Annotated in this window: 44 protein-coding genes (1 of these 44 cut by a window edge); 14 read left to right on the top strand and 30 right to left on the bottom strand. The window is 66.2% G+C overall.

What is annotated here, in order from left to right:
• Positions 1 to 154 precede the first annotated feature (154 nt).
• The 7 genes from QF819_03680 to QF819_03650 all read right to left on the bottom strand — a co-directional run bounded on the left by QF819_03680 (position 155) and on the right by QF819_03650 (position 7,625).
• On the bottom strand, positions 155 to 1,900 hold the full coding sequence (locus QF819_03680) for a right-handed parallel beta-helix repeat-containing protein (GenBank protein ID MDP6802262.1): 1,746 nt from the start codon (positions 1,898 to 1,900) through the stop codon (positions 155 to 157).
• 66 nt (positions 1,901 to 1,966) lie between these two features.
• On the bottom strand, positions 1,967 to 2,629 hold the full coding sequence (locus tag QF819_03675) for a metal-dependent hydrolase (protein MDP6802261.1): 663 nt from the start codon (positions 2,627 to 2,629) through the stop codon (positions 1,967 to 1,969).
• A gap of 43 nt (positions 2,630 to 2,672) precedes the next feature.
• Entirely contained in the window at positions 2,673 to 3,425 is a 753-nt protein-coding gene (locus tag QF819_03670; GenBank protein MDP6802260.1) for a hypothetical protein, read from the bottom strand.
• Positions 3,426 to 3,510: 85 nt separating this feature from the next.
• The gene (locus QF819_03665; GenBank protein MDP6802259.1) at positions 3,511 to 5,376 is read right to left on the bottom strand and encodes an OmpA family protein; all 1,866 of its coding nucleotides are present in this window, start codon (positions 5,374 to 5,376) and stop codon (positions 3,511 to 3,513) included.
• 38 nt (positions 5,377 to 5,414) lie between these two features.
• A complete protein-coding gene (gene thiD, locus QF819_03660) occupies positions 5,415 to 6,188 on the bottom strand; it encodes a bifunctional hydroxymethylpyrimidine kinase/phosphomethylpyrimidine kinase (protein ID MDP6802258.1) in 774 nt (257 codons plus the stop codon).
• 15 nt (positions 6,189 to 6,203) lie between these two features.
• The gene (locus tag QF819_03655) at positions 6,204 to 7,298 is read right to left on the bottom strand and encodes a DUF362 domain-containing protein (GenBank protein MDP6802257.1); all 1,095 of its coding nucleotides are present in this window, start codon (positions 7,296 to 7,298) and stop codon (positions 6,204 to 6,206) included.
• Positions 7,299 to 7,379: 81 nt separating this feature from the next.
• Positions 7,380 to 7,625: a sulfurtransferase TusA family protein gene (locus QF819_03650; GenBank protein MDP6802256.1), complete on the bottom strand. Its 246-nt coding sequence runs from the start codon at positions 7,623 to 7,625 to the stop codon at positions 7,380 to 7,382.
• 182 nt (positions 7,626 to 7,807) lie between these two features.
• Here QF819_03650 and QF819_03645 point away from each other — a divergent pair, with 182 nt between their 5' ends.
• Complete coding sequence (locus tag QF819_03645; GenBank protein ID MDP6802255.1) at positions 7,808 to 9,754, top strand: ATP-binding protein; 1,947 nt, start codon at positions 7,808 to 7,810, stop codon at positions 9,752 to 9,754.
• 8 nt (positions 9,755 to 9,762) lie between these two features.
• Here the strand turns inward: QF819_03645 and QF819_03640 are convergent, their stop codons facing one another.
• Positions 9,763 to 10,551 (bottom strand): hypothetical protein, encoded by a 789-nt coding sequence (locus tag QF819_03640; GenBank protein MDP6802254.1) that lies wholly within the window; start codon positions 10,549 to 10,551, stop codon positions 9,763 to 9,765.
• A 134-nt stretch (positions 10,552 to 10,685) separates the two neighbouring features.
• On the opposite strand from QF819_03640, the gene rlmN reads away from it, so the two are divergent.
• Positions 10,686 to 11,804 carry a 23S rRNA (adenine(2503)-C(2))-methyltransferase RlmN gene (gene rlmN / locus QF819_03635; protein ID MDP6802253.1) on the top strand — a complete coding sequence of 373 codons (1,119 nt, stop codon included), beginning with the start codon at positions 10,686 to 10,688 and terminating at the stop codon, positions 11,802 to 11,804.
• Here the strand turns inward: rlmN and QF819_03630 are convergent.
• The 7 genes from QF819_03630 to QF819_03600 all read right to left on the bottom strand — a co-directional run bounded on the left by QF819_03630 (position 11,801) and on the right by QF819_03600 (position 23,131).
• A complete protein-coding gene (locus tag QF819_03630; protein MDP6802252.1) occupies positions 11,801 to 11,977 on the bottom strand; it encodes a hypothetical protein in 177 nt (58 codons plus the stop codon). The two genes, rlmN and QF819_03630, sit on opposite strands and share 4 nt — an antisense overlap.
• A 123-nt stretch (positions 11,978 to 12,100) precedes the next feature.
• Positions 12,101 to 12,958, bottom strand: a complete 858-nt coding sequence (locus QF819_03625) for a hypothetical protein (protein ID MDP6802251.1) — start codon at positions 12,956 to 12,958, stop codon at positions 12,101 to 12,103.
• Entirely contained in the window at positions 12,955 to 15,522 is a 2,568-nt protein-coding gene (locus tag QF819_03620; GenBank protein MDP6802250.1) for an FG-GAP-like repeat-containing protein, read from the bottom strand. Before QF819_03620 ends, QF819_03625 begins: the two co-directional genes overlap by 4 nt.
• A gap of 27 nt (positions 15,523 to 15,549) precedes the next feature.
• Positions 15,550 to 18,525, bottom strand: coding sequence for a CehA/McbA family metallohydrolase (locus QF819_03615; GenBank protein MDP6802249.1), 2,976 nt, complete (start codon positions 18,523 to 18,525; stop codon positions 15,550 to 15,552).
• 39 nt (positions 18,526 to 18,564) lie between these two features.
• Complete coding sequence (locus QF819_03610) at positions 18,565 to 20,583, bottom strand: sulfatase-like hydrolase/transferase (GenBank protein MDP6802248.1); 2,019 nt, start codon at positions 20,581 to 20,583, stop codon at positions 18,565 to 18,567.
• A complete protein-coding gene (locus QF819_03605) occupies positions 20,580 to 21,665 on the bottom strand; it encodes a 7-cyano-7-deazaguanine synthase (GenBank protein ID MDP6802247.1) in 1,086 nt (361 codons plus the stop codon). Before QF819_03605 ends, QF819_03610 begins: the two co-directional genes overlap by 4 nt.
• Positions 21,662 to 23,131, bottom strand: a complete 1,470-nt coding sequence (locus QF819_03600) for a sodium/proline symporter (GenBank protein ID MDP6802246.1) — start codon at positions 23,129 to 23,131, stop codon at positions 21,662 to 21,664. Before QF819_03600 ends, QF819_03605 begins: the two co-directional genes overlap by 4 nt.
• A gap of 237 nt (positions 23,132 to 23,368) precedes the next feature.
• Here QF819_03600 and fumC point away from each other — a divergent pair, with 237 nt between their 5' ends.
• Together fumC and QF819_03590 are read left to right on the top strand one after the other, a co-directional pair.
• Complete coding sequence (gene fumC, locus QF819_03595; GenBank protein MDP6802245.1) at positions 23,369 to 24,754, top strand: class II fumarate hydratase; 1,386 nt, start codon at positions 23,369 to 23,371, stop codon at positions 24,752 to 24,754.
• Between the two features lie 194 nt (positions 24,755 to 24,948).
• Positions 24,949 to 25,911 carry a hypothetical protein gene (locus tag QF819_03590; protein ID MDP6802244.1) on the top strand — a complete coding sequence of 321 codons (963 nt, stop codon included), beginning with the start codon at positions 24,949 to 24,951 and terminating at the stop codon, positions 25,909 to 25,911.
• A 7-nt stretch (positions 25,912 to 25,918) separates the two neighbouring features.
• Here the strand turns inward: QF819_03590 and QF819_03585 are convergent, their stop codons facing one another.
• Positions 25,919 to 27,457, bottom strand: a complete 1,539-nt coding sequence (locus tag QF819_03585) for an aldehyde dehydrogenase family protein (GenBank protein MDP6802243.1) — start codon at positions 27,455 to 27,457, stop codon at positions 25,919 to 25,921.
• 34 nt (positions 27,458 to 27,491) lie between these two features.
• Entirely contained in the window at positions 27,492 to 27,995 is a 504-nt protein-coding gene (locus QF819_03580) for a hypothetical protein (protein ID MDP6802242.1), read from the bottom strand.
• 250 nt (positions 27,996 to 28,245) lie between these two features.
• Here QF819_03580 and QF819_03575 point away from each other — a divergent pair, with 250 nt between their 5' ends.
• Positions 28,246 to 30,552, top strand: a complete 2,307-nt coding sequence (locus tag QF819_03575; GenBank protein MDP6802241.1) for a YCF48-related protein — start codon at positions 28,246 to 28,248, stop codon at positions 30,550 to 30,552.
• A 76-nt stretch (positions 30,553 to 30,628) separates the two neighbouring features.
• Here the strand turns inward: QF819_03575 and pruA are convergent, their stop codons facing one another.
• The gene (gene pruA / locus QF819_03570; protein MDP6802240.1) at positions 30,629 to 32,263 is read right to left on the bottom strand and encodes an L-glutamate gamma-semialdehyde dehydrogenase; all 1,635 of its coding nucleotides are present in this window, start codon (positions 32,261 to 32,263) and stop codon (positions 30,629 to 30,631) included.
• An 87-nt stretch (positions 32,264 to 32,350) separates the two neighbouring features.
• The gene (gene glnA, locus QF819_03565) at positions 32,351 to 33,697 is read right to left on the bottom strand and encodes a type I glutamate--ammonia ligase (GenBank protein MDP6802239.1); all 1,347 of its coding nucleotides are present in this window, start codon (positions 33,695 to 33,697) and stop codon (positions 32,351 to 32,353) included.
• A 278-nt stretch (positions 33,698 to 33,975) separates the two neighbouring features.
• Between glnA and QF819_03560 the strand changes: the two genes are divergently transcribed.
• Together QF819_03560 and QF819_03555 are read left to right on the top strand one after the other, a co-directional pair.
• Complete coding sequence (locus QF819_03560) at positions 33,976 to 35,442, top strand: GntR family transcriptional regulator (protein MDP6802238.1); 1,467 nt, start codon at positions 33,976 to 33,978, stop codon at positions 35,440 to 35,442.
• Between the two features lie 56 nt (positions 35,443 to 35,498).
• Positions 35,499 to 36,074: a multiheme c-type cytochrome gene (locus tag QF819_03555; protein MDP6802237.1), complete on the top strand. Its 576-nt coding sequence runs from the start codon at positions 35,499 to 35,501 to the stop codon at positions 36,072 to 36,074.
• A gap of 63 nt (positions 36,075 to 36,137) precedes the next feature.
• Here QF819_03555 and QF819_03550 read toward each other — a convergent pair whose 3' ends face one another.
• Entirely contained in the window at positions 36,138 to 38,129 is a 1,992-nt protein-coding gene (locus tag QF819_03550; GenBank protein MDP6802236.1) for a sulfatase, read from the bottom strand.
• Positions 38,126 to 39,034 carry a deoxyribonuclease IV gene (locus QF819_03545; GenBank protein ID MDP6802235.1) on the bottom strand — a complete coding sequence of 303 codons (909 nt, stop codon included), beginning with the start codon at positions 39,032 to 39,034 and terminating at the stop codon, positions 38,126 to 38,128. Before QF819_03545 ends, QF819_03550 begins: the two co-directional genes overlap by 4 nt.
• A 373-nt stretch (positions 39,035 to 39,407) precedes the next feature.
• Here QF819_03545 and QF819_03540 point away from each other — a divergent pair, with 373 nt between their 5' ends.
• Complete coding sequence (locus QF819_03540; GenBank protein ID MDP6802234.1) at positions 39,408 to 40,079, top strand: hypothetical protein; 672 nt, start codon at positions 39,408 to 39,410, stop codon at positions 40,077 to 40,079.
• A gap of 32 nt (positions 40,080 to 40,111) precedes the next feature.
• Here the strand turns inward: QF819_03540 and QF819_03535 are convergent, their stop codons facing one another.
• The 7 genes from QF819_03535 to QF819_03505 form a co-directional block, all read right to left on the bottom strand.
• A complete protein-coding gene (locus QF819_03535; protein ID MDP6802233.1) occupies positions 40,112 to 40,741 on the bottom strand; it encodes a LysM peptidoglycan-binding domain-containing protein in 630 nt (209 codons plus the stop codon).
• Positions 40,741 to 41,310: an OmpA family protein gene (locus tag QF819_03530; protein ID MDP6802232.1), complete on the bottom strand. Its 570-nt coding sequence runs from the start codon at positions 41,308 to 41,310 to the stop codon at positions 40,741 to 40,743. The genes QF819_03535 and QF819_03530 overlap by 1 nt, the downstream gene beginning before the upstream one ends.
• Positions 41,307 to 42,593, bottom strand: coding sequence for a DPP IV N-terminal domain-containing protein (locus tag QF819_03525; GenBank protein ID MDP6802231.1), 1,287 nt, complete (start codon positions 42,591 to 42,593; stop codon positions 41,307 to 41,309). The genes QF819_03530 and QF819_03525 overlap by 4 nt, the downstream gene beginning before the upstream one ends.
• 8 nt (positions 42,594 to 42,601) lie before the next feature.
• Positions 42,602 to 43,369 (bottom strand): TonB family protein, encoded by a 768-nt coding sequence (locus QF819_03520; protein MDP6802230.1) that lies wholly within the window; start codon positions 43,367 to 43,369, stop codon positions 42,602 to 42,604.
• Entirely contained in the window at positions 43,366 to 43,776 is a 411-nt protein-coding gene (locus QF819_03515; GenBank protein MDP6802229.1) for a biopolymer transporter ExbD, read from the bottom strand. Before QF819_03515 ends, QF819_03520 begins: the two co-directional genes overlap by 4 nt.
• Complete coding sequence (locus QF819_03510) at positions 43,773 to 44,480, bottom strand: MotA/TolQ/ExbB proton channel family protein (protein MDP6802228.1); 708 nt, start codon at positions 44,478 to 44,480, stop codon at positions 43,773 to 43,775. Before QF819_03510 ends, QF819_03515 begins: the two co-directional genes overlap by 4 nt.
• A gap of 139 nt (positions 44,481 to 44,619) precedes the next feature.
• Complete coding sequence (locus QF819_03505) at positions 44,620 to 45,192, bottom strand: cob(I)yrinic acid a,c-diamide adenosyltransferase (protein ID MDP6802227.1); 573 nt, start codon at positions 45,190 to 45,192, stop codon at positions 44,620 to 44,622.
• A 95-nt stretch (positions 45,193 to 45,287) separates the two neighbouring features.
• On the opposite strand from QF819_03505, the gene ptsP reads away from it, so the two are divergent.
• From ptsP to QF819_03480, 5 genes are all read left to right on the top strand, one after another.
• Complete coding sequence (gene ptsP / locus QF819_03500; protein ID MDP6802226.1) at positions 45,288 to 47,036, top strand: phosphoenolpyruvate--protein phosphotransferase; 1,749 nt, start codon at positions 45,288 to 45,290, stop codon at positions 47,034 to 47,036.
• A 70-nt stretch (positions 47,037 to 47,106) separates the two neighbouring features.
• On the top strand, positions 47,107 to 48,345 hold the full coding sequence (locus tag QF819_03495) for a DHH family phosphoesterase (protein MDP6802225.1): 1,239 nt from the start codon (positions 47,107 to 47,109) through the stop codon (positions 48,343 to 48,345).
• A 59-nt stretch (positions 48,346 to 48,404) separates the two neighbouring features.
• On the top strand, positions 48,405 to 50,267 hold the full coding sequence (locus QF819_03490) for a 2-oxoacid:acceptor oxidoreductase subunit alpha (protein ID MDP6802224.1): 1,863 nt from the start codon (positions 48,405 to 48,407) through the stop codon (positions 50,265 to 50,267).
• On the top strand, positions 50,264 to 51,289 hold the full coding sequence (locus QF819_03485; protein MDP6802223.1) for a 2-oxoacid:ferredoxin oxidoreductase subunit beta: 1,026 nt from the start codon (positions 50,264 to 50,266) through the stop codon (positions 51,287 to 51,289). The genes QF819_03490 and QF819_03485 overlap by 4 nt, the downstream gene beginning before the upstream one ends.
• 170 nt (positions 51,290 to 51,459) lie before the next feature.
• Positions 51,460 to 51,825, top strand: coding sequence for a DUF2203 family protein (locus QF819_03480; GenBank protein ID MDP6802222.1), 366 nt, complete (start codon positions 51,460 to 51,462; stop codon positions 51,823 to 51,825).
• A 16-nt stretch (positions 51,826 to 51,841) separates the two neighbouring features.
• Here QF819_03480 and QF819_03475 read toward each other — a convergent pair whose 3' ends face one another.
• Positions 51,842 to 54,244, bottom strand: coding sequence for a choice-of-anchor B family protein (locus QF819_03475; protein MDP6802221.1), 2,403 nt, complete (start codon positions 54,242 to 54,244; stop codon positions 51,842 to 51,844).
• A gap of 96 nt (positions 54,245 to 54,340) precedes the next feature.
• Between QF819_03475 and QF819_03470 the strand changes: the two genes are divergently transcribed.
• On the top strand, positions 54,341 to 55,240 hold the full coding sequence (locus QF819_03470; GenBank protein ID MDP6802220.1) for a DMT family transporter: 900 nt from the start codon (positions 54,341 to 54,343) through the stop codon (positions 55,238 to 55,240).
• On the opposite strand, the gene rocD is transcribed toward QF819_03470, so the two are convergent.
• Positions 55,173 to 55,377, bottom strand: partial view of an ornithine--oxo-acid transaminase gene (rocD, locus tag QF819_03465; protein MDP6802219.1) — the final stretch only. The gene runs 1,013 nt beyond the window's last position; 205 of the gene's 1,218 nt are visible here — the last part of the coding sequence; its start codon lies off the right edge, out of view; the stop codon is at positions 55,173 to 55,175. The two genes, QF819_03470 and rocD, sit on opposite strands and share 68 nt — an antisense overlap.

The raw sequence follows: 55,377 nt of genomic DNA, 5'->3' as shown, positions 1-55,377 counted from the left end.
GAGGGTTTGTCAGGCGGCGTCGGGCAAGGAGTCGGGGCGGGGTCGACCGGAGGCGGGGCCATGGCCCCGTCGAGGATCGATCCCGTTCCAGCGACGCAGCCAGACGCCGCCTGGCGAAGCCGCAGCAGAACCCACCTCCGGGCACCGGCTCCATTTATCGGTAGTACGCCTTCACGCGACCCCAGCTTGTGCTCTCCAGCGAGGACGAACGCGGGGCCGGGCACCCGATCTCCTCGGATCCCATGCGCCCGCCACCCGACGCCGCGCCAACGCAGGGCGAGCCGGCGGAGAGACGATAATCGCCGGATGCGGAATCGCAGAAGAGCGGATCGGCTGCGATGTTCCCGGAGGTGCCGGTCGGGTTCTGACAGGTTCCTCCCACGACCGGACGGTTGTTCTCTGCAGGATCGTGGAACAGGTTCGAATAGGACGCGTCGAGACTGCCGGACGAACAGGTGATTCCTTCGCCGCGGAGCGAACAGCAGACAATGCTGTCCGTGAGAACGAGGTCCGCCCCCGTGCCGATGTACACTCCGGCCCCTGAGATCCTGCCCGCGCTTCCCGCAATCGTACACTGGCTGAGCGCCGCATCCGCCGTAAAGGCCAGCGACAGAGCCCCGCCGAACGCTGCCGTATTCCCCGTGAAAAGACACCGGTGAGCGGTCACTGTTCCGCTCACTTCCAGGTAGATCCCTCCGCCATGGAGACGCGCCGTGTTCCCCGTGAAGTCACACTCCTCGAAGGCAACCTCTCCACCGGTCTGGTACCACGCCCCCCCGCGATCGGTGCACTCTTCGTCCTCAAACGAGCACGACTCCACGACCCCGTCGCAACCGACGGACCAGACCGCCCCCCCGCGGCTGGGGATGCTGGGGACGATCCCGCTCATGTGGTTCGCACGGAACAGGCAGTCTTCAAAGTCGATGGGGGTCTCCTGAACACGAATCGCCCCGCCGGTAGATCTTGCGCGGTTCTCCTCGAAGGAACAGCCTCGCAGCGTCAGAGAAGATGCGGACTCCACGCTCATCGCTCCGCCATGCCACGACTCGCTGGAATCGAACCGGCAGTCCGTAAACTCAACCGCTCCACCCGTAACCCGAATGCAGCTCCCCAGGAAACTCCGACCGCCGACAAACTCGCAATCGGAGGCGGTCAGCGATGTCCCTTCCAGGAGAAGCAGTCCCGCTTCCGTGTCCGCCGAGTCCCGGGCCACCGTGGTTCCGCTGAGCGTCAGGCTTGCTACCGATGTCGCCAGAATCCCCGCGCCCGCCAGCGCGCTGTGATTGCCGACAATGGAACAGTCCGACAGCGTGGCCGACGCCAACCCGGTCAGCGACATGCCCGCGCCGCCACCGACCGCATATGCGTCCCGGACCGTCGTGCGCTCCATCATGAGCGTCCCACCGGACACACGAAGCCCGCCGCCGGGGGTCGTGAAGTCCGTATTTCGCTGGTCTTCGGTCACGCAGTCCCGAACGGTCAGGTCCGCGTCCGTCGACTCGATGCCGGTCTCGCCTCCGAGGATCCGGAAGCCGTCCAGCACGACCGAGCAGGGTCCCGTCACGCGCACCAGCGGCCGGGTGCTGCCGATGGTTTCATCCCGCACGACAGAGATGTACAGAGAGGGATCCCGCACCGCGAAGTCCGCGCGCCACCCGCCCTGAATGGTGAGGTCGAAGTCGATTTCCAGCGTGGAGCCGCCCGTGAAATAGGTGGACCCCCCGTTCCCGGCCAGCAGGATGGAATCCCCGGGGGCCGCCGCGTTGACGGCATTGTTGATCACCGCGAAGTCGTCCGGAACTCGCCATGTCGTGGCGTCAGCCACCGATGCCGCCGCCAGAGCCACCAGAGCCATCACCGGAATGACCCGGCTTCGCAATCCCGTCCGTCTGAGATCCACGCCCCTCGCCCCTTCCTCTTCGTCACCGGCCCGGCGGGATGCGTTCGCACCCTCCCCGAATCGGACTCAGTCCAGGCTCATCGACTGCCCGGGTTCCAGCGCATGAACCTGCGCCAGGTCTTCCACCCGCCTCACGAAATCCGACGCATCCGGAAGAATGATCGGGAATGTCGCGTAGTGCGTCGGGACGACATGCGTCGGGCGCAGGAACTTCACGGCCATGGCCGCATGGGCTGGCCCCATCGTGAAGCGATCCCCTACCGGCAACGCGGCGAAGTCCAGATCCCACAGGTCGCCAAACAGCTTCATATCGCCGAAAAGCGCAGTGTCCCCGGCAAAGTACAGTGCCTTCCCATCCACCTCCAGAACGAATCCGGCGGCATGCCCCTGCCCCGCGCCGTGCTGGGCGTTCACCATGTTGATGACGAGGCCGTCGAGCGTGATCGCGCCACCGATGGACATGGGTTCCGCGACAATGCCCTCTTCCTGCGCACGCGCAGCCGTCTCGTAGATGGCCACCAGCGTGGCCCCCGTCTGCTTGCAGATGTCGAAGGAGTCGCCGAGATGATCCTCGTGGTCGTGCGTCACCAGCACGAGGTCCACTCCGGGGAAATCCTCCGGACCCGCCACGGCGACGGGGTTCCCTGTCAGGAATGGATCAATCAGAATGGACCGCCCCGACGAAGTCTCCACAAGAAACGCCGAGTGACCGAGGAAACGGAGTTTCATCCTCTTCTGTCCTCCCCTGCTTCCAGGCACTCACGGTAGCAGATCAGAATGGAATCCTCAAACCCGCTGACACCATGGGTCCCGAGTAGTCGTAGGTGTTCGACAGCCCCAACGATTCCGGCGACCGGCTCCAGAGGCCGAAGAGGACCTCCTCCACGGTGAGGCTGCCGAAGAGATACCGCGCCTCCACATAGGGACAGAGTCTGCGCCCCATGCGGAAGTCCATTCCGGCACAGGCCGCCCACCCGAGATCAAATCGGGTCCACTTCCCGAGCTGGAATCTCGCGATGGCATTCTCCTCCGGAACCTCCGGAAGCTCGACCACAAAATCCCGGCTGAGCGAGAGGAATACCGGCCCCACCCCGGCATAGGGCCGAACCGGTCCCCGGCTCCGGGGGGCCGCCTCGAGCATGAACCGAACAAGAAGTCCGTCGAGGCGCGGGAGCGCGCTCACCGGCAGCGCCGGGTGCCCCTGTCCACCAGCGCGAAAGTAGGCACCCTCCGCTTCCACGCACACCCACTCCCATACGCGCAGCCGAGTGCGTATGCCCACCGGGAAGGCCAGGGACGCGTGCGCGTCGAACTGGGGATCGCGGGGGTCATACCCGCCGATCGAGAATCCGTAGTCATTCCCGCCAAACGGATTCAGCTCGGGAAGTCGGGATCCGTAGGCACTTGCGGAGTCGGGGAGAATGAGCGCGGCCCCGAGAAGCAGAGCCACCATGCGAAGCCGGACACCACCTGCCGAGGCTTCAAGAGCGCGCGAGTAAGGACACCGGCTGGAGAGGTCGATCATGAACCACCGATCCGGTTGAGAAGGTCCCGTGAGGCCGCGAACTCACACTATGAGACCATCTTCCGGGAAGGGCAACGACGGGTTGTTATCTCTCCGCGGACCTCCCTCCCCGGACACGAAACTCAATCCGACGGTTCCGTGCACGGTTCTCCGGCGACGAGTTGTCTTCCACGGGTTCAATCTCCCCCACGCCCAGCGCCGAGAGGCGATCCGGATCGACGCCGAAGTTCACCACCAGAGCCTTCATCACCGCGTCAGCGCGACGCTGCGACAGCGCGAGATTCCGATTGGCCGGTCCGATGTCGTCGGTGTGCCCCTCGATGTGGACATGGACTCCGTCGTTCTCCAACAGCATGCGGGCGACCGACTCCAGCGACGCCACGGTGCCGGGGAGAATCGTCGCAGTGCCGGACTCAAAGCGAATCCCCTCCGGCGCGACTCTCCAGACCGGCGCTCCGGCTGGCAGGCCTTCGGTGAGCGACACCTCCCGCTCCGTGTGCTGCGCGGGTTGCGTGCGCTGCATGAAGAGATCCTCCGCCGATGACTCTCCCGCCACCACGCGAGTACTCCCGTGGGCGTCGTCATAACCTTCGGCGCGCGCCATGAGGTTCACATCGCCTTCGCGAACCCGCTCGATGGCGTAGGTCCCGCTCTCAGGATCCGCTTCGGCCCAGCTCCCGGCACCGGCCACCTCGACACGCGCCGGAAGCGGTTCGCCTGTCTCCGAGTCCAGCACGCGGCCGGTGACGCGACCAAAGACCATCCTCGGGACGATCGTACAGGAGACTTCCGTCTCCCCGCCCGCGGGAGCCTCGACCACCCGCGTCCGGGGAACGAACCCGTCGCGCTCCATCTCCAGAACCGTGTACCCCTCGCGGATGTCCAGCCGGAACCTCCCGTCCTCGTCCGACCAGGTCGGCGGCGTGTCCCGGTTGCGCGCGACAATCCGCACCCCCGGCACCGGATCCCCCGTCTCCCCGTGGCGCACAGAGCCCAGGAGCACTCCGGACAGCGGGGCCAGGTGGCTCCCGAAGGCGAAGCTCGTGACCGCCTGCCAGTCCGGGCCGGAACCTTCCTCCGAGAGACGGACATCCACTCCCGCCGTCCAGGCGAAGAGCCCGACCGCCTGTGTCCATCGAACCGCCGGGGTGATCCTCATGGAATGGACGGGGAGTGCTTCGGATTCGTTCACATCGTATTCGCCCGTGCATTCGGCGAGGAAGTCGAAGCCCCCCGGGCCGGGGATCTCCATGCCCACCCCGTATAGAAAGCGATCGCCGTGGGGCACCAGTCGGGAGGGCGTGTCACCCGGATTGATGGCCGGCTGCGCGGTTTCATCGAACCCGCCGGTACCGCTTCGATAGCCGGCGTTCATGTGGACGCGCGCCCCGGCTCCGCGGCTTCCCCGGGGCGGCGCGAGGGTCAGCGCCAGCCGCCCTGTCAGGTCCACGCCGGACCGATCCCACTCGCCAAGGAGCGCGCGCCCATTGCCGGAAGCGGTCCCCACCGACACCCCCGCGCCCAGGCTCCAGGCACCGGATCGCGAAGAGAGAAGGCGATGCTTCAAGTGAGCCTCATACGCTCCCACGCCGAGCGCGCTGGCTTCGTCGTCCGAGTCCCGGGCAACCACCTGCTGGCTTTCCACGGAAGCACGGAATCCCAGCTCCAGCGACGGCGACACCGCGTACCCCAGCCCGAGGAGACCCGCCCCGAGCCGCGCCCGTTCGGATCGCCCCCGGGGGGAGGCGACCGATGAGTACCACTCCTGCGTGTACAGCCCGGTGAAGGTGGCGGTTGCTGTGCCGGGAATGGCGGAATCCGCGGCGTGAATGCGGAACATCCCGCGCACTCCGTCCATCGAGGGAACCGGCGAGGCGGCAGACGCAACCGCTACCCACAGGCTCAGGAACGCAACGACCGGCACGGAGAAGTGCGTGCGGGTGCCTCTCATGCTTCATCCTCCTGGAAGGCGCGGGAAATCGCGGACTCTCAGTGGATGAATCGGCTCTTGTGGGGCTCTTCGTGAGGGTTTCCGGAGGATTTCAACGCCTGGCGGGCGCGCTCGACCGCCGCCGGAAGCTCCAGCCCGTGGGCGATCCCCGCCGCAATCCCGGACGCAAGAAAGCACCCGGACCCCCGGCGGGTCGGGCCCGGGCGCCGGGGGGAGGAGAAGCGCACCGTCTCCGCTTCGGGCCGGATCAGGAGATCGACGCACGGCCCGGACGGAAGGTGCCCTCCTTTGACAAGAACCGCCCGGCAGCCGAGATCGAGCATGGCCCGGCCGGCGCGTTCCATCCCCGCCTCGTCGCCGATGGGAAGCCCCGTCAGCGCCGTGGCCTCCGGCACATTGGGGGTCACGATCGTCGCGACGGGAAGGAGCCGCGTTCGCAACTCAGCCAGCCCCCCGGTGTCCAGGAGCGCGTGCCCGGATGTCGATTCCAGCACGGGGTCCACCACCAGGGGCACAGACTCCCCCCTCACGAAGGCGTCCGCCACTTCGGCCACAATCCCGCGATCCAGAAGCATTCCGGTCTTGGCGGCACGAACGGGAAGCGACTTCAGGCACGCGTCGATCTGCGCACGCACCACTTCGGGCGGAACCGGATGCACGGCAACCACGCCTTCGGCTCCCTGGGCGGTGACGGCGGTGACAGCGATGGCTCCCCGGACGCGCCCGCACCGGAACGCATGAAGATCCTCCACGAGACCCGCCGCGCCGCTGGAGTCGGAACCCCCGATAGCCAGCGCACAAAGATCTGCCATGGCGGAACCCCCCGGTCAGTAGGTCCGGAAGAGCTTGCCCCACTTCGTCCCGAGTCCCCACTCCACGCGTTTCTTTCCGACGAAGGGGTACCAGTACAGATCGTGGTAGATGCGGGACGCCGCATAGGACCATGGGACAATGGGCGAACGAAGCAGGACATTCTCCAGCGGCTTCAGCGGTCCGTGGTAGATCAGCTTCTGCCCCTTCGACGCGAAAGTCTCTTCCTGAACGAATCCCCAGTCTTCCAGCGAAATGTCGTGGCCGACGATCTCAATGTCCTTCGGGTCTCCCACCCCGAGACCACGCTCGTGCGCCAGACGAATGAACCGGAGGGACATGGGGTCGAAGCCCTGCATGCGTGCGGATACCGCATCGATCGCCACCTGATCGGCCGATGCCAGAATCACATCCTTCTCGACCGGCACCATCGCGCGCGGACCGGCGCCATTGCCCGCGAAGGTCCCGTCCATCACCGCGAAGATGCCCGCGTGGATTTCCTGCTGGATGGCCAGCAGATCCACGACCGTCTCGTGAATCACCGAGTGCGTCCAATGCCGCTTCTCACTGAGCAGCCCGCCGAACGCGTTTTTCATCGCGCCGGTAATGGTGGTGAACACATGCGTCTTCACCGTGGGGAAATGCACGATGTTCTTGCCGTGGAACAGCTTCGGAATACGAATCCCTTCCGGGAAGATGTCGTTCAAGACGAGCATCTCCGCGCGCGGTTCGTACACTTCCCATTCGCAGTACGGCTCGTAGAGGTGGACATTCTTCACGCCGTGCCGGTCCACGACCGCCTTGTGCCCGTTGTTGCGTTCTCCGACATATGCGTCCACCACCACGGTCTTGTTGTGGGCGGCGGTGAGTTGGTCGTATCCGGCCTCTCGCAGCGCGAGAATGGCGCCCTCCAGCTGCCAGGGCGCCGTCGAGCAGGCGGGGAACCAGGTGGCCCAGGAGATGTTGATCTTGAGCAGCGTCTCCACGCTCGGCACCAGGGCATCGCGGAACCCGGCCATCTCCATGAGGCGCGCATAGTCCTCGAGAACGGTGTCCGGATGCGTCTTCAGGACCGCGACTTTCCCCCGCCCGGGGAAGGAATGGCTCGTCATGGGGTTCTCCGCAAGAAGGGTGCGTCGTTGGCCGCGCCTGCTGTCCGATCGACTGGGCGCCCGGCGGAGGAGACTACCACCTCACCCGGACTTTCGCACCCGGATCCGAACGGTTCGCCCTTCGCGACTCACGCTCTCCACGGTGTACCCGCGCCCCCGGCACCAGAGCCGGACATCGTCCTCCGCGGCCGGGTCGTCGGCGAGCAGGTCCATCCCCTCCCCCGCGGGCAGATCGTCGAACCGTTCCGCCAGCCGAATCACGGGAAGCGGGCACAGAAGCCCCCGAGCATCGACCACCTCCCCGGACGACGCCGAATCCCCGCTCACAGCCCCTCCAGCACGCGAAAGAGATCCCGATCAAGAGCGACCCGGATTTCGCCGAAACCCAACGGTAAGGACGGAACTATAGGGGTCTCCTGTCTTCCCCTCCAAGGGATTCCCGACCGGCGCCGGGCGCGTGTGCCCTTCGTCCGGGTCTGGCCGTTCACAGTCCCCAAGGGGGTTCGCTCTTGAGTTCACAGAAGTTCACCGCAACGGACTTCCCGCGACTCAGCTCCAAGGCCGCGCTCACGGCGGCCGCCGGGGTGCTGATCGCGGCGTTCCTGCTTTCCGGAGCGTTCTTCCACCATCTCGAAGGCATCAACCTCGACGACCTGATGCGGCGAACCGACTCGTCGAGCGACCTCCTGGCGCGGCTTTCCGTGCGCGGCGTACAGGAGGGCGACCCCTCTTCGCTCTCCGGGCCGTTCTCGGCCATCTTCCGCGAACCGACTGTACTTCACGCATCCGTGGTCGGCGTGGAGGGGGAGATCGCCCGGCGGACAGCTCCGCTCACGGACGGCATGGAAGCGCTTCTCGCCACTCACCCGGCCGGTGCGGAGGTGGTTCGCTCGCCCGCGTCCCGAACACTCCGTTCGATCGGGAGGATCCGGGTGCTGGACGCGGTGACGCCGGTCGTTTCATCTCCGGGAAACCCGGAGACGATCGGCGCCGTGCGGATCATCACTTCGCTGGCGCGCTTCGACGCCCGACGGGACGAACTCCGAAGGCGCGTCATCCCCGTCGCGCTGGGACTGGCGCTGGCGGCAGCCGCGGCCACGGCCCTGCTCGTGGGGAGAATCGTCGCGCCGATTCGCGGCCTTGCGCGCGCTGCCGAGAGAATCGCGCACGGCGACTACTCCGCAACTCCCGTCTCCGCATCCCGCGACGAGATCGGCACGCTCACCGCTTCCTTCTCGAGAATGGCCGCGGGGTTGCGTCAGGCCCGCGAGAATCAGGCGCGCTGGAATCGTGACCTGGAGCAGCGCGTCGCCGAGAAGACGCGGGAGATCGTGGAGACGAAGAACCACCTGTCCACCATCCTGGAGAGCGTCGACGAGAGCATCCTCGTGGCGGATCTGGATGGGACGATCATCTCGGCGAACACACACACGCGGGAGATCTTCGGCGAGAATCCGGACTTGATCTCCGGGCGGGACATCGGGGACTTCACCCGGGACCCGGACCGCAACGCGGCGTCGATCGCACGGATGCTCCGCGACGGGCCGGAATCGTACGAGACGGAGGAGCGAACTCCGGCGGGCGAACGGCGGGACCTCCTCGTGACTCACGCGTTCCTGCACGACGCGGGGGGAGAGGCGGCAGGACTCATCCAGGTGACGCGGGATATCACGAAGCTCAAGGCCATGGAGCAACGGTTGGTGCGGTCCCAGCGCTTGTCCGCCATGGGGGAAATGGCGGGTGAGATCGGGCACGAACTGAACAACTACCTTTCCGCCATCGGGGGGCGGGCGGAGCTGATCCCGATGGCGCTTTCCCGCGGCCGACAGGAAGCCGTCGTCGAGAACGCACGCACCATTGCCCGGCAGATTTCCAGGATGCGGGTCCTGACCGACGGGCTGCTCGACTCCGCGCGGCGGGGAAGCCATCCGGTCAATACCGATCTGAACGGAATCGTGGAACGGACCATCTCGTTCCTCGGTCCGTGCGGCCGCCAGGACGGAATCCGATTCGAACCAGCGCTCCACCCGTCCCCCCTCACGATTCACGCCGACGACCAGCAGATCCAGCAGGTGTTCCTCAATCTCCTGGGCAACGGCGCGGACGCCACAAGAGCGGCGGGCCGGACCGACGAAGCGGTCGTCGTGGAGACTTTCGAGCGCGACGGCTTCGCCTGGGCGACGGTGATCGACCGCGGCATCGGGATGACGGACTCGGTGCGCGAGAGGATCTTCGATCCGCACTTTACGACGAAGGCCGACGGGCACGGGTTCGGCCTCGCGGTCTGCCATCGGGTGGTGGAAGGGCACGGCGGTCAGATCGATGTGGAGAGCGAACCGGGAAACGGCGCGCGCTTCACCGTGCGTTTGCCGCTGGCCGGGTGTGAGGCGACGCCCGTGCGGGAGAACCCCGACCTCGTGGAAGGCACCCCCCGCCGGGCGACGCATCCCGGTTGAGCGTGGGGTTACTCCGCCTTCTCAATCCTCGGCTTTCCCCGGAAGGGCGCCAGGTCGCGCACCTCCCGTTCCGTCCCGAGGCCACGCATGGCGATCCATCCGATCCGGTCCGGCAGGAGGCACTCAGCCCAACCCTGGTGAAACCGGATCACCTCCACCGCCCCGCCGAAGCGAAGCACCTGGAGGACCGCGGCCCCCGGCTCCGGGCTGGCCACGATGGCCGCCTGGTCATGAACCACGAAGAAGGTCTCGGTATGCAGCGTCAGCTTGAGATCCCGCCGCTGGTTCCGTGAGGAGGTGAAGGTCTCCTGATGGCGCCACCCCGCGTCGGACTCCGCGAGAAAAGTGACCGGCCCCCGCGGAACGAGGCGATAGTCCATCCGGGGCGTGGAAGCCTCGTAGTCCCTGTCGGCATCGATGCAGGGGACGCTGACCTGGTACATCCCGGTGGAATCCACCGTATCGATCGCGGAGTAGACGAAGCAGGTGTCGAAGTCCATCGCCCAGAACCGGGCCCCGGGACGGCGCGTCTCCACGCAGATCTCGCTGCGGACCTCGATCCGGATTCTCTCGGGGAGGAGGAGACCGGTGCTGGTCGCCACCTTGCCGGAGACCCGCAGGGAGGCCAGCTGGGCCTGAAGGCGAGCGTAGGGGTCCGAAGAGTCCACCGGGGCCGGGCGAAGGGTGGCCCCGGTGGACGGCGGCGCGGACGAGGGGCCGCAAGCCCCCTGCAGGAGGGCCAGGCACGCCGAAATCACCCCGGACGCCACCCAAGTACCCGTCTTCCAGCGCCCCATGGTTCCACCTCCGGGAAGCATCCGCCCACCCGGGGAATCGGCTTGAGCCCCCCCCCGGGATCCGATACGCTCCGCGCCCGTTCCCGGTTCCAGAATAAGTGTCTCCGCACCTCTTGCGCAACGGATTCAATCCTGTGATTTCCGAGCCCGCTCTCAGCCCCCGACCCGACCTCCGTTCGCTGTCCCTGGCGGAGTTGCAGGCGGCCGTCTCCGGTCTCGGACTCCCGGAGTACCGATTTCGCCAGATCGCCCGGTGGCTCTTCGACCGGACCGCCACCTCCTTCGACGAGATGACCGATCTTTCGCTGGACCTGAGAGCGAAACTCGACCGCCGGTTTCGTCTGGATGAGCTGACGACGGCCGCCCACCGGGTGTCGAAGGTCGATGGCTCCGAGAAGTTCCTCTTCCGGCTGGAGGACGGTGCTTCGGTGGAATCCGTGCTCATGACGGCAGCGCGCCGAATCACGCTCTGCGTGTCCACGCAGGTCGGCTGCACACTCGACTGCGTGTTCTGCCAGACGGCGGGGATGGGTTTTGAGCGGAACCTGAATCAGCACGAGATCCTGGGTCAGATACTGCCGCTGTGGCGAAGAGTCCGGGACCGGAAGATCCGGACGAACATTGTCTTCATGGGCATGGGAGAGCCGCTCCACAATGTCGACGCGCTGCTGCGGGCACTGCGCATTCTTCAGTCACCGCTCGGGCTCAACTTCGGCCCGAGGCGGCTGACGATCTCCACCGCGGGGGTTCTGCCCGGGATCAGGAAACTGGCTGCGTCCGGGGTCGGGGTCGGGCTGGCCATCTCGCTGAACGCGACCACCGAGGAGGTCCGCGCCCGGATCATGCCCCGTGCGGCGCGGACACCCATTCCGGATCTCATGAAAGCGGCAGCCGCCTACGCCCGGGACACGAAACGCCGGGTGACGGTGGAGTATGTTCTCATTCGCGGCATCAACGACTCGGATGCGGATGCGAAGCGGCTCATGGCGCTGGTCCGGAACGGCCCCTTCAAGGTGAACCTCATCCCCTACAATCCGGGAGCCTCTCCGGAACTGAAGCGTCCGGATCGGGCTCGGGTGGATGAGTTCGCAACCATCCTTCTTCCGGGATCCCCGGCAGTCACGGTTCGCTGGAGCATGGGGCCGGATATCTCGGCCGCCTGTGGACAGCTGTGCGGGGAGAATGCACAAAAGACGGGGGGCGCGGACTTGCCACACCCCCCGAAAGACACTCCCAGGCCTCGGTCAGACTAGATATCGGACCCCTTGACGGTCTTCCGACCGTTCGCCTTCGTCCGCTCCACGGCCTTCATGACGACTCGGGTCACTTCCGAGGAGAGCTTGTCGACGGCGTCCTGGCTCGTGGAACAGCCCTGCTCCTTGATGAGCTCACGAATCTTCGACTGGACAACAAGAGTGTCTGCCATGTGGATTTCTCCTGATTGCCCCTGTGATTCGGGGCTCTTCCGGGATCAAAGATGGCCTGAATGGCCCTTTCGGGGCCGATCATGGGGACAGGAGGCGAGGGGAGTCAACACGGAAATCCGCCTTCAACGGCCTTTTCCGGGCGACAGCCAGCGCGGCAGAGAGGCCTTCCAACCGCCGCGGGAGGCCGAATCCGTGGCCAGAGACGCCCAGGAGGCCCGAATCACGCGCAGGTCGCCGGTGAGTTCGTCCGCCCTTGCGATGCGCTGGTTCGGGACGGGCAGGAGCGCCCGAGCGAGGAAACGGCGGAGCCCCTCAGGGAGGTGAGTCGGCATCACGGCCGGGTCCGGGCCCTCTGAACAGGCGCGGAGAGCCGCCTCTCCGGTGCCGCAGGGATCTTCGGGAAGAAGGAGCCGGGCGAGCAGTCTGGCCAGCGCAAAGACATCCGCGGAAGGCCTCGGCTCTCCTCCGCCGAGGTCCTCGGGCGCGAGAGGCGGGCGGCTCCCGAGAAACGGCCACCATCCGACACGAAGGAGCATCGTCTTCCCGCCCTCGTCAAGAAGCACCGCGTCTTCGTCCAGATGCCCGTGGCAGAACCCCGCCCGATGGGCCTTCGCCAGAGCAGCCCCGAGCGACTCCACGATCGACAGGGCGCGCAGAGGGTCCACCGGGGGGGCTTCGGCCAGCACCTCCGACAGCGTGCGCCCACGACAGGGCTGCAGAACGAGTACCGCCCGCTCTTCGATGGTCTCCGTTCGCAGGACCTTCGGCAGGGACGAGTGATACACGCGCGACAACCCCGCGCGAACCTCATCCGGGTGCGGCCGCCCCTGGCGCGGTTCGGCGCTCCCGGGGATTCCGGCCCAGAGGCGCACTTCGCGGCCTGATTCCCGCTCCTTTGCCGCGGCGTCGAAGGCGTCCCCGGGGAGATCGTGCCGTTCGAGAATCCGAAACGGCCCGAAGGACAGGTCGGGGCGGGTCATCGGACCCGGACGACGCGACGCGTGGTGGTCTTGCCCCCGGCCTCCAGCCGGAGGAGGTACACCCCGGGCGCCACGGTCCCGCCACCGGAAGTCCGACCGTCCCAGACGATCTTGTGCGGCCCGCTCCCCCGAAGTCCGTCGACCAGAACCGCCACTCTCCTTCCCGCCGCATCCAGCACCGTGAGGCGGACCCGCTGTCTGTCCGCGGTCTCAAACCGGATCACGGTGGACGCGGCAAAGGGCGAGGGCCGTGGGCTCTCCAGCTGGAAGCCCACGGAGATGCTGTCGGGCAGGACCGGAACGGAATCGATGACGAGACGCCTCCACTGGGGGACGGGAGCGTTCCGCTCTCCGGAGCGGGCGCATACGGTCCACCAGATCTCCTCGGCTCCAGCAGGCCCGTCGCGGGACGGAACCAGCGTGACCCGGCTGTCGGTCAGTCCCTCCACAAGAGCCCACTCCGAGATGGGCGCATCCGGAGAAGCGGCCAGGCGCAGATCGTAGACGGCTTCAGTGAGGTCGTCGGGGTCGATCGAGGATTCCCAGGCGAAGTGAACCGGCTCCCGCACGCCAGCGGAGGTTCCGTTCGAAGGGGTGTCCAGCGCGAAGGCCGCAGGCGGAGCATCTTCCGGCATCGAGTTGCGGAAGAGGTTCCAGCCGCCCCCCGACTCCCCCACGACCAGATCGAGATCTCCGTCCGCATCCAGATCCGCAAGGGTCGGGACCGAACGCGCCCCGACATCCAGCCCGGAGAGTTCCATTCCGGCCGGAGCGAACGCCGGGTGCGCGGAGGTCCCCTCGTTTGCGAAGAAGAGGATTCCACCATCGCGGGAACCGACCAGAATGTCCGGGTCGCCGTCCGCATCCAGATCGGCGACGGCCGGAGCGGCACTCTGCCCGAGAGGACCGAGCTGGTGAAAGTCCGTACTCCACAGTTCGAACGAAGGTGCCGTGGATGACCCGACATTCCGGAAGGACGCCAGATGGGCGGTCTCCTCGGAAAAGGACCAGCTTCCGACCAGCACATCCAGATCCCCGTCCGCGTCAAGGTCCACAAAACGCGGAACCGCCGCAGCATCCAGCGCGTCCGCGAAAAGACAGCCCATGGCGTCTCCGAAGTCCGGGTGATCCGTCACCTCGGCAAGAAGCGGCTCTCCCGGCCCGTTGCGGGTGTTCCTCCAGTACCGGATTCCCCCCTCGGAGGTGCCGACGAACACATCCATGTCTCCGTCCCCATCGAGATCCGCAACCTCCGGGGCCGCCCAGTCGCTTCCGGGAAGCGAAATCCAGCTCGGGTTGATGACGGCGTACAGGGGGGAGTCCGCAGAGCCTTCGTTGCTGTAATACTCCACGCGCTGGCCGGTCCCCACCCCGAGCAGAAGGTCCGGGTCTCCGTCCAGATCCAGATCCGCCGCCGCCGGGCAGGTGTTCTGTCCGCGATCGAACTCACCAAGCCAGTCGTCGGACTCCAGACGATGGAACGGGAAAGACGGCGTGCCGAAGTTGGCGTAGTACACCAGTCCGTCGTGCCCGGTGCCCGCACCCAGCACGGCGTCGAGATCCCCGTCCGCATCAAGATCCGCAAAGGAGGAGAGAATGTACTGCGCATAGACGGCGGGTTGCCCGAACTCGTCGGTGAAGTAGGCTTCCGTACGACAGGTGAATCCCGGATCCGGCGGCCCCCCCGTGCCCTCCCAGAAGTACACATTCGGATTGAACTGGTCCCCGACGAACAGGTCCGGGTTTCCGTCCGCCGTCAGGTCCTCGAAGGAGAACAACATGAACCCGTGTCGGCCGCCCGGAGGCGTCTGCGCGGGAGATGCGCCGCGCTCCGGATTGCACGACCCGAACACGATCGAAATGTCCTGGTAGCTGTCCGTTTCCCGATGCATGACCGCGGAGCCCGGCCCGCCCTCGTTGCGGTAGAGGATGACGGACCCCTGATTCGATCCATCCCCCATGAGAAGGTCCATGTCCCCGTCCCGGTCGATGTCCGCAAAACCGGGGGTGGCCAGAAAGAACGGGATGGGCACCCCGGCATCATCCGTCCAATGCCCGTCCGGATGGTCCGAGAGGTTTTCGAAGGATGGGGACTCGGCGGGGCCGGTATTGTGGAGAAGGAAGCCGAGCGAGGAACTCCCGTCCGGCGGACGATCCTCCACCAGGAGGTCCGCATCGCCATCGGCATCCATGTCCACGAATCGCGACCAGAAGTACCGGTGGACGCCGGAGTATTCGTCTGTCACCAGTGAATAGGCCGCCGCGGCGGGGGTCCCCGTATTGCGATAGAAGCGGAGCTTCCCGTCCTCCTCGTTCACGAAAAGATCCGCGTCTCCGTCCGCATCGATGTCCACGAACTGCGGCCGAGCCTTCTCCCATCCGCCATACCAGGCGCGCTCCACCGGTCCCCATCCATCGATCACGAGGATGGTGTCCAGCTCGCGCTCAAACTGCGGAGTGGGGACGCCACAGCACGGGAGAGGCAACCCGAAGAACGCCACAACGGCCGTGCCGCCCGCGGTCAGCCACCTCCGGAGACTCCCCCGCCCACCCCTCGACTTCACTTGATCTGGCCCCGCCAATCTATTGTGTTAGCGTATCTTGACAATCTTCTGATCCAGCCTTACCCCACCTGCCCGAAGCCGGAGAAAGTACACGCCCGCAGCCACCGTCTGCCCCTGACGGTCCCGCCCGTCCCATTGAATCCGGCCCGTCGGCTGATCCCGGGGGATGGCGCCCAGGTCCCGCACGCGACGCCCCTGTACATCCACGACGGACAGATCCGCCGGCGCGGTCAGGTCCTTCCCGAGCACGAAGGGAATCTCGACGATGCCGCGAAAGGGGTTGGGACGCGCCTGTCCGAAGGCGGTCCGCGCGGGAAGTTCGGAGACGGAGGTGCCGCCGGAAAGAAGGTCCGTGCCGTTGCGCAGCGTGAGTCGGTAGCCCGATGTGTACGGCGGGGAGAAGTCGTGCTGAGTCACCAGAGCGGCAAAGGTGAGATCTGTCATGCCCATCGCCTCCGGAGGCACCACCACACCCGCTGGAATGTAGAGCGGCGCGTTTCCGGTGCCGTCATTCACCTGTACCAGGCCTTCCGCCCCCCCGACCGGCCAGCTGCCCGAGGTCACATCCGCTCCGGTGATCCTCACGACTCGGCCCTCCAGCGCTTCACCCGGCGAAGCCGCCGAACCGGTGGCCAGATCGATGGGCGGCGGACAGACCCCTCCGACGCTCACCACCTGAATGTCCGCGTCCAGAAGGAAGGTCTCCCCCACCGCGTGCCCCACGATCCCGGTCGCCCGGATGATGTCTCCCCGCTCGATGAGCGTCGGGGTGCCCGGCACTTCGCGCACCTGGATGCCACCCGTGCCGTCGTCCAGGTAGAACCGACCCGGAACGGACGGAATGAACCCGGACAAGGTGGTGGCGCATCCTTCGATGGAAACCCACTGCCCTGCCCGCACCGGAACCCCGTCCGCGTCCACCGGATCCAACGCACCGATGTCCGTGTCCGGCGCTTCATTCCCAGGGGGCGTGAACTGGCCGTCACGGTCCGCATCCACGCGGATGGGATTCGTGAATGCCAGCGGCCGGAACCACTCGCTCGGCTCGACCGGATCCAGCCCCGCTTCCCCTTCGACCAGGACCAGATACCAGCTGTCCGCCTCGGGCCGATCGTGCCAAGTGTAGGTGATATCCTGAACGCCCGGGGCATCCGCAGCCAGCGGGAAGGTGCGGACGGGAACCGCGTTGCGGTAGATCGTGCCCTGCCCCACGCGGAGCCAGGAGGCGCAGCGCACCCGGCAGGTGATCTCCACCTGGCCGCTGGAATCGGGAACCACCGTCTCGCCAAGCCCTTCACCGTCAATCCGGAAGTCCAACACGGGGCCGTAACTCACGAAGACTCTCCCGGCCAGCACGGCCGCGACCAGTTCCTCTTCGGAGGAGTCCCCCGGGCCAAACGACGAACTGGCCACGAAGTTCCTCGGGTACCCAGGATTGGAGTAGGCGATGTGATGGGAGTCCGAGTTGCCGGTCGCGGTAATCCGACGGCCTGAGTTCAGCCAGCGCATCCAGATTCGGAAGTTGCTCATGCCCTGTTCGATGAACCCGCCGTTCATGACTTCGATGGCATCGAAGTCCCACGACCACCCGGGGTTCTCCGGCTCCCCGGTATGGGAGTTGACGCCGTATATGTCGAAGTACTGGTTGCCCCAGTCGGGAATGCTGGGGTGATTCACCTGCACGATTTCGTCTCTCAACGGAGTGCGCGCGCCCGCGAAGAGTTCCTCGGGTGTCACGCCCTCGTACGGAGGAGAGACGCGCCCCGCGTCCAGCGGCCAGGCATTGAAATGGCCGAAAGACGGGGATCGGGTGGTGATCTCGTCCCCGATGGAAGAGGTCATCCATTGCGTGAGACCCAGCCCCTCGATCACCGGCGTGTAATCCGTCACGACATTGTGGTCTGTCGCGATGGCCCACTCGACGCCTTCGGCCGCGAGGCTCAACACGCGTCCGGGCACGGGAAGCGGGGTGTCGCTGCTGGGAGCGCAGTGCAGGTGGAAGTCTCCCGACACCCATCCGGGAACATCCACCTCGTGTTTCAGCGTCGCCAGAACCGTCGTCGATCCGCCCGGGGAGACGGCCACCCGCTCCTCATATACCGAGTACTCCGGGCCACGGGACACCATGACATCGTAGATTCCGGAAGGGAGCCGGATGTCTCCGCCACCGGGCGGAATGTAGGCGGTATTCCCCGAACCCTCCGCGCGGTCCTCCGGGCCGAGATCCAGCTCCGGCAAGGCACTGTCCGGTGTGAGAACGACGCGGGCGGGGAGCGAATCCCCACTCTCGTCCCGGGCTTCCACGGTGAGCACCGCATCGAAATCCCGGACCGACACCCACCCGGTGAGGTCCGCGTCGCTGCGGGGCTCCAGACAGAAGTTGGACCACCCGAACGCCATGACCCCGGTGATCGAGTCGAAGGTGTCCCCGATGTCCGCAATGTAGGAAGTGAAGAACTCGTCGTCGATGATCGCCCCGTCGCCCGAGGTGTCGGAGACGGTGTACTCGCCGTAGCGGCTGGTTTCGTCCGTGACGGTCGCGCCGCCCAGCCGCACGAGGACGCCTTCCCAGGTCTCCCCGTCCAGGAGCAGATCCGCCACGGTGACCGGGGCCGGATCGGGGAGTTCGGCGACTCCCAGTGATCGAACGGCTTCCTGCAGGAGGCGGGTTTCTCCCCACCATTCCGTCACGGTGCCGTCCACCACCACCTGCTCTCCGGGAACGCGGTCGAGAGAGTAGGCCTCAATCTTCAGACCGCTCCACGCCCCGCCATCCGGATCGGAAACATAGTAGAACCGGCCGTGCGGAGAGACCGCCGTGACCACGCCGCGCAGGCGAACCGTCTCTCCGGCACGCGGGGAGTCACCCACCGGAGAGGAGGTCTCCTGGACTTCGCGAACCGTGAAGATGCGGCCATCCTCCGGAGGAGCGAATGAGAGCAGAAGGAGGGCGGCGCCCGGCAGCAGGAAACCGGCACGAATTCGGCGTGTGGAGATGGTCATGATCGGACTCTCTGAGGTTCGGGTGGAGAATCTTCAATTCTACTCCGATTGCCCCCCGTTTCCAAGGGGTTGCGCAGGATGCTCAAGTTCCCGCATGAGGTCCGCCAGTTCCTTTCGGCTCACCCCCGAGAGGCGGCGCTTCGCGGAGAGCGCCCGCACCTCGGCCATGGCTTCCGCCGTGCGGCCGGTGTTTCCCAGAACGCGAGCGAGGTTCTCGCGCGCCCGGTCGTCGCCCGGCGCAAGCGCCACGGCGCGCTCCGCAAGTGTGGCGGCGCGTGCCTCCTCCCCCGGCACCCTGGACAACTCGACCGACAGATTCGCCAGCACATGCACCGCGTCGGGATTGAGCCGGTGGGCGGCTTCAAACGCCTCCCGCGCCTCCGCCGCACGCCCCATCTCCCGCAGCGTCAGCCCCAGATGGTACGGGTGGTCCTCGACCAGCGGCTCCGCCTCCGCCAGCTCCCGCAGCAGCTCCGCGGCCTGGGCGAAACGCCCCGCGTCGGAGAGGGCACGCGAGCGGAAGGCTCCGATCCGCCCCGGTCCCGGGTTTTCCGCGTGAAGCGCGGCCAGCTCCTCCAGCCCCTCCTCCGCACGCCCCGCCCCGACCAGCGCCTGCCCCCGCATGAGCCGCAGCTCTTCATTCCCCGGATCCATCGCCAGTAGACGCGTCGCCTCCCGGACGATGTCGCTCTCCTGGAGTCCCCCCCGCGCGCGCTCCCGGATTTCGACGATCCCGTTCCAGACCTCGAGCATGTCCTTGGGGTCGGCGCCGGTGGCCTCGGGGGCGTCGCTGGAAAGGACATACCCCAGCGCGTGGAGCTTCTCCAGTTCGTCGGCGGAGGGGCGCCTTCGCGTCTCCCGGGCGGGTTCCCCGGCAAGCACGGCCTCCACCAGTTCGTCGAGCCTGGCTTCGACATCCGGAAGCGTCCCCGCCAGATTGGTCGTCTCGCCGGGGTCCGCGTCCAGGTCGTACAGCTCCGGGCGCGGTGCGCGCACCCACGCCCACCGGTCGTCGCGGAAGCCGGAGAGCATGGACCAGCCGTACTGGTCCAGCGGAAGACGCGTCTCGGAGTAGACAGGGCGGCCACCGGAAGTGGATCCGCCGATCTCCGCCAGAAGGGAGCGCCCGTCCAGTCCGGAAGGGACGGGAGCGCCCACCAGATCCAGGACCGTCGGGGTGAGGTCGGCGGAGGTGACCGTTCCCTCGACGCGTCGCCCCTCCGGAAGCGCGCCGGGCGCGGCCAGGACGAACGGAATGTCGAGCGTCGCCCCGCGAAGAAGGAGGCCGTGCGTGGCTTCGCCGCCGTCACCGAAAGCCTCGCCATGGTCGGCGACCACCACGACCAGCGTCCGCGCGAGTTCCCCGGAGTCACGAAGTCCATCGAGCAGCATGCCGATGGAATGGTCCGTGAACGCGATCTCCGCGTCGTAGAGCCGCCCCCGGAAGCGCGCCCGGAAGGACTCCGGCGGCTGGTGCGGCAGGTGGGGGTCGTAGTAGTGCGCCCACAGGAAGAAGGGCCGATTCGGATTCGGCCGGTTGCGCAGCCAGTCGAGCGCAATCCCCGACACCTCCGAAGCCGGTCGCTCCCGATGGGACTGCCCGCGATCGCGAGGCCGCCGGAAGTGGTCGTCGTACAGGTCGAACCCGTCCGCAAGGCCGTACTGCCGATGCAGCACGAACGCGCCGATGACCGCGGCCGTGTCGTAATCCCGCGCGCGCAGAAGATGCGCGAGGGTCGGCACCCCCTCGGCCAGGGTGTATACGGCGTTGTCCAGCGCGCCGTGCGCGGGCGGGTACCTCCCCGTGAGGATGGTGGCGTGGGACGGCAGCGTCACCGGAGCGGGAGCGACCGCTCGCTCGAAAACCACCCCGCGCTCCGCAAGGCCGTCGAGGACGGGGGTCTCGGCCCCCTCATACCCCGCAAACCCCAGGTGATCCGGGCGGAGGGTGTCGATCGTCAGAAGCAGGACATTCCACCCGGCAAGATCTCCGGGCGCGGTCGACTGCCCGCACCCCGCAAGAACGCCTGCTGCCAGCACCGCCGCGGCGCGTCTCATATGCGCAACTCCTCAATGCTCTCCAACCGGGCGGGCCCGACCGTGACTTCCTCCACCGGCCGCTCGTCCACCATCGGGAGCGTCTCCGTTCCCGACGCGGGCGGCACCCGGTATCCGACGCGGACGGCGGCGGCATCCCGCGCCTGCCCGTACCGTGCGGTAATGGCCGCCACGCGTTCGATCTCCTCCCACCGAAGATCACGCGGAGCCTCCGCCAGCACCGTAGCGCCCGGCGCATCCAGCGCGAAGAACTCCCAGCGCCCGCGGCGATGGTTCGCCAGAAACGCGTTCTCCGATTCGTCCCGGCCGATCACCACCTTCACCTCGTCGGGAAGACGCAGATGCCGCCCCACCTTCAGCAGCACGAACGCCTCCGCGTCCGCTCCCGGGCTCTCCTGATGGTCCAGCCAGTCCCGGAGCTTGCGCGAATAGGCCTCATCCGTCAGGAAGCAACACCCTCCGGCAGGTTGTGGAATGTCCTCCGGATTCAGCCCGAGGCGCTGCACTTCAGCCATCTGCACCTTCCGGCTTCGGCCCGATATGCCCAGGAGTTTTTCGCGATCCAGCCAGCCTTCCGCTTCCGGAAGCGTCGGCGGAAGGAGCTTTGCGGACAGCGGGCGCACCAGTCGATCGCCGAGCCCCGACTCCTTTGCCGCGATCATGAGCGCCTGCCGGTACTGGGACTTCGGCCGCTGGCCCAGCACTTCTCCCGTGAAGACGAAGTCCGCCCCGGTCTTCTTCATGTAGTCGGCCGCCTTGGCGAGCATGTAGGACCGGCAGTCGAGACACGGATTCATGTTCGCGCCGTATCCGTGCTTCGGATGGAGGAGCACCTCGTCGAAGTACTCCCTGGAGATGTCGATCAGGGTCACCGGAATCCCGAGATCCGCACCGGCGCGGAGAGCCTCGTTGCGAAGCGAGTGATCCGGGCTGTCCATGGCGCGGTGGTGATCCGTGAAGCAGAACCCGGTGGAGAAGTTCAGCGCCTCGATCTCCACGCCCTGCTCCTTGACGAGTGCCATCGCCAGCGTGCTGTCGAGACCCCCGGAGACGAGCGCCAGCGCTCGGGGAGAACGGCTCATTCCACCACCTCGGCGACCGGATCCACGATGCCGCCACCGCGCTTCCCTCTCCCGGTGGCGAAACTCACGAGAACCACCAGCGCCATGGAGATCAGGAAGGTCGCGATCTTCAGGTCCAGCGTTGCCTGCAGCAGCTCGACATTCCGCCACGCGACCGTCGAGACCATGCCCCCGATCATTCCCGCCAGCACGCCTTGTCGGGTCGTGCCACGCCAGCGAAGCGCCAGAATGAGCGGCGGGCCGAAGGAGGAACCCAGCCCGGTCCATGCGTAGGCCACCCAGTCGAAGATGAGATCCTGATTGCGGAATGCCAGAAGAAGCGCCACCAGCGCGATCACGACCGTGGCTCCGCGCGACAGCAGCAGGAGCACGCGCTGCGACGCTCCCGGGCGGAGGATGCGCGCGTAGATGTCTTCCACGAGAGCGGAAGTGGCGACGAGAAGCTGGGAGTCCGCCGTCGACATCATGGCGGCGATCCCCCCCGCAATGGCAAGCCCGGCAAACCACGCCGGGAGAAGTCGCATGGCGAGAAGCGGCATGACCTGCTCCGTGTCGGCCACATCCGGGAGAATCCCGATCGCGACGAGCCCGACGAACACCGCCCCCCAGTAGGAGAGCAGCACCCAGCTCATGGCGACCGTGTGTCCCTGCCGCACCTCGTCTTCGTGGCGGATGGCCATGTAGCGCGTCAGGAGATGCGGCTGCCCGAGGTAGCCGAACCCCCACGACAGGCTGCCGATCATGACGCCGAACAGCAGCGCCCGCCCCGTCTGCCCGCCGGACATGGTGAGGAACTCCGGCCCCTTCGCGCCGACGGCGTCCACAAAGCCCGTGAGCCCGCCGAGTTCGAAGATCCCCATGACCGGCAGAATCACCACGACCAGCATCATGAGCAGCCCCTGGAACACATCGGTCCACACGACCGCCAGAAACCCGCCCATGAAGGTGTAGAGCACGACGACCAGCGCACCCAGGATCATCCCGGTGGATGCGTCGATCCCGAAGGTCGCGTTGAGGATCTTCCCCGCGCCCACGAACTGAGCCCCCACATAGGCGGTATAGAAGAAGAGGATGATGACCATCGACACGACTCGCAGCACGCGCGTCGTGTCTCCGAAGCGCGCCTCCAGATAATCCGGGAGCGTCAGCGCACCGAAGCGGCGGGATTGGGCGTTCAGGAGCCGCGCCAGAAGCGTCCATGAGAAGAAGACCCCGAATGCGCTTCCGATGACGGTCCAGAACTCGCTGAACCCGGCGGCATAGGCGGCACCGGGCAGCCCGAGAAGGAACCATGCGCTCTCGCCGGAGGCCCGTTCGGAGAGGGCAGCGGTGAACGGGGAGAGCTTCCGGCCGCCCAGCACGAAGTCGTCGAAGGAGCGCATCTTCCGCCAGGTCACGATCCCGACGGTGAGAATGGCCGCGAGATAGAACCCGACCCCGGCCAGGAGCCAGCCCGATCCGGTCATGGGCGGCGCTCGCGACGGGTGCGCAGGCGGATTCCAACGGTAAGCCCCAGAAGAACCAGCCAGGCTCCGAAGACAATCACGATGGTGGACAAAGGCATGGGTTCCCTCTCCCGGATACGGACACGGCAGGTTATCAGCAGGAACTGGAGTCGCCAAGTCCGTCATTCACCGATACATTGGCTCGGAGTGGACGGACCGTCGGCATGCCCTCGGAAGGAGGATCCCGTGACCCCGAAGATGAGAACTGAAACCGACACCATGGGCAGCGTGGAAGTGCCCGAAGACTGCTACTACGGGGCACAGACCGCCCGGTCGCTGATGAACTTCCCCATCGGGAATGATCGGTTTCCCCGGGAGATGATTCGGGCGCTGGGAATCGTGAAGCAGGCGGCGGCGCAGGCCAACCGGGAGATCGGCACTCTCCCGCCGGAGAAGGCGGACCTCGTGGAAGCGGCGGCCGCCGAGGTCGCCGAGGGGAAACTGGACGACCATTTCCCGCTGGTGGTCTGGCAGACGGGCAGCGGCACGCAGTCGAACATGAACGCCAATGAGGTGATCGCCAACCGCGCCATTGAGATGGCGGGCGGAGAGCGCGGAAGCAAGGATCCCATCCACCCCAACGACGATGTGAACCGTGCGCAGTCCTCCAACGATGTCTTCCCCACCGCCATGCATGTGGCCGCCGGAACGACCGTTCGGGAGACGCTGATTCCGGCCGTGGAGGAACTTCGCGAGACGCTGGACGCGAAGGCGAAGGAGTTCGCGGGCATCACGAAGATCGGCCGAACGCATCTGATGGACGCCACGCCGCTGACGCTCGGGCAGGAGTTCTCCGGCTACGCGCACCAGCTCGATCGCGGAGTCTCGCGACTTTCGGCGGTGCTGCCCGGGTTGTACGAACTGGCGCTGGGCGGGACGGCGGTCGGTACGGGACTGAACACGCACCCGGACTTTGCACGGACGGTGGCGGCGAAGGTGGCGGGTCTGACGGGGCTTCCATTCGTGACCGCACCCAACAAGTTCGAGGCGCTGGCCGCCCACGACGCGCTGGTTCAGGCCTCCGGTGCCATGAAGACGGTCGCGTGTTCGCTCATGAAAATCGCGAACGATGTCCGATGGCTCGCCTCCGGACCACGGTGCGGCATCGGGGAAATCGGGCTGCCCGCAAACGAACCCGGCAGCTCCATCATGCCCGGCAAGGTCAACCCCACTCAGTGCGAGGCCATGACGATGGTGTGCGCGCAGGTCATCGGGAATGACACGGCGGTCGCGGTCGGGGGAGCTTCGGGGAACTTCGAGCTGAATGTCTTCAAACCGCTCATCATCCACAATGTACTGGGGTCGGCGCGGCTTCTGGCCGACGCGTGCCACTCGTTCCGCAAGCGGTGCGCGGCGGGGATTGTCCCGAACGAACCCCGAATCGCCGAACACCTGACCCACTCGCTCATGCTGGTCACCGCGCTCAATCCCCATGTGGGGTACGACAATGCGGCACGAATCGCCAAGACGGCTCATGCCGAGGGGATCACGCTGCGGGAAGCGGCGGTTCAGCTCTCGATCCTGACTGCCGAGCAGTTCGACGAACTCGTGCGACCGGAGGAAATGACCGCCCCGAGACGGTGACCTTCGTGAAAAGTACCTCTCAGGTTACGATTGTTCCCGGCTAGCTGACCTCCCTGTCTTGATTTCCGCGTGCCCTCGGGGCCTCCAGGTGCTAGATTCCCCTTGGCGTCCCTGTCGAACCGGGGCAGGAACGCCAAGGCGAAACATCGGGGTTGTTCCTCCCCTGCGGAACACGACTCACCGTTGGAGCCCCCATGACCGTTGTTGTGGCCGCGAAGATCACCGATCTGAGAGCGGTGTCCGAAGTCCGTAAGTCCCTCTCCCTGCCACAGGTGGGATTCGCGGATCTGCGGGCCGCCGCCACTCAGCTCCTCCCCGTCATGAACGCGCATGATGTCGGCGTGTCCGTCCACGACCCGGCGGCGGACGGCGCCCCGGATGCCGACATCTGGTTCCGACGGAGCGACGCCGAAGCCGTCCGGTCGATCCTCCGCGAGTGCCCGGAAGGGCACCTCCCCTTGAAGATGCTACGCCGGGCCGGGCGAAAAACCTCGCGGATCAGTTCGCTGTGCAGCGACAACCCCGCGGGGTTCTTGTCGTCGGAGTACCAGCAGCGCTTCCGCTCCGCCACAGGCATGCAGCATTCCGTGATCACGCATCTGGGAACGGAGCCGGGAGAATCCCTGGGCAGGATCACCTATCTGCGCGCCGCGGGCACTTCGGACTTCCGGGAGGAGAGCGTGCGAATCCTGCGCGCAATCCGCCCCGCATTCTCAGACGCGGCCCGGCGAATCCTCTCCAATCGGTGGAAGCGGCCTCATCAGGAGATGGCGCTCATCTGCCACTCGGGGAAGCTGCTCTGGCAGTCGAACGGGTTCCGCTTTCTCTGGGGCACGATGGACGACGAGCGCCTCGGGGGGAGACCACTGGACGCGCGGGATCTGCGCACAGGGTCGGTGGTGTGCCGCGCTCTGGCCCGCCACCTCGACCATCTGAACGCACCCGAGCAGCCCCCCCCGCTGCGTCCCTATCGGGCGCGGCGTCCCTACCGGAACGGGCGCGGAGCACTGGACGCGAGCATCGCGCAGGCGTCCGGGCTCATGCTGGGATGCAACCGGGACATTCTGCGCCTGACGCTCACCCGCGACAGGCCCGCGGGAAGGGCCACCGTTCCCGGTACCCTCCCCGCGGCATGGGTGGAATCGCGGGTTTTCTGACGGCGCGTCAGATGTCGAACTTCACGCCCTGAGCGAGAGCCATCTCCCGGGACCAGTTCAGCGTACAGGTCTGCCTGCGCATGTAGATCTTCCAGGAGTCCGAACCCGCTTCGCGGCCGCCGCCCGTGTCCTTCTCCCCGCCGAAGGCCCCGCCGATCTCCGCCCCGCTCGTTCCGATGTTCACATTCGCGATCCCGCAGTCGGATCCCCGGTGGGAGAGGAACTCCTCCGCCTCCAGCAGGTCCGTCGTGAAGATCGCGCTCGAGAGACCCTGGTCCACGCCGTTTTGCGCGGCGATGGCCTGGTCCAGGTCGTCGTAGTCGAAGAGATAGAGGATCGGGGCAAAGGTCTCTTCCCGGGTGATGGGCATTCCGGGCTTCGCCTTCACGAGCGTCGGTTCCACGAAGAAGCCGGGACCATCGACCCGGTTTCCGCCATGGAGGATCTCTCCGCCTTCGGCGCGAATGGTCTTGATGGCCTCTTCGAAAGTCCGGACCGCGTCCTCGTCCACCAGCGGCCCCATGAGCGTGTCTTCCGCCAGAGCGTGACCGACGCGGACCGATGCGTACGCCGCGGTGAGGCGCGCGGTGAACTCCTCCGCGATGGAGCGGTGCAGGAACACGCGGCGCGTGGAAGTGCAGCGCTGGCCCGCGGTCCCCACGGCGCCGAAGAGAATCCCGCGGAGCGCCATCTCCAGATCGGCGCGCTCCGACACGATGATGGCGTTGTTGCCGCCGAGTTCCAGGAGCGAGCGAGCGAGCCGTTTCGCGACGGCCTCGCCGATCCGCCGTCCCATCCGGCAACTCCCGGTAGCCGACACCAGCGGAATGCGGCGGTCGTTGATGAGCCGCTCTCCCACGCTGGACCCGCGTCCGACCACGAGGCTGAACACGCCGTCGAGACCCATGCCGTCCGTCACCCGGTTGCAGATCTTCTGGATGGCGATGGCGGTCAGCGGAGTCTTCGACGACGGCTTCCAGAGAGTGACATCCCCGCATACCGCCGCGATCATCGCGTTCCACGCCCAGACCGCACCGGGGAAGTTGAACGCCGTGACCACCCCCACGACTCCCAGAGGATGCCACTGCTCGTACATCCGGTGCCCGGGGCGCTCGGAGTGCATGGTGAGGCCGTAGAGTTGCCGCGAGAGACCAACCGCGAAGTCCGCGATGTCGATCATCTCCTGGACTTCGCCCTCTCCCTCGGAGCGGACCTTGCCCATCTCAAGGCTGATGAGCGCGCCCAGGGGCTCCTTGTACTTCCGGAACTCACCCGCCAGAAGGCGAACCACCTCGCCGCGCTCCGGCGCGGGCCTCATCCGCCATGAGAGGAACGCCTTTCCGGCTTCCTCCATGACCTTCTCGTAGTCGCCCTCGCCCGCCTGCAGAACGCGCCCGATCTCGGACCCGTCGTTGGGGGACGCACTGACAAGTTCCGGACCGGACGGTGTCTCGATCCACGGTCCGTAGGAAGCGCCCTTCTGAACTCCCGTGAGGTCCAGCGCCTCCAGGATGTCCGACTCGGGAATGGCGTGGGTCCTGGTCATCGGTCTCTCCTTCTCTTCGATGCTCCCCCTGGTCTCAGGAGGACGAAACGGTCTCTTCTTCAGCGAACGCCAGCGCGTTGAGCGCGGGCCAGTCGATGGCAGCCTGCGCGGCGAACGCGCGCAGGAGCAGTGAACGCATGAGCGGACTCTCCCCGCCCAGGAACTTCCCGACGACCTCTTCCAGGAGCGCGGCTTCCGGTTCCGCCGGAGCCTGATCCTGAAGAACGCCGTCCTCGTGTTCCAGTCCCAGCATGTCGAGCAGTTCGGCAACCTCCGCTTCGTAGCGCTCGAGGAAGAACGCCGCGAGGATCTCGGAAGCCGTCTGGCGATTCACGCGAAGCGACAACGCCTTGCGAAACATCTGCGCGCGCTTTGCGAACGGCTGCTTTCGAAGGAAGACGGGGCGAACTCGAAGCGTCTCGGAGGCTGCCTGCTCCGCCTGTGCGTACAGCGGACGAAGTTCCTCGCGCATCTCAAGGAAGAAGGCCTCGGCCTCCTCCGGAGTGAAGCTCCGGTACACATCGGACGAACAGGTCACGGCTCTCTCCCCGGCTTGCGGTTGAACTCATCAGAATCAGGCGGCCGGGAGTCTACCGGATGCGCCCCCCGGCGCGCCACGACAATCCTCACTTCACGCGGGCGGAACCCGCCCGTGCATCCGGGGAGGCGTGCGCCTCGGCCTTTCGGCTTGATTCGCACAGGCCTGATGCGGTTCAATGAAGGCCTCGGACGATTGCCCCTCGTCCCCGGTTCGTCCGTCCCCCAGAAAACCCGGATGGAGACCTCTCATGAACATACTGACCGCTCCGCGCTCCCGACACGCACTCCTCGGCGCGGCGCTTGCCGCAACGGTCCTCTTCCTCGTCGCTCCCTCTCCTGCATGGTCCGCCTGGGAGTGGATCGGGGGCGGGAAGATCCAGGCCGTCAAGGCCATGTCCCCCGGCACCGTCGTGGTGGCGGAAGACGGCGGACGGGTACGCCTTGTGGAAGACTACGGGGTGCTGTCCACCCCCCTGCAGACCGGCGACGGACGGAACCTCCACGGAATGTGCGTGCTGGGAGCGCAGAATGCGTGGGTGGTCGGAGGCATGGGCGGCGGTTGCGAAACGCAGGTTCCGGACGATCTCGTGGACGGGATCATCCTGCACACCGCCGATGGCGGCGCGGGCTGGACGGAACTCCCGAACCCCAACCTTCCACTGGAGCGGATGCAGTTTGAGGATGTGTACTTCACCGACACGATGCACGGCGTCGTGGCCGGGTGGCAGCACGGTCGGGTCGGAGGGGGAGCTCCCCGGTGCGATGTCTTCTCCATCAACCGGATCTCTTCGATCTTCGTCACCTTTGACGGGGGAGCCACCTGGCAGGTGGCCGGTCGGCATGAAGCGCCGGATTCCTGGTACACGGCCGTGGATTTCCGAAACGCGACCGAGGGGTGGGCCTCCCGAACCTGGACCGGCCTCGGGAATCAGGACGCGCTGTACGGGACGCTCGATGGTGGAGTCACCTGGACCGGCGTCCCCACTCCCGTGGCGGAAGGCCTCTACGATGTGAAGGCGACAGGACCACTCTCGTGCGTGGCGGTGGGGGAATCCGGCACCATCCTCCTCACCTCCGATGGCGGCGCGTCGTGGGCCACGCCGACGACGGGCGTGTCCTCGCTCCTGCGGGGAGTGGACTTCTCCGGGACGCTGGGATTCGCGGTCGGAAGCGGCGGCACCATCCTCCGCTCCACGGACTACGGAGTCAGCTGGGGTACGGTTGCGTCCGGTATCGCGACCGGACTCCGGGATGTCTCCGTGCTTTCGTCGACGGAAGTGTGGGCGGGTGGCGAACACGGCGCGCTCCTGTATTCCACCGACGGAGGAGACAGCTGGACGGTGGTCTCGCAGCCGACCACTTCTTCGACATTCCTCGATGTCGCGGCCACCGGGAGCGGAGCGTTCGCGGTGGGGTACTATGAGACCGCACTCCGCTCCGACGACCTGGGGGACACCTGGCAGAGCGTATCCGGGTTCACCGGGCACCTTCGGACGGTGGAGTTTCCGACGGCGACTCTGGGATGGGCGGGCGGGGGAATCAGCGGCGTGGCGCACCTCTTCCGTACGACCGACGGCGGCTTGAACTGGGACGAACCGGCGGTCGGCGACCCGCGCAATCTGCGCGACATCGGCTTTCGCAGCCCCACGCAGGGCTGGACTGTCGGCCATGTGCAGAGTGACTACTTCACGCGCGTACGCCGAACGACCGATGGCGGCACCGCGTGGAAGGACGCGACGGATATCTCGATGGCGTGGGGACAGGCGGGGCTTTTCGTCAACGATCTGACGGGCTTCGTCGCGGGAGAACGCCCGCCCGAGTACGGGGCACGCGGCAGGATCTGGCGCACGACCGACGGCGGCACCAGCTGGACTCTGGTGCACAATGAGACCGCCCATCAGAACATGCGATATGTGGACATGGCCGCGACCGACTCCGGGACGATCTTCGCGGCGGGGCTGGCATGGATCGTGCCGCCGCTTCGCGCGGTGGTTCTCCGGTCGACCGACGGCGGAGCGAACTGGCACACCGTGTACGACGCGGAGGGTTTCAGCGCGAACTGCCTCGCCACCCGCGGGGATGAACTCTGGCTGGGGTGCAGCCACGGACGAATCGTCTACAGTGCGGACGCCGGAGACACCTGGTCTGTGGAGAACAGTCCGACCACGGAGTCGATCGAGGGGATCGCGCTCTCCCCCGACGAGAGCATGGCGTACGCAGTCGGCGAGGAAGGGATCCGCCTCGTGCAGTCGTTCGGCGCGGTCGACGCTCCCGATGCGCCGCTCCCGGGGACGGGAGCGCTGGCCGTGACCGCCTGGCCCAATCCATCGTCGCGCGCGTCCTGGATTCGAGTCCGGGGTGCCGCGGGCGAAGGGTGCGTCGTGGATATCCATGATGTCCGGGGGCGCCGGGTCCACTCGCGATCCATTCCGGGAGAGCGCGAGACCTTCGACCTTCGCTGGGACGGCGCGGAGGGCGCCGGAGTCTACTTCGTGCGCGTGACGGACCGCTCCGGGCAGGTCGCCACGACGAAGATCACCGTGCTCGACCGCTGACGCGAACATCTCCCCCTGCGACAACGGGCCCCCGGGGAAACCCGGAGGCCCGTTTCACATCACCCCGGCACAGCACTCAGTCTTCCGGATCCATGAAGGGATACGGGAAGTCCTGCGGCCCGACAAACTGCTCCTTGATGGTTCGCGGCGTGACCCATCGGGAGAGGTTCAGCGAGCTGCCCGCCTTGTCGTTGGTACCGGAAGCGCGGCTGCCCCCGAAGGGTTGCTGCCCCACGACCGCACCCGTCGGCTTGTCGTTGATGTAGAAGTTGCCCGCCGCATGACGCAACCGGTCGGAGATGTCCGCAATCACCTTCCGGTCCCGCGCGAAGACGGCGCCGGTCAGTGCGTACGGAGAGGTTTCGTCGCAGAGTCGGAGCGCCCGGTCGAGACCGCCGTCCGGGTAGACATAAATCGTCAGCACGGGTCCGAAGATCTCTTCGCGAAGGAGCCGGAAGCCCGGATCCGTCGTCTGCACCACCGTCGGTTCGATGAACCACCCGTCGCGCCCGGAGCAGCCGCCTCCCGCCAGCACACGGGCGGATGCGGAACGCTTCGCCGTGCGGATGAAACCGGAGATGGTGCGGTAGGCGTTCTCGTCGATGACCGCCCCCATGAAGTTGCCGAAATCTTCCGGGTTCCCCATGCGGATCCGCCCAACCTGATCCAGCAGATTGTCCCGCATCTTCCGCCACATGCTGCGCGGGATGTACGCCCGGGAGGCGGCGCTGCACTTCTGCCCCTGATACTCGAAGGCGCCTCTCACGAGCGAGGTGGCAAGAACGGCGGGATCCGCAGACTCATGCGCGAAGACGAAGTCCTTCCCGCCCGTCTCCCCCACGATTCTCGGGTATCCGTGGTACCGCTCGATGTTCGTGCCGATCGTGCGCCAGATCCCGTGGAACACTTCGGTCGAGCCGGTGAAGTGAACTCCGGCCAGCGCGGGGTCCGCCAGCGCGGGATCTCCCACCTCGCCGCCGGAGCCGGGGACGAGATTGATCACGCCCGGGGGCAGCCCCGCTTCCTCGAAGAGACGCATGAGGAAGTGCGCGGAGTAGACCGCGGACGACGCGGGCTTCCAGACCACGGTGTTCCCCATGAGCGCGGGGGCCGTCGGGAGATTCCCGGCGATGGAGGTGAAGTTGAACGGCGTGACCGCAAAGACAAACCCCTCCAGCGGGCGGGACTCCACACGATTCCACACCCCCGGACCACTCACCGGCTGATCGGCGTGGATCTCCTGCATGAAGCTCACATTGAAGCGCAGGAAGTCGATCAGTTCGCAGGCGGCGTCGATCTCCGCCTGATGGCAGGTCTTGGACTGCCCGAGTACCGTCGCGGCGTTCAGAACCTGCCGCCACGGCCCCGCGAGGAGTTCCGCCGCTCGAAGGAAGATGGCCGCCCGGTCCTCGGGAGCCATTCGTGACCACTCCGGCCAGGCCTTTGCGGCGGCGGCGATGGCCCGGTCTACTTCCGCTTTCCCGGCCTTGTGGTACCGCCCGAGCGAGTGCCCGTGATCGTGGGGAACGCGGCAGGGCCCGAACCGGCCCGTGCGGACCTTTCGCCCCCCGATGACGAGCGGGATTTCGATCGTCCGCCTGCGAAGCTTCGTGATCTCTCTTTGGAGAGTGTCGCGCTCGGGAGTGCCCGGCGCGAAGGAAAGCACCGGCTCATTGACCGGTTCCGGTGCCAGATAGATCCCATTGGCCATGGTGAACCCTCAGTTTCCTCTTGGTGATCGACCGGCCCTTCCGGCCCGCCTGACAAGGTACTCCTCCGGAAGGCCTCGGAGGACCGCTCAGTACTTCCTGAGATAGGCATCCAGTTCCCAGGAGTGAACCTGCCTCTGATACTCCGAGATCTCCGCCCTCTTCGACTTCAGATAGTGCTCGATCGAGTGCTCGGCAAAGGCGGAACGGACGCATTCGTCCGCTTCCAGCGCGTCCACCGCGATACTGAGCGAGGCGGGGAGTTCGCGGATTCCGTGCTCCCGCCTCCACTCCTCGCCCTTGAGGTAGACATTCACCGCCACCGGGTCCGGGGCCGCAAGCCCCCGGTCGATGCCGTCGAGTCCCGCCACAAGAAGCGCGGTGGTGAGGAAGTACGGGTTGGCGGTGGGATCGGGCGAGCGGACTTCGATCCGCTTGGACTTCCCGGTGCCCTTGGGAATCCGGATCATCGGGCTGCGGTTGGCGAGGCTGTACGCGATGACGGTCGGCGCCTCGTAGCCGGGGATCAGCCGTTTGTAGCTGTTGATGAGCGGATTCGCGAACGCCGTGATCGCGGGCGCATGCGCCATGATCCCCGCCATGAACTGGAGCGCGACTTCCGAAAGGCCGTGCGTCCCGGACGGATCCGCGAAGAGATTCTCTCCGCCCTGCCAGATGGAGAGGTGCGTGTGCATCCCGTTTCCGTTGATGCCTTCCTTCGGCTTGGGCATGAAGGTGGCCTGCAGGCCGTAGTCCCGGGCGACGCTCTTGATGAGCGACTTGAACTTCATCAGGTGGTCCGCGGTCTGGAGAGCGTGCGCGAACCGGAAGTCGATCTCGTGCTGGCCGGCCGCCACTTCGTGATGCAGCGCCTCGATGTCGAAGCCGAGCTCCTGAAGCTGATCGGTGATCTCCCTGCGGACGAGCACTCCCCGATCGACCGGGTCTACATCGAAGTAGCCGCCCTCATCATGAGTGACGAGCTTGCCCTCCTCCAGCGCCTCCGCATCGAAAAGGAAGAACTCCGCCTCGCAGCCCGTCATGAGTTCCCAGTCGCGCTCTTCCTTCATGCGGGCAAGGAAACTCTTCAGATTGAGCCGGGGATCCCCCTCGAAGGGACGCGCGCCTTCCGCACCCTGCTTGTCGGTATATACATCGGAGAGAACGCGAAGAACGCTCCCGGTGCCGTCGGGGGAGTTTTCGTAGAACCGGGAACTCCAGTCGGGGTAAAGCGCCATGTCACTCTCGTCGATGCGGGCGAACCCGTCGATCGAAGAGCCGTCGAACATGAGCTCATTCGCGAAGGCCTTGTCGATCTCCCGAAGAGGAATCTCGATACACTTCGGCATTCCCAGAATATCGACGAACTGAAGCTGGACATACCGGACGCCGTGCGACTCACATTCCGCACGGATCTGATCGAGACTGTGAGACATCGTGGAATCGGTCATCCGAACGCTCCTGGTTCGTGGGGTCGCTTACCCTGCCCCGGGATGGACAGCGGACGGCGGGGATCCGATCGATCTCCCGGCCGACGGACACGCTTCCTGCGGGATCGTTACCACGGAATATCGACCTGCGCACCCGGATATTTAGCCTTGGAGTTCGCGCAACACCGGTCGGGGGCACTTGATGGATTGGCCGGAGAGGGGTTCAATGGGGGGAGCAGAGCAGCCGAAGGGCGCCGGAGCGCGCCCCAACCGGGAGGCGCAGGGTGTATATCCCGCTGGAACGAGATTCCCCGGTCCCTCTGGCGCGGCAGATCGCGTCGTATCTGGCGGAGCTCGTGCGACGGAAACACCTTGTGCCGGGCGCGAAACTTCCCGCGACCCGGGTACTGGCGCGCTCTCTGGGAGTCGCACGAACGACGGTGGACGCGGCCTATCGCGATCTTGCCGCACGACGCATGATCTCGGTGCGCCCCGGCCAGGGCGCGACCGTACGGAAACGACCGGCGAAGCCGACGGAACCCGGGCTGCCCTTTCGTCGGCCGCGCGGAAAGGACCCGCTGCCTCCGGATGCCTGGCTTCCAGCGAAGGACAGGCCGGGAGAGTCCTACGATTTCGCCGGGGACCTGCCCCGCCTCGCCACGCTCCCCTCCCGTCATATGAAGAGCCTCCACGCGGAAGCGCTGGCGACCAGTCGGGGGCCGCTCTTCGCGCCCGCGCCTCCGCTGGGAGAGTCCACACTGCGCGGCGCGGCCGCACACCGACTCGCACTGTGCGGAGTACTGCATGGAGCAGAGGAGGTCGCCATCGGGGCGGATCGCGCGGCCATCGTGGCTGCGGTGCTGGCCCTGTTCGCGGGGAGGCGCTCGCTGGTGGTGGCGGACGCCCCCCCGGACCCGGAGATCGCCAGGGCGGTGCTTGCGCGACCGTGCCGACTGCGCATCCTGCCTCCGGGAAGTTCGGCGGAGACGCTGGAGGAGGCGCTGGGCCGCACTCGACCGCGACTGCTTCTCGTCACCAGCGGACGGTCCCGCATTCCGGGATCGCTGCCGGACGCCGCCCGTCGGCGGGCACTGGTGGATCTTGCGAAGAAGCGCGGCCTTCCCGTGCTGGAGGATGTGACGGACCTCGACACGCTCCGGGAACCCGGAGCCCCCCCGCCCCTGGCGTCCATGGACTCCTCGGGGCGCGTGATGGCCCTGATCGACCTGTGCGACGAGGCGGGCGGCCGTTTCCATGCAGCAGCGATCGGGGCCCCCGCGCGGGTTCTCGACCGGCTGCGCGCGGATTCGCCCTCCCCCGCGCTGGACCGCCTCTCCCAGCGCGCGCTGGCACTCGCCATCGACACGCCCGCCCGGAACCGACTCCTGGACGCCACGCGGGAGCAGCGGCACCTCCTGGCCACCAGCGTCGCACGCACGATCCGGCGGAGAATGCCCTCGCTGGCGGGAGTGGCGTTCGCGTCCGCTTCCGATGCCGTGAGACTGGACCTCCCCGAGGGGGTCCCGTCGGCCCTTGTCCGCGACGCGGCCGCCCGGGCGGACATTCGCGTGCTCACCGAAGCGGACTGCGGACTCTCGCCGGAAGAGCCGGGATTCCTGCTTCTGGACCTTCTGAGGCACGACGAGGGGGATCTTCTCCTTGGCATCGCCCGGCTGGGGGAGATCGTGGAAAGTGTCGTTCGGAACCGGGATGCCGGGGGTGCTCTGGACGACCCCACCGCCAGTGGGTAGCTTTTAGAGAGCGTCTGTACCCCATCGTAGCCCCATCCTCAAACCGGAGAGCATTCATGAAGTTCGTCGGAACCGCTTTGACCGTCGGCATTCTGGTCGCGATGGTCGCCCTCCTGATCTCCCCCGCGTCTGCCTCAGCGGCGGAGGAGTTCGGGTTCGTGGGCGTCAAGAAGTGCAAGATGTGTCACAAGAAGGCCAGCGGCGGAAACCAGTACGGCAAGTGGCTGGAGACCGCGCACGCAAAGGCGTTTGAGACCCTTGCCACGGAAGAGGCCGCCGCGGAAGCCAAGGCACTCGGCATCGCGGATGCCCGGACGGCGCCGGAATGCCTGAAGTGCCACGCCACCGCGTTCCCGGTGATGGACAAGCTGGAGACGGAGAAGATCACGCTGGAGGAGGGCGTCTCCTGCGAGAGTTGCCACGGACCCGGGAAAGGCTACTACAAGAAGAAGGTCATGGCGGGCATCACCGACGGTACGGTGGAGGCCGCGTCGGTAGGCCTTCTGGCTCCGGACGAAGCGGTCTGCACGAAGTGCCATACGGCGGAAGGGAACTCCTTCTATCAGGAGTTCAAGTACGAGGAGCGCGTGAAGGAGGTTGCGCACCCCATCCCCGAGGTCGTGGCGGAATAGACCCGCTGCATACGCCGGGAATGGCGGGCAGGTGAGAGAGGGGCTGCTCTTCGGGGCGGCCCCTTACTTCAGGTATCCCAGTGCGCGCAGCCGCTCTTCCGTCACCGGATCGAACTGAGCGCTCGCTTCGGGCGCGCCGCCTTCTCTCGCAAGGTCAACCCGCGCACGGAGGCGGTCGCGCAGTTCGGCCAGCCGGTCCGGCTGCTCGCCCGCGAGATCCCTCAACTCCCCGGGATCGGTCATGAGGTGGTACAGCCGAACCTCTTCGCGATCGTCCAGACGGCTGACAATCACCTTCCACTCCCCGCGCCGAAGGGACCGCGCCCGGTAGTTCTTCCCGTAGAGAATCTCCGCGAAGACTTCGTCCTCCGAAGATGGCTCCGGCACATTCCCGGAAGATGCCGCCTCCAGCACGCTGCGAAGTGAGCGGCCGGACATACCGGCGGGAGTCTCCAGACCCGCAAGGTCCAGGAGCGTCGGCCCCACATCCAGCAGCCCGGCAGCCTGGTCGACCACAACGCCTTCCGGCACTCCCGGCCCGGCCAGCACGAGCGGCACGGCCAGGAGTTCCTCGTACAGCGACTGCCCGTGCCCCCAGCCGCCATGCTCGTGAAACTCTTCTCCGTGATCGCTGGTCACCGCGAGAAGCGTTCCGCGACCCGAGGCGGGGTGTGTGCGCAGTGTGTCGAACAGTCCGCCAAGCACACGGTCGAGGTAGGCGATTTCGGCGTCGTAGGCCAGGATCATTCCCTCGCGGGTCTCGTCGGGAACGCTCTGCGCGCGGGAGAACGGCAGAAAGAGCCCGACGGTCGACGGGTGCTCCGCAACCGGGGCCGGGCCGTCCCCGGCGAAGTCCGGCGCCTCCCCCTCCGGCACGCGATACGGCGCGTGCGGCTCCATGTAGTGCAGATACGCGAAGGAAGGCGCGCCGCTCAGTGAGCGCCGCCAGTCGAGAAAGGCCTCGGTCACATCCGGAGCCGACAGCGAGGTCGCCTCCGCCCCCGGTCCTCGCAGAACACGCTTCTCCATCCCGAGGAGGAGGCCGCTCCACAGCCGAACGCCCGGCAGGTTCCGGCCGCCTTCAGCCAGACGGAAGAGCGCGTAGCCGAGGCGCGTCTTGGAGGTGAACTCCTTCTCCAGCGCGTGGAAGACCTCCGCTCCCTGCGAGAACCCGAACTCTGCGGAGATGATCGGGTTGGAGCAGAACATCGCCGTGCGGTAACCGGCATCGCGGAACGCCTCGACCAGCGTGGGCAACCGCTCCGGGAGAACCGACCGCAGGTGTCCAACGCGGTGCCCCGATGGGTAACGGGATGTGAGCAACGATGCGACCGCCGGTTTGGTGTAGCAACTCGGGCTGGTGAAACGGGGGAAGCGGGCCCCCTCCGCCGCAAGCGCGTCGAGCGACGGGCTGGTCGTGCGGGCGTATCCCTCCGCGGAGAGGTGATCCCGCCGCAGCGTGTCCACGAGCACCAGGACGACATCCGGCGCATCGCCAGGAGCGGAACCGGATGGCGGCCCCGTGGCGGAAGGCCCGCCCTGCCACGAGAGCGCAGCCACGCACAAGAAGGAGCCAGCCAGCAGGAGGCTGCCGGGTGCGCTGGCAAGAATGCGCGCGAGGATCCCCCTTGACGCGAAGGAGTGCGTGAGGCCGCGCACGAGAAACAGCCCGGCCGCGATCGCCAGCACCGTGACGCCCGCATCCACCCCCAGCGACAGCGCACCGGTGTCTGACCCCAGATAGACGACATTGAGCTGAACGAGAACGAGAAACCAGGCGGGGAAGACGGCGAGGACGGCGCTGGTCGATGCGGCCAGGACCCGGGAAGAACGGAAGCGGCGGGCGGAATGTCCGGAATGAACGAGAAGCGCCGCCAGAATACCCAGCACCGCCCCCAAGAGCGCAAGGCAGGCTACCCAGTCCAATACCGCGACGGTCAGCAGACGCCGATCCAGAAACTCATTGCGCGAGAAGACCGCGTCAAGAACGCCAGCCACCACCCCAAACAGAATGCCCTGCAAGACTCCGTGTAGAATGAGCCGATGGCGGGTCACGCAAGAACACCCTTGGCCCACTCCGGCGTGGACGGAGGCGGCCCGGGATCGGGATTTTCGCCGCGAGCCAGCGCACGCAGGACTTCCAGGTTTCGCGCATCCTCCAGGAGTTCGCTTCCTTTCGGGGTCTCCAGAAGGAAGGGAACGCTCTGCAACTCCGGCGCGCGAAGAAGCGCGGCAAACCCGGCATTCCCGATCTCTCCGCACCCGATGTGCGCGTGACGATCGCGGCGGCTGGCGAAGGGCTTGAGCGAATCGTTGGCATGAATCGCACGGAGTGAGTCCAGTCCGCAAACGCGGTCGAACTCGGCCAGAGCTTCACGGACGGACTCTTCATCGCGAAGGTCGTAACCGGCGGTGAATGAGTGGCAGGTGTCGAAACAGAATGCAATCCGCGCGGGATCGGACACCCCTTCGCGAATGCTCGCCAGATGCTCGAAGCGCCAGCCGAGGGTCGATCCCTGCCCGGCCGTCGTCTCCAGGAGCACCGGGCACGCGAACCCTTCCGTGGCCGCAATCACGCGATCCAGGCCCCGCGCGATCCGAAGCAACCCCGCCTCCTCCCCGCTACCCACATGCGCCCCGGGATGAACGACGAGTCCGTTGAGTTTCAGCCGCTCGCAGCGCTCCAACTCATCCACGAGCGCCCGGATGGAGCGTTCCCACAGCGCGGAATCGGGGCTTCCAAGGTTGATCAGGTAGGACGCATGCGCGAAGACCGGGAGAATGCCGGACCGTGCGCGCTCTGCCGCAAAGTCCCGGACCTCCTCATCCCCGAGGGGCCGCCCCTTCCAGCGATTGGCGTTCTTCACGAAGATCTGGAGCGCGGTACACCCCACGCTTTCCGCGCGGGCAAACGCCGTGGGGGCACCTCCCGCAACCGACATGTGAGCGCCGAGAAGCATCGGCTCCCTCCCTTCGCGTGAATGTCTCCGGCAGGTGGGCCTCTCGTCAAGGGGTACAACCCAGGTGGACGAAAGCGACGCGGCGAGTTGTACCCGCGCCCGGAGAAGGGGGCCTGCGGCCCCTTCGCGATGGCTCTGCGGGCACGGCTCTTGCTGGGAACCGGGGCGCGGCTCTCCGATCAGAGGGGAGTCGCGGGTCGCGGCGGGATAACCGTCATTACGCGTCTTGGGACTCGCGCTCCTGGCCGGTGCCACCGTCGCGGCCATCTCCTTTGCTTCATCGCGAGGGTCTCCCCGGTGGTGGAGGTGGGTGGGGGGCGGGGGGTCCCCGGGTGGGCAGAAACCGGACAGGAACCGAGAAAGAGGAGGGAGCATGCCCGGGAACATCGTCCGTGCGCTTGTGGATCCGGGCCGCGCCTGCATCCGTGCCCACCGCTCGCACCACTCCCCCGCCCGATCGTGGGTCATGCTGACCGCGGTTCTCGCCGGACTCGGGTGGCTCTCCGTATCGGTCGCGGCACGCGTTGTCGAAACCCTCGCCGAAGCCGGACTCTCGTCGGCAGACGCGGAACGACTGGCTGCGTCGGTCGGCGGCCTCTATCGGGAGGCCATGGTCTTCGCTCCGCTGGCGAAGATCACCGACGGCGTCATCGCGGGGGGGCTCCTTGCCGGTGCCGCACGAACCCTCGGGCACCGCATCCGCATGATCGACGCTCAGCGGGTGGTCGCCCTGGCCGCGGCGCCGGAGGCAATCGGCGCGCTGGCAGACCTCGTCTCCGTATGGAGTGCAGGCCCGGAGTTTGCTCCGGATCTCACGCCGCTTCGCACGCCGTCCACCAGTCTCGCCGCACTCCTTCCGCCGGACCTGGGACTGCCCGTTCCGACTGGAGTGGGCCACCGACTGACGCTTGCCGCAGGATGGACCCTCTTGCTTCGGATAGCAGGCATGCGTGCCCTCACCGGCGCAGCGCCCGGCCGGGCGGCCGCGGTCACGCTGCCCGGCTGGATCCTCGGGCTGTTCCGGCCGGGCTGGTGGCCCGGCTAGTCCGATGGTGCTTCGCCGGAGGGTGCTCCCGGCTATTCACTCACTCCCGGCACCAGCAGCTCCTGCCCTTCGCGGATGAGGTTGGCATTGGGGAGATCGTTCGCTCGGATGAGATCCGCCGCCGTTACGCCGTACTTCCGCGCGATGGATTCCACCGTCTCTCCGGTCTGCACGGCGTGGAGCTGTCCATAGGTGAACGCACTCGACTCCAGCTTCTCCAGACGGGTCGCCAGAAGCGTGTTCTCACGCAGCACTTCCTCCACGATAGCCTCCAGACGCCTCCCGATTTCGGCCTGATCCTCCGCACGCTCCTTCGCCCGCTTGCGTTCCGTCTCGGCGATCACGCCCTCCACGCGACTGATCTGGCGGCCGATTTCGCCGTCCGCCTCTTCCGCTCGCCCGGCCGTTACTTGCAGACGCTCACCGATCACCGACGCAAACGCCTCCGCCTGATCCTCCGTGACGCCGAGCCGCGCGCGCAGCGCCTCATTCTCCGCACGCAACGCCTCCAGTTCCGCCTCGAACTGGAGGAGTTTCTCGTCATTCCAGGCATCCTGGCGACTGATGTCGGCCTCGACCGCCGCCAGTTGACTCCTGGTTGCCAGGCACCCGGGGAGGAGAAGGACTCCTCCCACAAGCACCGCAAGCCCCCGGCGAGTCATCACGATCCCGGCGCTTCGACGCGGAACTCAGCCCGACGGTTCAGTGCCCAGGACTCCTCGTCATGGCCCGGCGCGGCCGGGCGCTCCTCACCATAGGACAGCGTCTGGAAACGCTCCTTCCCGACCCCAAGCTCCGACAGATAGCGGACGGCAGACTGAGCACGCTGCTCACCGAGGGCGAGGTTGTACTCGTCCGTGCCGCGTTCATCGCAGTGCCCTTCCACCAGGACACTCCAGGCCGCATTCTCTCGCAGCAGGACCGCGATCTCCTCCAGCATCGGGCGAGCGGCCGCAGTAATGGCGTACTTGTTGAAGTCGAACAGAATCGGTCGAAGCACCGACGCGTGCTCCACATTCGGATCCACAAACACCGTGGTTTCTTCTCGCTCCGGCGGCTGCACTTCCTCCACCGTCTCCGTCTCCACAACCACCGGGGGTTCGGGCGGAACCACAGGATCCGTCTCCACTTCCGGTTTTCTCCAGCATCCGCCCAGAAGCACCGCCATGATTCCCACCGCACTCAGGATCGTGACAATCCCGTATGCTCGCATTCCCTTCCTGCGCGTCATCGTCCTTCCTCCTCCGTCCGCCGCAGAAGCGGCGACCAGTCCGGCGCCAGAAAACGGCCCACCCCCCGGGAGATCCGGATGGTCCGCCGTTCCTTCAGATGTGTGATCACCAGCTCCGTTCTCTCCCCCACCCGGCCAGCCGAGCGACTGTACAGCAGACTCCGGCCATCGGGCGACCAACTCGGATCCTCGCAGTCCCCGCCGGATGCGACCGTCTCCACTCTTCGCGTAGCGAGGTCCACGACGCGCACCTCAAACCCTCCTGATCGAAAGGAACTGTACGCGATCTTCCTCCCGTCAGGCGACCAGTCCGGAGAGGTGTTGTAGCTCCCGCGAAAGGTAACCCGACGCACTTCCCTTGTCTCCAGATCCAGCACATAGACCTGCGGCCCCCCGGACCGATCCGACACAAACGCGATCCTCCCCCCGTCCGGTGACCAGACCGGAGAGTTGTCCGTCGCGCGATGCCGGGTCAGACGACGGACCTTGCCGGTCTCGAGATCCATCCCATGGATCTCGGGGTTCCCGTCGCGGGAGATCGTCAGTACCAGTCTCCCGCCATCCGGAGAAAAATCTCCCTGCGCGTTCAACCCCTCGAAGTGAGCAACCCGCTCCCGCGATCCGGTGTCCAGATCCTGAATCCACACATCCGGCCAGCCGCTGGAGTACGAAGTGTAGGCACACCGTCCGCCATCCGGGGCCCATCGCGGACTAAGTTCCAGCGCCTCCTCCCCCGTCACCTCCTGCATGCCATGACCGTCCGCGTCCATTCGAACGATTCGTTTTCCCTTCCCGTCCGCCGGATCCCACTCGCACAGAATCTGCGTCCCCGCCATCCCCGGCTCTCCGGTCAACGCGGTGACCGCGTCGTCAGCGAAAGCGTGCAGATCCTGACGGGTCACCTCCCCGCTCACGAATCCTGCCCTCTCGAAGAGCAACGCCCCGGACGAAGCATCGCGAACGCGGCCGACCACATCCCCCGCGAGCGCGGCGAACTCCACAAACACTTCGGCACCGGCTCGTGACCAGTCGGGGATCATGGCGGAGGGCGGCTCCTCCGGGACGACCGGCGCAAACCAGACCGACAGCGCGAAATCGAACGCAAGAACCTCACGAGGAGTGGAACTCGGGGGGATCGATCCCAGCTCCGGGTACGACCCGATCCCGATGGCAATCCGACGATCGGCGCTCTTTTCCACATCGATGATCGGGGCACCGGTTTCCGCGCCTGCTGAAACCCCGGTCAGAACGCACGCGGCCGCGGCCGCTATCCGAAGCCCCATCCGGTCCTTCACGATCCGGCCACGGAGAACCGTATGCGGACAATCAGCCGGTCGCCCTCCCAGGAATCGGGAAGCGCGGGAAACGGCGAGGCGCGCGTCACGGCATCTCGGGCGCTTGCATCCAGCCCTGGAACTGCGGAGGCGGTCTCCACGCGCACCGACCCCACGCTGCCGTCTCGACCCAGCTCCAGGCGGACGACCACCGGCGCATTGCCGCCGGTGAAAAGTCCGCGCCCCGGCGGATTCCACGAGTCGGTGATTTTCGTTCGCAGGAGATTCAAGTACCACGCAAAGGGGAAGTCCGCCGCCTCAACCAGCGCGCTCGGAGACCCGACCGCCTCCATCGGTTCCGGGGCTTCCACCGCGTCGACCGTCTCCGCCGTGTCCGGGGCATCCGGCTGCGCGATTCTCTGACGCAGGCGTTCCGCAAGAGACGGCCCCTGCGTCTGATCCTGCGCGGCCCGCTGAAACTGCCGGGGGCGGCGATCCGGCGTCACGGGTGCAGCACGCACCGGCGTCACGGCTTCCCGGGCCGGTTCCGTATCCTCCGGAATGTCCGCCTCGTTCGCCTTTTCGCGCAGCGGGGACATGGAAGCCCTCTCGGGAACTTCCAGGCGCGCGATCTCCGGCGGTTCCATGTGGGGAAACGAGGCGACCAGCGTTACGGGAACCGCTTCCGCCCAGTCTCTCCGGAAGGGATCGGGGCGCGGCCCGAGAAGCACGAACCCCAGCAGGATTCCGTGCCCCACCACCGAGCAGACCCACCCGAACCTCACCGCACACCCCTTTCGGGTTCGGTGGCAAGGCTCACCTGGCGAAGACCCGCCCCACGCGCCCGATCGAGAATGTCCATGACCACACGGTACTCAACCTCTCCGTCCGCCTCCACCAGCACGGGAATGTCCGGGCTCGCGGCGGCTCTCGCGGCCAGCGCGGCGTCGAGATCCGCGGGCATGGTCGGGGCGCCGTCCAGGAAGATCTCTCCGCCGGGGCCAATCGAAACCCGCAGCCCGCTGTCCGGGCGTGCGGTCGAAGTGGCCGCGTCGGGAAGGTCTATCTCGATGCCCTGAACCAGAATGGGCGCCACAAGAATAAAGATGATGAGGAGCATCATCGTGACATCCACCAGAGAGGTCACATTGACTTCCGCAACGACGCCCTCCATCGACCGGCGCCGTTTCATCGCGCGCCTCGCGGATCGTGGCTGGCGAAAACAGGAGCGCCGTCGTCTTCAGCGGAATGGCCGGGCGAAGACCCGCGCGACGCCAGCGCGGCACCGTCCAGAAACTCCGGGATGAAACGATCCAGCTTGAGCTCCAGGAGACGCACCCGCCGATTGAGCAGGTTGTACGCAACGACCGCCGGGATCGCGACCGCCAGGCCCGCCACGGTGGTGATGAGCGCCTCCGCAACCCCGGGAGCCACCGCTGCGATTCCCGCGCTGCCTTCTGAACTCATCCCGCGAAACGCATTCATGATCCCCCACACCGTGCCGAACAGCCCGACAAATGGAGACGCGCTCGCAAGAACAGCCAGAACGGTGAGCCCCCTTTCCAACTCCGCGACAGACTCGGCTACTTCCGCGTCCAGCGTGGCTTCCACGCGATCCGCGCCGAGAGCGTCGTAGGCTCCGGCAATCTGCAACTGATTGCGATAGGCGGCGGCCCCGGCCTGATACACACGCGCAAGAGAGCCCTCGCGGCCTGCGTCCGAACTTCCCGAACGCAACCACTCCACCCCGGAGGCATGAAAGCGCTGGAGGAAAGCGGCAATCCCGTCCTCGGCGTGACGAAGCGCGCGGATCTTCGAAACGATCACCGCCCAGGAGTACCCGGACAGGAGTAGCAGACCGGCGAGAATCGTCTGCCCCACCGGACCGGATTTCATCAGTGTGGTAATGAACGGATGGTCCAATGCAGTCCCCTCCCCCTGTCCTGACGCCCCCGCCCCGCAATGCCTGAAGAAGCGGCGCGACCGTATCACGCCCGCCGCAGACCGACAAGTTCGCCCGAGGGGGCCGCCCATCCTACCCCGGTCCACCGTCCGGGTTCCCGCTGCTCCCTGTGCGTTCGGGAGACCCTTCCTCCCGATTCACCCGGCGTGCCGCAACAAACAGCCAGTCGGACAGCCGGTTCATGTAACCGAGAATCGCGGGGCGCACGCCGCCATCGTCTCCGGAGGACAGCCCGACCAGCGACCGCTCCGCGCGGCGACAAACCGTTCGCGACACATGCAACGCCGCCCCCGCCTTCCCTCCGCCTGGAAGCAGGAAGCCGGTCAGCTTCTCAAGTCCGCTCTCCATCGCGTCGATCGACGCCTCCAGCGCGGCAACCCGCTCGTCTCGCAACATCCTCCCGGCCTCCGCGCCCGGAGCCGCCACCTCCGCGCCGATTCCAAACAGGTCCTCCTGCACTCGATCCACTTCGTCCCGGAGATCGTGCCCCTCCGGCAGTTCGGCTAGAGCCGCACCCATCGATGCACTCAGTTCATCGAGGTCTCCACAGACCGAGATCCGCGGATCGTGCTTGCCTACGCGTCGTCCTCCGATGAGCGAGGTCTCCCCCGTGTCTCCGGTCCGGGTGTAGATTCGCAAGTCCATCCCTCCGGCATTTGGCCGCACGCCACGCCGCATCTGGTCGTGACGGCGCGGGTGCGCTATCCTCTGTCGTGTCCGCCAGCCTCCTGGAAGGGATCATGGAACGAAAACACACCCTCCTCCACGGAAAAACGATCCACGACGGCACCGCCATCGGCGCAGCCGAGATCCGCCTGGAGGATCCTTCCGTCGTTCCCTCGTTTGTGCTGGAGTCCGAGACGGATGTCGAAGCCGAAATCGTGCGGTTCCGGGAGGCGCTGGAGGCTGCGGATCAGGACGCCGAGGCGGATCTCGACTGGGCCAGGGGCATTCTCTCCCAGAACGAATCCGAGATCTTCGCGGCCCAGCGCATGATCCTCCGCGACCCGACGCTCCTGACCTCCGTGGAGACCGCCATCCGCGAAACCCGCACCAATGCGGCCCGAGCCGTCCGACACCGCTTCGATCAGATCCGCGTGAAACTGGAGCTTTCGTCCAGCGAGATCATCCGAAACCGAGTGATCGACATGACGGACGCGGAGCGGCTGATTCTCTCCCATCTGGGCGGCCGATCTCCCCGGGACCAGACCGACACCGAACCCGTGCGCGACAGCCGGGTCATCCTCGTCACGGACAACCCGCCGCCGAGCCTTCTCGCCCGGATGGACCCGGACCGCATCGCGGGAATCCTGTGCGAGCAGGGCGGGCAGATGGGCCATGTCGCGGTTCTCGCCCGCGCGCTGGACCTCCCCGCGCTCATTCAGGTGGAAGGCCTCCTGGCGCAGGTGCGCGACGGGGATCTGCTCATCATCGAGGCGGACGAAGCACAGGTCCTCATCAACCCGGCGGAAGAAGCGCTGGAGTCCGCAAGAGAGAACCTCCGCCGCCGGAGGCTCCTCGCGCCTCCCGCCCCGTCCGATCCACGCGGGCATCGCCGGACCGCCGACGGGCGCCGGATCTACCTTCTCGGAAACGCCGGTGCCCGGAGGGACATCCACAACGCGGCGCAGGTGGACGCGGACGGGATCGGGCTGTACCGCACGGAGTTCTTCTACCTCTCGCGGACGACCATCCCCACCGAAGCCGAACTGGTCGAAGAGTACTCGGACGCGGCGTGTGCCTTTACGCAGGACCCCGTGGACATCCGGCTTCTGGATCTCGGCAGCGACAAGCACCTCCCCGGAACGCGACTCCTCCACGAACGGAACCCGGCGCTCGGGCTTCGCTCCCTCCGCTTCCTTCAGGAGAACCCCGCGCTGCTTCGCACCCAGATCCGCGCCGTGCTTCAGGCCGCCGCCGACGGACCGGTGCGCCTTCTGCTCCCCATGGTCTCCGGCGTGGACGACATCCGACGCATCCGCTCGCTTGTCCACGACCTTCACGAGGACCTTCGCCGCGAAGGAATCCGCCACTCCCCGGACCTCCCCGTCGGGGCGATGATCGAACACCCCGCGGGCGTCGCGCTGGCACCGGAGATTTTCGCCGAGTCGGACTTTATCTCGATCGGGAGCAACGATCTCGCGCAGTACATCCTCGCGGTCGACCGGGATGCGGCCCACCTCGCGGCCTACTACGACCCCTGCCACCCGGCCGTGCTCCGGGCGCTGGCGCACCTGAGCGCGCTCTCCCTGGAGACAGGCACCCCGCTGTCGGTCTGCGGGGAGATCGCGGGAGACCCGTCTCTGACGGCGCTGCTCGTGGGACTGGGCGTGGAGAGGCTCTCGATGGCACCGCAGTGGATCCTCCCCGTGGGACTGGTGCTGGCCTCGGTGGACGCGGCCGAGTGGCGGACCGTGGCCGACCGCGCCGTCTCCCTGGCCACGACCCGCGAAATCCGCACCCTCATCCGAGAGGCGGAGTCCGGCTGACTCAAGAACTGCGGACGGGACGCCGAAAGGCGGTCGACGAAGCTGGCCCGCGTGACTCTGGGGTGCTAGTATGTTCCGTCTGTTTTCGGAACTTCGTGAATGCCCGCTTCCCTTCGGGGAAACGCCGTTCACCCGGAATCACGCACGGGATCTCTTCTCGAAAGGACCGACGGCAGGAATCGTCATGAAGACCACCGAGATGAGCCGGACCCGACTGAAGCGCCTGCTCCGCGCATTCGACGGCGCCAACAGAATACTCATCCTGACGCACGACTACCCGGACCCGGACTCCGTGGCCAGCGCACTTGCGCTTCGTCGCATACTGGAGAGGCGAACCCGCGCCGAGGTGGATATCGCCTACGGTGGAACGGTCGGCCGCGCGGAGAATCAAGCGCTGATCCGCGCCGTGCGCTCCGGTCTGAAACCGGTGGAAGAGGTGGACTTCTCGACCTATTGCGGCTTCGCGCTCGTCGACACGCAGCCCCGGAGCGGAAACAACTCGCTGCCGTCCGGACGCGTACCGCAAGTGGTCATCGACCACCACCCCATTCGCCGGGAGACTCGCCGCGCCGCCTTCCACGACATCCGCACCCGCTTCGGCGCCACGGCCACCATGATGCTGGAGTACCTTCGCGCCGCCCGCCTCCGGCTGGACCCGGACCTGGCCACCGCGCTCTTCTACGGAATCAAAGCGGAGACGCAAAGCCTCAGCCGGGAAGCCTCACGCAGGGACCGCGACGCCTATGTCGCGCTTTTCCCGCATGTGGACTTCCGCAAGATCTCCGACATCGAACACGCGGGCGTCTCCCGGGAGTACTTCGGGCTGATGGGACACGCGCTGTCTCACTCCGTCCTCTACGGGGATGTCTCCGTCACTTCGCTGGGGAAGATCTCCAACCCGGACTTCTGCGCCGAGTTCTGCGACATGATTCTGCGACTGGACTCCGTGCGCTGGGCGCTCTGCATGGGCCAGGTGAACGGCATGGTGGCCCTGTCGCTCCGAACCAGGGTCCGCTCCGGCCATGCGGGACGGACCATTGCCCGGGTGGTCGGCAAGGAAGGAAAGGCGGGCGGACACGGAATGATGGCGGGTGGGATCGCCCATCTGGATCGATTCACCCCCTCCACTTACGCCCGCGCACGAGATATCCTGACGCTCCGATTCCTGGAGAAAATGGACGCAATCGGAAGAAAACCCGAGGATCTCTTGACCCCATCCCTCTCAACCGATAGATCAGGGGTGTCGAAGAACAGGGCAAGGAAGCAAGTCGTCAAGAAACTGTCTGCCTCCTCCTCCCGGGGGGCGTGAGCCGTCAGCCTTTTCCCGGGAGACCGGGGGAACCATCGCCTTGCGGCGAGAGCGGAGCTATGAACCCGACAGCGAAGGACCCCGTGCAGAACGGAGTCGAAAGCGTCCAGCGTGTGATCATCCGGTTCGCCGGAGACTCCGGTGACGGAATGCAGGTCACCGGAAACCAGTTCACCAACACCTCCGCCATCCTCGGGAACGATGTCAGCACTTTCCCGGACTTCCCTTCCGAGATCCGCGCACCCGCGGGTTCGCTGGCTGGCGTGAGCGGCTTCCAGATCAGCTTTGCCAGCATGGACATTCATACTCCCGGTGATCAGCCGGATGCACTCGTCGCGATGAATCCCGCCGCGCTTCGCATGAACGTCCAGGACCTCAAGGTCAATGCCATCCTGATCATCAATACGGATCTCTTCACGCCGAAGAACATCCAGCTTGCCGGGTACGAGAAGAGCCCCCTGGATGACCACTCGCTGGACGGCTACCGAACCATCGAAGTTCCGCTTACGACGCTCACGCGGAAGGCGCTGGAGAAGCTGGACCTTCCCCGCAAGACCGTGGACCGATGCAAGAACTTCTTCGCACTGGGGATGATGTACTACCTCTACAATCAGTCATCCGACACCACGGTCGCCTGGCTGAAAAAGAAGTTCCAGAACCGCCCCGAACTGGCCGAGGCCAACCGCCTCGCGATCCAGGGCGGACGAGCCTACTGCGAGGCCACGCATGTCTTCCAGACCACTTATCGCGTGGAGAAGGCGGAGTTCCCTCCCGGGAAATACCGCAACATCAACGGCAATACGGCCATGGCGCTCGGACTGACCGCCGCCGGGCACCGCTCCCGGCTTCCCGTGTTTCTGTCCACTTATCCCATCACCCCCGCCAGCGACATCCTTCACGAGATGGCCAAGCACAAGCGCCATGGCGTGTTGACCATCCAGGTCGAAGATGAGATCGCAGCCATCTGCCAGGCGATCGGTGGAGCGTTCGCGGGGATGCTCGCGGTCACGACCACCAGCGGGCCGGGCATGGCGCTCAAGTCGGAAGCCATGGGGCTGGCTGTGATGGCGGAGCTCCCGCTTGTGATCGTGAACATCCAGCGAGGAGGTCCCTCCACGGGTCTCCCCACGAAAACGGAGCAGGCGGACCTGCTTCAGGCCGCCTACGGGCGGCACGGCGAGGCCCCCATCCCCATTATCAGCGCACGCTCTCCGGGGCATTGCTTCTGGGCAGCCATGGAGGGGGCGCGGATCGCCATCCAGTACATGACTCCGGTCATCATTCTCTCGGACGGATACCTCGCCAACGGCGCGGAGCCGTGGAAGATCCCCTCCCCGGACGAACTCCCGGGAATCCCCGTCAAGCTGCGAACAGACCCGGAGGGCTTCCGCCCCTTCGATCGGGACCCGGAATCGCTCGCACGGCCCTGGGCCATTCCCGGCACGCCGGGCCTGGAACATCGGATCGGAGGCCTGGAAAAGGAGGACGGGAGCGGCAATGTCAGCCACGACCCCGCCAACCACCAGAAGATGGTCCAGCTGCGCGCCGAGAAGGTCGCCCGGATCCAGGATTCCATCCCCGACGCCGAAGTGGTCGGGGACCGCACCGGCAAACTCCTGATTGTCAGTTGGGGGAGCACCTACGGAGCCATCTGCGGCGCGCTGCGGCGCGGCGCGGAAAACGGTCTTCAAGTGTCCCATGTTCATGTGGACTACCTGTTCCCCTTCCCGAAGAATCTGGAGGAACTCCTGAAGGGGTTTGACAAGATCCTGGTCCCGGAACTGAACCTCGGCCAGTTGGCGCACATGCTGCGAGCGGAGTTCCTCATCGATGTGAAACAGTACAACAAGGTCCAGGGCAAACCGTTCAAGAGTTCGGAGATCCTGGATGCAATCCACCGCACGCTGGAGGACGGGGAATGACCGACCAGGCCAACGGGAGCGCTCCCCTCGTCAAGAAGGACTTCGTCAGCAATCAGGCCATCCGATGGTGTCCGGGCTGCGGAGACTATTCCATTCTCTCGGCGGTACAGAACATCCTTCCGACGCTCGGGATTCCCCGGGAGGACTTCGTCTTCGTGTCGGGCATCGGATGTTCCAGCCGGTTTCCGTACTACCTGAAGACCTACGGTTTCCACGGCATTCATGGCCGTGCGGCCGCCATCGCCAGTGGTGTGAAGATTGCCAACCCGAATCTGTCCGTATGGGTCGCGTCCGGAGACGGAGACTCGCTTGCCATCGGAGGGAATCACCTCATCCATACGCTCCGGCGCAATGTCGACATCAACATCTTGATGTTCAACAACCGAATCTACGGGCTCACCAAGGGCCAGTACTCCCCCACTTCGGAGTACGGCAAGCGCACGCGGTCCTCGCCCTACGGCACCGTGGACCCTCCGTTCAATCCGATCCTGCTGGCGCTTGGGTCGGGAGCCACTTTCGTCGCCCGCACCACCGATGTCTCAGGGCAGCATCTCAAGGAGACGCTCGCGCGGGCTCAGGCTCACCGCGGAACCTCCTTCGTGGAGATTTACCAGAACTGCAACATCTTCAACAACGGCGCCTTCAAGAGCATCACGGAGAGAGCCCACCGCAAGGACACGCAGGTGGAGCTCGCCCATGGGAAGCCGCTCGTGTTCGGCTCGGAAGAGAACAAGGGTCTTCGCTTCCAGTCCCGGGACCTTGAAATCGTCGACATTCCTGAAAGCGGAAACCAGACGGACGGCCTCTTCGTCCACGACGAAAAGGCCCCTTCTGTGGCCATGGCGTCTATGCTTGCGTCATTGCAACCCCCGGATTTCCCGCTTCCCATCGGCGTGTTCCGAGCCGTGGAGGCCCCCACCTTCGATGCGGCCATGGCGGACCAGATCGCCACGGTCACTGCGGCCGAAGGGCCGGGGAAGCTGGAAGACCTTCTTGAGCAAGGGGATGTCTGGGAGATCTAACTGGTTTGGGTGTCGGGCTGCGCTCTGCTGCGGCTTCGCCGGAGGGAGGGCGAAACGCCCGCAATCACCGACCGATCCCCCCAAAGCGGCCGCAGGATTCCGGTGAAGAGCCGGTGCGGTCCGGCCGATGCTACTAGTGTCCCGCAGACCGGCGGGCCGGGAGGGGAACGATGAGTGCATCCCAGGAAGAGCGGCGCTTTTCAATCCGGGAAGCCGAACAGGCCCTCCCTCTTGTGCGATCCATTGCGCGCGATGCAGCGGACAAGTGGAAGGAACTGATCAGAGTCCGCGAGGAGTTCGGCAACTCTTCGCCGGAACACGACCGTCTCACGCGTGAACTCTCGGACCTGGATGCGGAACTCAAGACACTCGGCTGCCACCTGAAGGACTTCGAGAGCGGACTCGTCGAGTTCCCCGGCCGGCACCGCAGGCGCGACATTCAGTTCTCATGGATGCCTGACGAGGAGGGCATCCGCTTCTTCGTGGAACCGGGATCCAACATTCGCCTCGATATCTTCTCCGAGCAGGCCCGCTAGCAGGCTCCGCGCCGAATCAGCGAACGCGCACGACCTTCTCGGACTCCACGCCTTCCCGGGTTTCCAGCCGCACGAAGTAGACACCCGGAACCGCCTGTCGCCCTTGGTCATCCCGCCCGTCCCAGCGAACGCGATGCACTCCCGAAGCCAGGCGCTCGGCGGAGAGAAGCCGCGCGACTCGACGCCCCGAGACATCGTGGACGACCAGTTCCACGGCATCGGATGCGGGGAGTTCAAACGAAAAGTCCACGCTCGAACGGAACGGACTCGGCACTGGAGCGCGAAGCAGAGACTCTGAGTCCGTCGCGGCAGACGGGATTCCCGCCGAAGTCGCGGTGGAGAGAATCTCTACATCGTCGAGTCCGGCTTCCACATAGGTGTCGCTACCTGGGTCCTCCGCCGAGAACCGGAGACGCATGGAGTCCGTCAGGGTGATCACCCCGTCCAGCGAGATGCTCACCGCGGCCCAGCTGTCCGTTCCCGTGTTCACCGTCTCCAGATTCGTCCAGGTGGCGCCGCCGTCGTTGCTGATCTCCGCCCGGAACGGATCCGATGCGGGAGTGGGCGCCCGATTCGAAAACCAGCGCTGGTAGTTCAGCATGAGTGACCCCAGCCCGGTCGCATCAAACACGGGGGAGAGCACGGAGGTGCGCCCGGTATCCACATCCGAAGTCCCGACATAGGCCCCCATCACATGGCGTTCCGTGATGTAGGCGTATCCGGTCCCGGCCTGGGTTGCGTCCTCTTCGGGACCGACGATACCCAGGAAGTAGCTGCCGAGAGGAATCCGCCGTTCCCAGAATCCGTCCGTTGCGTCATCGGCGGGGTCTCCCACCGTCCAGCCCTGATCGACTTCGAAGTCGTCCTGGAATCCCGAGGCCAGTTCCGCGAACACATCCGTCACGGTCCCCTCGGTGACCGCTGCGGGAATCTCCGTCACCGCCAGCCCGAAGCGCGCCACGCGAAGCCCCCAGGTCTGTCCCACCGGAAGACCCGGCACGAGAATCTCCCCGGCGGCGTCCGACACCAGTCCGTGAACGGGGGTCCCCGGGATATCCATCAGCACCCCTTCCGCAGGGGCGCCGCGGTATGTCAGGTGAAGCCGCGCCGCCCCGTTCGGGGACGCGCTCAGCAGTACATCGTGGGTCACCTGCGAGTGCCCGGGCATGGCCACAACGGTCGTGTCCGGTACATAACCGAACCGCGTGGTGATCACCGTGTAGCTCCCTCCGGAGACCGCGCCGGCATAGGTGCCCGCCCCTCCGGTAGAGAGTGTGAGCCCGTCCTCCAGGAGGGTTACCGTCGCGCTGTCCAGAACGGCCATCGTTCCCGCGTCACGCACGACCCCGGAAATGTCCGCGGCAAAGTCCCCGACGAACTCAAAGATGAACAGTCCGTTCTGGCGATCCGACGCGTACACGATGTTGTCGTCCCGGAAGCAGTAGATGCCCCAGTCACCATTGAACCCGCTGGGCCTTGTGGAGGTGTCGAAGTACCCCACTTCCACGGGAGCGGTCGGGTTCGTGACATCCACGATTCGGGCTCCGCGCGTGTAGTAGGAGATGTACGCCATGTCGTCACGGAGCAGAGCATTGTGGATGATCCCGTTGGGGTCCGGCTCCCACTCTCCGGCAAGCGAGATGTTCGAGAAGTTGGAGATGTCCCAGATCTTCAGGTGCCCCCCGCCGACTTCATCCGTGGTGATGCAGTGCGACTCATCCGCGGTCGGCCACCCGTTGTGTGTGAATCCGTCCGGATAGAAATGCGAAGCAATGGTCACCGGCTGGGATGGATTCGTCACATCAATGATCCGAAGCGCGCCCGAGTAGATGTTCCCGGCATAAGCTCGACCGTTCCCGACATACAGATCGTGGATGTAGTACTGACTGAAGAAGTCCAGCTCTACCGGATTCTCGGGGTCCGCAAGCGACAGAATGTGCATCCCCCCGCCCGGGGCCGCCCCGCAGCAATAGGCGACGCCCTCGGGTTCGTCGATCCAGATGTTGTGCGCGGTGGTCATTCCGGCCGCCGTGTAGGTGGTGACATAGACGGGGTTCAGCGGATCCGAGAGATCCACAATCTGCATGCCCGTCCCCGCGCCCGATCCTTCCGTGACGATGTACGCATAGTTGAGGTATGTCTTGATGTCTCGCCAGACGGAACTGGGACCGGCCAGGTCGAAGATCTCGACCGGGTTGTCCGGGTCCGTCGCGTTCACGAAGGCCGTTCCCAGATCGTAGCCATAGATGGCCAGTTCCGTTCCGTCCGGGGCCGTGTACCCCCAGCAGTCATTCACGCCGGGGTGGACATTCTGATGGCTGCGAAGGACGGTGTTGTAGGTATCCCACGCGAACGAGGGACACGGCGCAAGGCAAGACAGGGCGACCGCCAGAGCGGCAAGAGAGATGTTCCGATGCATACTGGGTTCCTCAGGATGGCTGCGATTTCCGGGATTGCGTACAAGGATGTCCATAATAGCACGATCGGAGCCTGAAATCCTCAAGGAATGCGCCTGATGCCCCCGACCGCAGCACTCCTCCTCGTTTCCTTCCTCTGGGGCGCCACCTTCGTGGCGGTCAAGGCCTCTCTGGACCATGCGTCGCCACTGCTGTTCGTGGGAATGCGGTTTGCGCTGGCCACGCTGGCCACGCTGCCACTCCTGCGTCACCGGGGCCCCGAAGTCCGGGCGGCGCTTGTTCGCGGCATCGGGCTGGGCGTGGTCCTCGCCGGAGGCTACTGCACCCAGACGCTGGGGCTGGCCGTCACCACGCCGGCCCGGTCGGCATTCATCACCGGACTTTCCGTCGCACTGGTTCCAGTCTGGTCAATGCTCCTCACCGGCCGGAAACCCCGCCCCCTCTCCATGGCGGGACTGGCACTTGCCGTACCCGGGCTCTGGATTCTCACCGCCCCGGAGGCTGGTTCATGGAACCGGGGAGACTCCTGGACGATCGCCTGCGCGTTCTTCTTCGGGCTTCATGTCGCGCTTCTGGGGAAGTACGGCCGCGACTACGACCGCGCCGGGCTTCTCGTCTCGCAGTTGGGGGTCACCGCGGCTCTCGCGCTCCTCTTGTCCCCGCTTGTCGAGACTCCCCGCATGGAACCCGTCCCCGTGCTGCTGACGGGGCTGGCAACCACCGCGATTCTCGCCACCGCCTGCGTGGTCTGGCTCCAACTCCGCTACCAGCCGAAGGTGGAGCCGACCCGCGCCGCACTGGTCTACGCCACGGAGCCGCTCTTCGCGGCGGGGTTCTCGTGGGTGCTCCTCGGCGAGACGCTGACGCCCACCGCGTGGCTCGGCGGAATCATCATTCTCGGCGGCATGGTGCTCTCCGAAGCGGGCGCTCTCAGCCCCTCTTCCCGGACAGTACCTCCACGATCAGCGGGACCGCCCAGTCGATCTCCTCCGGCGTAATGCAAAGCGGCGGCGCGATCCTCACCACCTGCTCATGCGTCTCCTTCGCGAGAATACCGCGCTCTTTCAGCGCCTCGCAGTAGGGACGCGCGCTTCCGGCCGTCTCCTTCACCTCGATCGCGATCCAAAGCCCCACT

This window comes from Gemmatimonadota bacterium (assembly GCA_030747075.1).
In the GTDB taxonomy this organism is placed as follows: domain Bacteria; phylum ARS69; class ARS69; order ARS69; family ARS69; genus ARS69.
Note: the sequence above shows the minus strand (reverse complement) of the source record. Positions and strands in the feature narration are given on the sequence as shown.

What these genes read in the sequence shown, in the direction of transcription:
- QF819_03675 (MDP6802261.1), bottom strand. Translation starts at nt 2,629, where the DNA reads ATGAAACTCCGTTTCCTCGGTCACTCGGCGTTTCTTGTGGAGACTTCG.
- QF819_03670 (MDP6802260.1), bottom strand. Translation starts at nt 3,425, where the DNA reads ATGATCGACCTCTCCAGCCGGTGTCCTTACTCGCGCGCTCTTGAAGCC.
- QF819_03665 (MDP6802259.1), bottom strand. Translation starts at nt 5,376, where the DNA reads ATGAGAGGCACCCGCACGCACTTCTCCGTGCCGGTCGTTGCGTTCCTG.
- thiD (MDP6802258.1), bottom strand. Translation starts at nt 6,188, where the DNA reads ATGGCAGATCTTTGTGCGCTGGCTATCGGGGGTTCCGACTCCAGCGGC.
- QF819_03655 (MDP6802257.1), bottom strand. Translation starts at nt 7,298, where the DNA reads ATGACGAGCCATTCCTTCCCCGGGCGGGGGAAAGTCGCGGTCCTGAAG.
- QF819_03640 (MDP6802254.1), bottom strand. Translation starts at nt 10,551, where the DNA reads ATGGGGCGCTGGAAGACGGGTACTTGGGTGGCGTCCGGGGTGATTTCG.
- QF819_03630 (MDP6802252.1), bottom strand. Translation starts at nt 11,977, where the DNA reads ATGGCAGACACTCTTGTTGTCCAGTCGAAGATTCGTGAGCTCATCAAG.
- QF819_03625 (MDP6802251.1), bottom strand. Translation starts at nt 12,958, where the DNA reads ATGACCCGCCCCGACCTGTCCTTCGGGCCGTTTCGGATTCTCGAACGG.
- QF819_03615 (MDP6802249.1), bottom strand. Translation starts at nt 18,525, where the DNA reads ATGACCATCTCCACACGCCGAATTCGTGCCGGTTTCCTGCTGCCGGGC.
- QF819_03610 (MDP6802248.1), bottom strand. Translation starts at nt 20,583, where the DNA reads ATGAGACGCGCCGCGGCGGTGCTGGCAGCAGGCGTTCTTGCGGGGTGC.
- QF819_03605 (MDP6802247.1), bottom strand. Translation starts at nt 21,665, where the DNA reads ATGAGCCGTTCTCCCCGAGCGCTGGCGCTCGTCTCCGGGGGTCTCGAC.
- QF819_03600 (MDP6802246.1), bottom strand. Translation starts at nt 23,131, where the DNA reads ATGACCGGATCGGGCTGGCTCCTGGCCGGGGTCGGGTTCTATCTCGCG.
- fumC (MDP6802245.1), top strand. Translation starts at nt 23,369, where the DNA reads ATGAGAACTGAAACCGACACCATGGGCAGCGTGGAAGTGCCCGAAGAC.
- QF819_03590 (MDP6802244.1), top strand. Translation starts at nt 24,949, where the DNA reads ATGACCGTTGTTGTGGCCGCGAAGATCACCGATCTGAGAGCGGTGTCC.
- QF819_03585 (MDP6802243.1), bottom strand. Translation starts at nt 27,457, where the DNA reads ATGACCAGGACCCACGCCATTCCCGAGTCGGACATCCTGGAGGCGCTG.
- QF819_03575 (MDP6802241.1), top strand. Translation starts at nt 28,246, where the DNA reads ATGAACATACTGACCGCTCCGCGCTCCCGACACGCACTCCTCGGCGCG.
- pruA (MDP6802240.1), bottom strand. Translation starts at nt 32,263, where the DNA reads ATGGCCAATGGGATCTATCTGGCACCGGAACCGGTCAATGAGCCGGTG.
- glnA (MDP6802239.1), bottom strand. Translation starts at nt 33,697, where the DNA reads ATGTCTCACAGTCTCGATCAGATCCGTGCGGAATGTGAGTCGCACGGC.
- QF819_03555 (MDP6802237.1), top strand. Translation starts at nt 35,499, where the DNA reads ATGAAGTTCGTCGGAACCGCTTTGACCGTCGGCATTCTGGTCGCGATG.
- QF819_03545 (MDP6802235.1), bottom strand. Translation starts at nt 39,034, where the DNA reads ATGCTTCTCGGCGCTCACATGTCGGTTGCGGGAGGTGCCCCCACGGCG.
- QF819_03540 (MDP6802234.1), top strand. Translation starts at nt 39,408, where the DNA reads ATGCCCGGGAACATCGTCCGTGCGCTTGTGGATCCGGGCCGCGCCTGC.
- QF819_03535 (MDP6802233.1), bottom strand. Translation starts at nt 40,741, where the DNA reads ATGACTCGCCGGGGGCTTGCGGTGCTTGTGGGAGGAGTCCTTCTCCTC.
- QF819_03530 (MDP6802232.1), bottom strand. Translation starts at nt 41,310, where the DNA reads ATGACGCGCAGGAAGGGAATGCGAGCATACGGGATTGTCACGATCCTG.
- QF819_03525 (MDP6802231.1), bottom strand. Translation starts at nt 42,593, where the DNA reads ATGGGGCTTCGGATAGCGGCCGCGGCCGCGTGCGTTCTGACCGGGGTT.
- QF819_03515 (MDP6802229.1), bottom strand. Translation starts at nt 43,776, where the DNA reads ATGAAACGGCGCCGGTCGATGGAGGGCGTCGTTGCGGAAGTCAATGTG.
- QF819_03510 (MDP6802228.1), bottom strand. Translation starts at nt 44,480, where the DNA reads ATGAAATCCGGTCCGGTGGGGCAGACGATTCTCGCCGGTCTGCTACTC.
- QF819_03505 (MDP6802227.1), bottom strand. Translation starts at nt 45,192, where the DNA reads ATGGACTTGCGAATCTACACCCGGACCGGAGACACGGGGGAGACCTCG.
- ptsP (MDP6802226.1), top strand. Translation starts at nt 45,288, where the DNA reads ATGGAACGAAAACACACCCTCCTCCACGGAAAAACGATCCACGACGGC.
- QF819_03495 (MDP6802225.1), top strand. Translation starts at nt 47,107, where the DNA reads ATGTTCCGTCTGTTTTCGGAACTTCGTGAATGCCCGCTTCCCTTCGGG.
- QF819_03490 (MDP6802224.1), top strand. Translation starts at nt 48,405, where the DNA reads ATGAACCCGACAGCGAAGGACCCCGTGCAGAACGGAGTCGAAAGCGTC.
- QF819_03485 (MDP6802223.1), top strand. Translation starts at nt 50,264, where the DNA reads ATGACCGACCAGGCCAACGGGAGCGCTCCCCTCGTCAAGAAGGACTTC.
- QF819_03480 (MDP6802222.1), top strand. Translation starts at nt 51,460, where the DNA reads ATGAGTGCATCCCAGGAAGAGCGGCGCTTTTCAATCCGGGAAGCCGAA.
- QF819_03475 (MDP6802221.1), bottom strand. Translation starts at nt 54,244, where the DNA reads ATGCATCGGAACATCTCTCTTGCCGCTCTGGCGGTCGCCCTGTCTTGC.
- QF819_03470 (MDP6802220.1), top strand. Translation starts at nt 54,341, where the DNA reads ATGCCCCCGACCGCAGCACTCCTCCTCGTTTCCTTCCTCTGGGGCGCC.